This window comes from Rhodococcus sp. 320_ES, assembly GCF_059691855.1.
This window is the reverse complement of the sequence record NZ_JCAWAG010000001.1, coordinates 707,517-765,025: the sequence shown is the minus strand read 5'-3', so window position 1 is coordinate 765,025 and position 57,509 is coordinate 707,517. Positions and strand designations below refer to the sequence as shown.

The 57,509-nt window shown below is 67.3% G+C and carries 56 protein-coding genes (1 of these 56 only partly in view); 15 read left to right on the top strand and 41 right to left on the bottom strand.

Going from position 1 to position 57,509, the window contains the following annotated elements; genetic code table 11:
• The 10 genes from smc to uraD all read right to left on the bottom strand — a co-directional run.
• Window positions 1-300, bottom strand: the 5' portion of a protein-coding gene (gene smc / locus AC59JP_RS03895) for a chromosome segregation protein SMC (RefSeq protein WP_497324303.1). The gene continues 3,312 nt to the left of window position 1, outside the view; the window shows 300 of its 3,612 coding nt (coding positions 1-300); the start codon lies at window positions 298-300; its stop codon lies off the left edge, out of view.
• Window positions 301-337: 37 nt separating this feature from the next.
• Window positions 338-1,246, bottom strand: a complete 909-nt coding sequence (locus AC59JP_RS03890) for an alpha/beta hydrolase (RefSeq protein WP_497324861.1) — start codon at window positions 1,244-1,246, stop codon at window positions 338-340.
• Window positions 1,247-1,385: 139 nt separating this feature from the next.
• On the bottom strand, window positions 1,386-1,658 hold the full coding sequence (locus AC59JP_RS03885; RefSeq protein WP_497324302.1) for an acylphosphatase: 273 nt from the start codon (window positions 1,656-1,658) through the stop codon (window positions 1,386-1,388).
• The gene (locus AC59JP_RS03880; RefSeq protein WP_497324301.1) at window positions 1,655-2,065 is read right to left on the bottom strand and encodes an OsmC family protein; all 411 of its coding nucleotides are present in this window, start codon (window positions 2,063-2,065) and stop codon (window positions 1,655-1,657) included. Before AC59JP_RS03880 ends, AC59JP_RS03885 begins: the two co-directional genes overlap by 4 nt.
• A 58-nt stretch (window positions 2,066-2,123) precedes the next feature.
• Complete coding sequence (locus tag AC59JP_RS03875; RefSeq protein WP_497324860.1) at window positions 2,124-2,864, bottom strand: 2-phosphosulfolactate phosphatase; 741 nt, start codon at window positions 2,862-2,864, stop codon at window positions 2,124-2,126.
• A gap of 33 nt (window positions 2,865-2,897) precedes the next feature.
• A complete protein-coding gene (locus tag AC59JP_RS03870; RefSeq protein WP_497324859.1) occupies window positions 2,898-3,683 on the bottom strand; it encodes an IclR family transcriptional regulator in 786 nt (261 codons plus the stop codon).
• A 33-nt stretch (window positions 3,684-3,716) separates the two neighbouring features.
• Complete coding sequence (locus tag AC59JP_RS03865; protein ID WP_497324300.1) at window positions 3,717-5,075, bottom strand: nucleobase:cation symporter-2 family protein; 1,359 nt, start codon at window positions 5,073-5,075, stop codon at window positions 3,717-3,719.
• 11 nt (window positions 5,076-5,086) lie between these two features.
• On the bottom strand, window positions 5,087-5,980 hold the full coding sequence (pucL, locus tag AC59JP_RS03860) for a factor-independent urate hydroxylase (protein ID WP_497324299.1): 894 nt from the start codon (window positions 5,978-5,980) through the stop codon (window positions 5,087-5,089).
• Window positions 5,981-5,983: 3 nt separating this feature from the next.
• The gene (uraH, locus tag AC59JP_RS03855) at window positions 5,984-6,325 is read right to left on the bottom strand and encodes a hydroxyisourate hydrolase (RefSeq protein WP_497324298.1); all 342 of its coding nucleotides are present in this window, start codon (window positions 6,323-6,325) and stop codon (window positions 5,984-5,986) included.
• The gene (gene uraD / locus AC59JP_RS03850) at window positions 6,322-6,813 is read right to left on the bottom strand and encodes a 2-oxo-4-hydroxy-4-carboxy-5-ureidoimidazoline decarboxylase (protein ID WP_497324297.1); all 492 of its coding nucleotides are present in this window, start codon (window positions 6,811-6,813) and stop codon (window positions 6,322-6,324) included. The genes uraH and uraD overlap by 4 nt, the downstream gene beginning before the upstream one ends.
• Window positions 6,814-6,947: 134 nt before the next feature.
• Here uraD and AC59JP_RS03845 point away from each other — a divergent pair, with 134 nt between their 5' ends.
• Genes AC59JP_RS03845 through allB form a run of 7 tightly spaced genes read left to right on the top strand, consistent with a single transcriptional unit; the run spans window position 6,948 to window position 14,328 of the window.
• Entirely contained in the window at window positions 6,948-7,349 is a 402-nt protein-coding gene (locus tag AC59JP_RS03845; protein ID WP_497324296.1) for an allophanate hydrolase-related protein, read from the top strand.
• 1 nt (window position 7,350) lies between these two features.
• Window positions 7,351-8,154, top strand: a complete 804-nt coding sequence (locus tag AC59JP_RS03840) for a hydroxypyruvate isomerase family protein (RefSeq protein WP_497324295.1) — start codon at window positions 7,351-7,353, stop codon at window positions 8,152-8,154.
• Between the two features lie 12 nt (window positions 8,155-8,166).
• Window positions 8,167-9,048 carry a 2-hydroxy-3-oxopropionate reductase gene (locus AC59JP_RS03835; protein WP_497324294.1) on the top strand — a complete coding sequence of 294 codons (882 nt, stop codon included), beginning with the start codon at window positions 8,167-8,169 and terminating at the stop codon, window positions 9,046-9,048.
• Window position 9,049: 1 nt separating this feature from the next.
• The gene (gene gcl, locus AC59JP_RS03830) at window positions 9,050-10,849 is read left to right on the top strand and encodes a glyoxylate carboligase (RefSeq protein ID WP_497324293.1); all 1,800 of its coding nucleotides are present in this window, start codon (window positions 9,050-9,052) and stop codon (window positions 10,847-10,849) included.
• Between the two features lie 2 nt (window positions 10,850-10,851).
• A complete protein-coding gene (locus tag AC59JP_RS03825; RefSeq protein ID WP_497324292.1) occupies window positions 10,852-11,973 on the top strand; it encodes a glycerate kinase in 1,122 nt (373 codons plus the stop codon).
• A complete protein-coding gene (gene alc / locus AC59JP_RS03820; protein ID WP_497324291.1) occupies window positions 11,970-13,025 on the top strand; it encodes an allantoicase in 1,056 nt (351 codons plus the stop codon). The genes AC59JP_RS03825 and alc overlap by 4 nt, the downstream gene beginning before the upstream one ends.
• Window positions 13,012-14,328 (top strand): allantoinase AllB, encoded by a 1,317-nt coding sequence (gene allB / locus AC59JP_RS03815; protein WP_497324290.1) that lies wholly within the window; start codon window positions 13,012-13,014, stop codon window positions 14,326-14,328. Before alc ends, allB begins: the two co-directional genes overlap by 14 nt.
• A 284-nt stretch (window positions 14,329-14,612) precedes the next feature.
• Here the strand turns inward: allB and AC59JP_RS03810 are convergent, their stop codons facing one another.
• From AC59JP_RS03810 to AC59JP_RS03780, 7 genes are read right to left on the bottom strand one after another with little or no spacing between them, the layout of a single operon-like run.
• A complete protein-coding gene (locus AC59JP_RS03810) occupies window positions 14,613-15,083 on the bottom strand; it encodes a DIP1984 family protein (protein ID WP_497324289.1) in 471 nt (156 codons plus the stop codon).
• Window positions 15,084-15,122: 39 nt separating this feature from the next.
• Entirely contained in the window at window positions 15,123-16,202 is a 1,080-nt protein-coding gene (locus tag AC59JP_RS03805) for an XdhC family protein (protein ID WP_497324288.1), read from the bottom strand.
• On the bottom strand, window positions 16,202-17,644 hold the full coding sequence (locus tag AC59JP_RS03800; RefSeq protein WP_497324287.1) for an NCS2 family permease: 1,443 nt from the start codon (window positions 17,642-17,644) through the stop codon (window positions 16,202-16,204). Before AC59JP_RS03800 ends, AC59JP_RS03805 begins: the two co-directional genes overlap by 1 nt.
• A 2-nt stretch (window positions 17,645-17,646) precedes the next feature.
• Window positions 17,647-19,968, bottom strand: a complete 2,322-nt coding sequence (locus AC59JP_RS03795) for a xanthine dehydrogenase family protein molybdopterin-binding subunit (RefSeq protein WP_497324286.1) — start codon at window positions 19,966-19,968, stop codon at window positions 17,647-17,649.
• The gene (locus tag AC59JP_RS03790) at window positions 19,965-21,320 is read right to left on the bottom strand and encodes an 8-oxoguanine deaminase (protein WP_497324285.1); all 1,356 of its coding nucleotides are present in this window, start codon (window positions 21,318-21,320) and stop codon (window positions 19,965-19,967) included. Before AC59JP_RS03790 ends, AC59JP_RS03795 begins: the two co-directional genes overlap by 4 nt.
• Window positions 21,317-21,790: a (2Fe-2S)-binding protein gene (locus tag AC59JP_RS03785; protein WP_497324284.1), complete on the bottom strand. Its 474-nt coding sequence runs from the start codon at window positions 21,788-21,790 to the stop codon at window positions 21,317-21,319. The genes AC59JP_RS03790 and AC59JP_RS03785 overlap by 4 nt, the downstream gene beginning before the upstream one ends.
• Window positions 21,791-21,792: 2 nt before the next feature.
• Complete coding sequence (locus tag AC59JP_RS03780) at window positions 21,793-22,659, bottom strand: FAD binding domain-containing protein (protein ID WP_497324283.1); 867 nt, start codon at window positions 22,657-22,659, stop codon at window positions 21,793-21,795.
• 130 nt (window positions 22,660-22,789) lie between these two features.
• Between AC59JP_RS03780 and AC59JP_RS03775 the strand changes: the two genes are divergently transcribed.
• Window positions 22,790-24,283, top strand: a complete 1,494-nt coding sequence (locus AC59JP_RS03775) for a PucR family transcriptional regulator (RefSeq protein WP_497324282.1) — start codon at window positions 22,790-22,792, stop codon at window positions 24,281-24,283.
• A gap of 4 nt (window positions 24,284-24,287) precedes the next feature.
• Here the strand turns inward: AC59JP_RS03775 and AC59JP_RS03770 are convergent, their stop codons facing one another.
• From AC59JP_RS03770 to recG, 16 genes are all read right to left on the bottom strand, one after another.
• Window positions 24,288-26,660 (bottom strand): lysylphosphatidylglycerol synthase domain-containing protein, encoded by a 2,373-nt coding sequence (locus tag AC59JP_RS03770; RefSeq protein ID WP_497324281.1) that lies wholly within the window; start codon window positions 26,658-26,660, stop codon window positions 24,288-24,290.
• 36 nt (window positions 26,661-26,696) lie between these two features.
• Window positions 26,697-27,395 carry a response regulator gene (locus AC59JP_RS03765; RefSeq protein WP_497324280.1) on the bottom strand — a complete coding sequence of 233 codons (699 nt, stop codon included), beginning with the start codon at window positions 27,393-27,395 and terminating at the stop codon, window positions 26,697-26,699.
• Window positions 27,392-29,932, bottom strand: coding sequence for a sensor histidine kinase (locus AC59JP_RS03760; protein WP_497324279.1), 2,541 nt, complete (start codon window positions 29,930-29,932; stop codon window positions 27,392-27,394). Before AC59JP_RS03760 ends, AC59JP_RS03765 begins: the two co-directional genes overlap by 4 nt.
• 24 nt (window positions 29,933-29,956) lie before the next feature.
• Window positions 29,957-30,592, bottom strand: a complete 636-nt coding sequence (locus tag AC59JP_RS03755; protein WP_497324278.1) for a potassium-transporting ATPase subunit C — start codon at window positions 30,590-30,592, stop codon at window positions 29,957-29,959.
• A 6-nt stretch (window positions 30,593-30,598) separates the two neighbouring features.
• On the bottom strand, window positions 30,599-32,671 hold the full coding sequence (gene kdpB / locus AC59JP_RS03750; protein WP_497324277.1) for a potassium-transporting ATPase subunit KdpB: 2,073 nt from the start codon (window positions 32,669-32,671) through the stop codon (window positions 30,599-30,601).
• Window positions 32,668-34,500, bottom strand: coding sequence for a potassium-transporting ATPase subunit KdpA (kdpA, locus tag AC59JP_RS03745; protein ID WP_497324276.1), 1,833 nt, complete (start codon window positions 34,498-34,500; stop codon window positions 32,668-32,670). Before kdpA ends, kdpB begins: the two co-directional genes overlap by 4 nt.
• A gap of 2 nt (window positions 34,501-34,502) precedes the next feature.
• Complete coding sequence (kdpF, locus tag AC59JP_RS03740) at window positions 34,503-34,601, bottom strand: K(+)-transporting ATPase subunit F (protein ID WP_497324275.1); 99 nt, start codon at window positions 34,599-34,601, stop codon at window positions 34,503-34,505.
• 222 nt (window positions 34,602-34,823) lie between these two features.
• Complete coding sequence (gene mutM / locus AC59JP_RS03735) at window positions 34,824-35,699, bottom strand: bifunctional DNA-formamidopyrimidine glycosylase/DNA-(apurinic or apyrimidinic site) lyase (protein ID WP_497324274.1); 876 nt, start codon at window positions 35,697-35,699, stop codon at window positions 34,824-34,826.
• A 1-nt stretch (window position 35,700) separates the two neighbouring features.
• On the bottom strand, window positions 35,701-36,480 hold the full coding sequence (rnc, locus tag AC59JP_RS03730) for a ribonuclease III (protein WP_497324273.1): 780 nt from the start codon (window positions 36,478-36,480) through the stop codon (window positions 35,701-35,703).
• Window positions 36,481-36,494: 14 nt separating this feature from the next.
• Complete coding sequence (gene rpmF / locus AC59JP_RS03725) at window positions 36,495-36,677, bottom strand: 50S ribosomal protein L32 (RefSeq protein WP_188544716.1); 183 nt, start codon at window positions 36,675-36,677, stop codon at window positions 36,495-36,497.
• Window positions 36,678-36,729: 52 nt separating this feature from the next.
• Complete coding sequence (locus AC59JP_RS03720; protein WP_497324858.1) at window positions 36,730-37,254, bottom strand: YceD family protein; 525 nt, start codon at window positions 37,252-37,254, stop codon at window positions 36,730-36,732.
• 133 nt (window positions 37,255-37,387) lie between these two features.
• The gene (locus tag AC59JP_RS03715; RefSeq protein ID WP_497324272.1) at window positions 37,388-38,161 is read right to left on the bottom strand and encodes a DivIVA domain-containing protein; all 774 of its coding nucleotides are present in this window, start codon (window positions 38,159-38,161) and stop codon (window positions 37,388-37,390) included.
• A gap of 92 nt (window positions 38,162-38,253) precedes the next feature.
• A complete protein-coding gene (gene coaD, locus AC59JP_RS03710; RefSeq protein WP_497324271.1) occupies window positions 38,254-38,736 on the bottom strand; it encodes a pantetheine-phosphate adenylyltransferase in 483 nt (160 codons plus the stop codon).
• Window positions 38,733-39,296, bottom strand: a complete 564-nt coding sequence (rsmD, locus tag AC59JP_RS03705; protein WP_497324270.1) for a 16S rRNA (guanine(966)-N(2))-methyltransferase RsmD — start codon at window positions 39,294-39,296, stop codon at window positions 38,733-38,735. Before rsmD ends, coaD begins: the two co-directional genes overlap by 4 nt.
• A gap of 6 nt (window positions 39,297-39,302) precedes the next feature.
• Window positions 39,303-42,710 (bottom strand): pyruvate carboxylase, encoded by a 3,408-nt coding sequence (locus AC59JP_RS03700; RefSeq protein WP_497324269.1) that lies wholly within the window; start codon window positions 42,708-42,710, stop codon window positions 39,303-39,305.
• A gap of 64 nt (window positions 42,711-42,774) precedes the next feature.
• A complete protein-coding gene (recG, locus tag AC59JP_RS03695) occupies window positions 42,775-45,042 on the bottom strand; it encodes an ATP-dependent DNA helicase RecG (RefSeq protein WP_497324268.1) in 2,268 nt (755 codons plus the stop codon).
• A gap of 187 nt (window positions 45,043-45,229) precedes the next feature.
• Here recG and rpmB point away from each other — a divergent pair, with 187 nt between their 5' ends.
• Both rpmB and AC59JP_RS03685 read left to right on the top strand, forming a co-directional pair.
• On the top strand, window positions 45,230-45,421 hold the full coding sequence (gene rpmB / locus AC59JP_RS03690; RefSeq protein WP_188544708.1) for a 50S ribosomal protein L28: 192 nt from the start codon (window positions 45,230-45,232) through the stop codon (window positions 45,419-45,421).
• A 77-nt stretch (window positions 45,422-45,498) separates the two neighbouring features.
• Window positions 45,499-46,278 carry an enoyl-CoA hydratase-related protein gene (locus tag AC59JP_RS03685; protein ID WP_497324267.1) on the top strand — a complete coding sequence of 260 codons (780 nt, stop codon included), beginning with the start codon at window positions 45,499-45,501 and terminating at the stop codon, window positions 46,276-46,278.
• Between the two features lie 5 nt (window positions 46,279-46,283).
• On the opposite strand, the gene AC59JP_RS03680 is transcribed toward AC59JP_RS03685, so the two are convergent.
• From AC59JP_RS03680 to AC59JP_RS03665, 4 genes are read right to left on the bottom strand one after another with little or no spacing between them, the layout of a single operon-like run.
• Window positions 46,284-46,964, bottom strand: coding sequence for a uracil-DNA glycosylase (locus AC59JP_RS03680; protein WP_497324266.1), 681 nt, complete (start codon window positions 46,962-46,964; stop codon window positions 46,284-46,286).
• A complete protein-coding gene (locus AC59JP_RS03675; protein WP_497324264.1) occupies window positions 46,961-47,485 on the bottom strand; it encodes a gamma carbonic anhydrase family protein in 525 nt (174 codons plus the stop codon). Before AC59JP_RS03675 ends, AC59JP_RS03680 begins: the two co-directional genes overlap by 4 nt.
• 24 nt (window positions 47,486-47,509) lie before the next feature.
• Window positions 47,510-48,007, bottom strand: coding sequence for a GNAT family N-acetyltransferase (locus AC59JP_RS03670; protein ID WP_497324263.1), 498 nt, complete (start codon window positions 48,005-48,007; stop codon window positions 47,510-47,512).
• On the bottom strand, window positions 47,992-48,924 hold the full coding sequence (locus tag AC59JP_RS03665) for a thiamine-phosphate kinase (RefSeq protein WP_497324261.1): 933 nt from the start codon (window positions 48,922-48,924) through the stop codon (window positions 47,992-47,994). The genes AC59JP_RS03670 and AC59JP_RS03665 overlap by 16 nt, the downstream gene beginning before the upstream one ends.
• A 163-nt stretch (window positions 48,925-49,087) precedes the next feature.
• Between AC59JP_RS03665 and AC59JP_RS03660 the strand changes: the two genes are divergently transcribed.
• Complete coding sequence (locus tag AC59JP_RS03660; protein ID WP_497324260.1) at window positions 49,088-49,330, top strand: Lrp/AsnC ligand binding domain-containing protein; 243 nt, start codon at window positions 49,088-49,090, stop codon at window positions 49,328-49,330.
• The gene (locus AC59JP_RS03655; RefSeq protein ID WP_497324259.1) at window positions 49,327-49,938 is read left to right on the top strand and encodes a DUF3515 domain-containing protein; all 612 of its coding nucleotides are present in this window, start codon (window positions 49,327-49,329) and stop codon (window positions 49,936-49,938) included. The genes AC59JP_RS03660 and AC59JP_RS03655 overlap by 4 nt, the downstream gene beginning before the upstream one ends.
• A gap of 9 nt (window positions 49,939-49,947) precedes the next feature.
• Here AC59JP_RS03655 and AC59JP_RS03650 read toward each other — a convergent pair whose 3' ends face one another.
• The 3 genes from AC59JP_RS03650 to AC59JP_RS03640 form a co-directional block, all read right to left on the bottom strand.
• On the bottom strand, window positions 49,948-51,051 hold the full coding sequence (locus AC59JP_RS03650; protein ID WP_497324258.1) for a D-alanine--D-alanine ligase family protein: 1,104 nt from the start codon (window positions 51,049-51,051) through the stop codon (window positions 49,948-49,950).
• A 64-nt stretch (window positions 51,052-51,115) separates the two neighbouring features.
• Window positions 51,116-52,207: a cystathionine gamma-lyase gene (locus tag AC59JP_RS03645; protein ID WP_497324257.1), complete on the bottom strand. Its 1,092-nt coding sequence runs from the start codon at window positions 52,205-52,207 to the stop codon at window positions 51,116-51,118.
• Entirely contained in the window at window positions 52,204-53,202 is a 999-nt protein-coding gene (locus AC59JP_RS03640) for an NAD(P)H-dependent glycerol-3-phosphate dehydrogenase (protein WP_497324255.1), read from the bottom strand. The genes AC59JP_RS03645 and AC59JP_RS03640 overlap by 4 nt, the downstream gene beginning before the upstream one ends.
• Window positions 53,203-53,309: 107 nt before the next feature.
• Between AC59JP_RS03640 and cofC the strand changes: the two genes are divergently transcribed.
• The 3 genes from cofC to AC59JP_RS03625 are packed head-to-tail and all read left to right on the top strand — an operon-like array spanning window position 53,310 to window position 57,241.
• A complete protein-coding gene (cofC, locus tag AC59JP_RS03635) occupies window positions 53,310-54,002 on the top strand; it encodes a 2-phospho-L-lactate guanylyltransferase (protein WP_497324254.1) in 693 nt (230 codons plus the stop codon).
• 46 nt (window positions 54,003-54,048) lie between these two features.
• Window positions 54,049-56,247, top strand: coding sequence for an RNA degradosome polyphosphate kinase (locus AC59JP_RS03630; protein ID WP_497324253.1), 2,199 nt, complete (start codon window positions 54,049-54,051; stop codon window positions 56,245-56,247).
• 43 nt (window positions 56,248-56,290) lie between these two features.
• Window positions 56,291-57,241 carry an NUDIX hydrolase gene (locus tag AC59JP_RS03625; RefSeq protein ID WP_497324252.1) on the top strand — a complete coding sequence of 317 codons (951 nt, stop codon included), beginning with the start codon at window positions 56,291-56,293 and terminating at the stop codon, window positions 57,239-57,241.
• A gap of 80 nt (window positions 57,242-57,321) precedes the next feature.
• Here the strand turns inward: AC59JP_RS03625 and AC59JP_RS03620 are convergent.
• The coding region (locus AC59JP_RS03620; RefSeq protein ID WP_497324251.1) for a hypothetical protein at window positions 57,322-57,509 on the bottom strand (188 nt) is incomplete at its 5' end.

Here is a 57,509-nt window from a genome sequence, read left to right as displayed (position 1 = left end):
GATCGACACTTCCGAGTAGTCGATGGGCAGCGCGCCGTCCGAGTTGTCGATGGTCAGGGTCACTTCGGCGCGGCCGAGCGGCGCGCGTCCGGAGGTGCCGGCGAAGATGACGTCTTCCATCTTGCCGCCCCGCAGCGCCTTGGCGCCCTGCTCGCCCATGACCCAGGTGAGCGCGTCGACGACATTGGATTTGCCCGAGCCGTTGGGACCGACGACGCACGTGATTCCGGGCTCGAAACGCAGAGTCGTCGCCGAGGCAAAGGACTTGAAGCCCTTCAGCGTCAGACTCTTCAGATACATGGCGGTTGAGGTTACCGGGTCGACCGGCGTCCGCCCGTCACGCGCCGATGGCGCCCGCGATCATCGGCCACGAGTTGTAGAGGTCCGCCGTGAACAGGCCCCAGGTGTGGGCGCCTTCGGGGCGCCGGACGTAGGTGGCGGGAATGCCCAGCTCGGACAGCCGCGACGCCATCGAGGCCGTGCATCCGTCGGCCACCGCTTCCACCGGGGAGGGAATGGCCAACGGCCCGTCGATCGGGCCGGGAAGCCCACTGGCCGCGGAGATGTAGATGGCCTTGCCGCGCAGTTCACCGGCGCGCAGCCAGGGATCGTGCGCCGCCCACGACCCGCTGCCGGGCACTCCCCACATGTTCACGATGTTCCCGCCGCCGCGGGTGACGACGGCAGCGGTGTTCAGCACGCCCACGGCGTCGCTCGATCGGGCGCATCCGCTGTACGACCCGACCGCGCGATACAACCCGGGCGCCTGGATCGCGAGATCGAGTGCGGGCCCGGCCGACATGGAGACGCCGCTGATCGCGTTCGTACGGGTGGTGTCGTAGTGGCTGTCGATCACGGACGGCAGCTCACGGGTGAGGTAGGTGGTCCACTGGTTCCTACCGAGAACCGGGTCGTCGGCCTGCCAGTCGGTGTACATGCTGAACCGGCCGCCGACCGGCATCACGACGTTGACGTTCTTGTTCGAGAAGAATCCGACCACGTCGGTGTTGTCGAACCACGAGATGCCGTCCTCGCCGCCGCCCGCGCCCGTCAGCAGGTAGAAGGTCGGGGCGCGCTGCCCTCCGACGGGGTGCACCACTCGATTCGCGATCACACGATTCATCGACGGCGAGTACACGTGCACCACGTCGACGCGGTCGGACAGGCGGTCGATGTGATCGATGCGGGCGCCTTCGGCGGACGCCGGGGCGGCCAGACCGACCGCAACCAGCACTGCCGCGATCATCAAGACGACGACGCGTTTCACCACGTGTTCAACCTCCACCGGGCTCGAAAATGTCGAGTCACCTTAGCGTGGCGGTCATGTCGTTACGGTCACGAAGGGGTTGCGGACCTATACGAAAGTGGTTGAGCGCTGGATCATCTCACCGCTCGACGAAGCCGTCGATGCCCCCGCGGGCCTGCTCCCAGCTTTCGACGACGGTGCTGACTTGACCCGGTGTGTCGCCAGAACGCAGCAACGCCAGGAGCGATTCCAGCTGCGGCCGCGGACCCTCGGCGATCACGTGCACCCGTCCGTCCACGGCGTTGGTGGCGGATCCCACCAGCCCGAGTTCCAGAGCCCTCGATCGCGTCCACCATCGAAACCCGACACCCTGAACCCGACCGTGCACCCACGCGCTCAGGCGCTCGGTCACTTGTCGGCCTCGATGGTGAGATTCACCGTCGCACCCGCCTTCAGCGTCCGACCCACGGTGCAGACCTTGTCGACGGCGCGCACCACGACGGATAGCAGCCGCTCGCGCGCCTCGGGATCCAGCTCGCTGAGGTCGAGTTCGAGGACCTCGTTCAGCTCGGGGTACACCTCGTTGTCGCGGTCGGCGTCGCCGGACACCCGCACTGTTGCGTCGTAGTTGTCACCGAGCCGCCGCGCGAGCGGAGTGTCCGAGCTCATGCCCGTGCACGCGGCCAGCGCGATCTTGAGGAGCTCGCCGGGGGTGAAGACGCCGTCCACGTCCTCCGAGCCCACAAGCACCTCGGCGCCGCGTGAGCTTTTCCCGGTGTAGCGACGAGTTCCGGTCCGCTCGACCCATAGTTCAGCCATATCGGCGAGTGTAGGTGAGGGGGCTGCGCCCCCTGTGCGCGATTTCCACCCCCGCGGATCAGCGGGAAGCCGTGAACGCCCCATCGCGCAGAACTGGCACCGAGGTGCTCTCCCCCACCTCGGCGGCGACCGCGACGTCGTCGGCGAACCCCATGGCGATCAGCTCGCGGCCGGACGCGCAGTCGCGCAACGCAGTTCGAATCGTCGCGGAGACCGAGTTCCAGGCATCCGCCGCGAGCCGAGCCTCCGGTGAGGGTCCCGCGAATCCGAGGTCGAGCAGATGCGCGATCACCGCCCCGGCGCCCCACAGGTCCTCGGCGCTGGGACGCAGCGAACCGTCGGGCCACTTCTCCCCCGCCGCGATCACCGACACCGTCGTGCCGTCGATCGCGTTCGAGGCAATCCACCGCGCGACCGCGTCGGCGTTGCGTAGCGATGCGCCCACACAGGTCGACAGTTCGTGGGCGATCGTGGACCCGTTCGGTGAGGGCAAGACGAGACGCGCGGGAGCCGGTGAACAACGAATCGTTCTCGGCGACAGGCTGATCTGGCCCTCGGCCGCTTCGCTACGCCCGACCGCCAACACCGCGCCGTTCGTCGTTGCATACTCGGCGGCCGATTCGTGCCACCGATACGGCAGCACCGTGATTCCCGCGTCTGCGGCGACGGACAGGGTGGTGGTGAAGGACAGAACATCCACCACGACGGCCACGTCCGAATCAGCGGCGATGGCCCGTGCACCGGCCAGGCCCCAGTCGAAGCGCAGGGCGTGGTCCAGTTGGCGGTGTTCCCGATTCACCATCCCGCCCTCCGCTGTGCGCGATTTCCGCCCCTACAGGGCACTGATTCGCGCACGGGGGGCGGAGCCCCCATCACTCGCCAAATCCTTCGCCAATCGCTCCGCCGCCGAAACCAGCAGCGGCACATACTGTTCGGCGGTCTCCAACGTGACCCGCGCAGCCGGGCCGGCGATCGAGATGGCCGTCAGCGTGGGCGCACCGACCACGGGAACCGCGAAACACCGCACGCCCACCTCCTGCTCGCCCTCGTCGATGGAGTACCCGCGCTCGCGGATCACCGCGAGATCGTCGAGCAGAGCAGCGGGCGTGGTGTGCGTGTTCACGGTCTTCGGCGCCATTCCCGTCCGCCCGACCAGTGCGAGTACCTGATCGTCGGGAAGCTGTGCCAGCAGCGCCTTTCCCACTCCGGTGCTGTGCGGGTACACCCGCTGACCCACCTCGTTGAACATGCGCATCGCGTGTTCGGACGGCACCTGGGCCACATAGACCGCCATGTCGTCTTCGAGAAAGGCCATGTTCGACGTTTCGTGCGTGATCTTCACCAGCTCGGCCAGGTATGGCCGCGCCCAAGATCCGATCAGTTTCGACGAACTCTCACCGAGACCGATGAGCTTGGTGCCCAGCGCATATCTCCGCGACGGCAGCCGGCGGGCGTACCCGAGCGCGACCAGCGTCTTGAGCAGACGATGGATGGTGGGCATCGGGAGTTCGGCCGCCTCGGCCAGTTCGCTCACTCCCACCGATCCGCCCGCTCCGGCCATGATCTCGAGCAGTTCGAATGCACGTTCCACGGACTGCACGCCGCCACCGGACTCCATATCGGTCACCCTATTCCACGAAGCGGAACACGATCACTCGATAGGCGGTGACGCGGCCAGAACCGAGGGCGAGGACCGCCGCGCCTTCGAGAATTCGTTGAAGAAGATGTTCAGCAGGACGGCCACGATGCTCGCCGCGCTGATACCGGAATCGAAGATCACGTGGACCCATTCCGGGAACGCCGACCAGAAACCGGGAACGGCGATCGGCACGACGCCGAACCCGATGGCGACGGCGACGATGACCAGGTTGAGGTTGCCGTCGAAATCGACCTTCGACAGCGTTCTGATTCCGCTTGCCGCCACCGAGCCGAACAACACGATGCCGGCGCCGCCGAGGACCGGAAGCGGCACTGCGGCAACAAGTCTGCCGAGCACCGGAAACAGCCCGAGGAAGAGAAGCACGGAACCGCCCGCGGCCACCACGAACCGACTCTTGATGCCGGTGACGGCGACGAGTCCGACGTTCTGCGCGAAGGCGCTGGCCGGGAACGTTCCGAACACCGGAGCAATCGTGGTTGCCAGCATGTCGGCTCGAAGACCGTCGCCCACGCGGCGCGAGTCGACTTTCGTACCCACGATCTCACCCACCGCGAGGATGTCCGCTGTCGTCTCGGTCATGATGACGAGGATGACGACCACCATCGAGATGATCGCGCCGATCTGAAAGACGGGGGCGCCGAAGGCGAACGGTTCCGGAATGCTGAAGAACGCACCGTCGCCGAGTTCGGAGAAATCCGCCTTGCCGACCACGACGGCGAACACGGTCCCCGCGACGATGCCGATGAGAATCGACAGGCGCGAGAACGTCCCGGTGGCGAGACGGCTGACGATCAGCACGACGAGAAGGCTGAAGCCCGCGAGTCCGATGTTGGACATCGACCCCCAGTCCGCTGCGTTCTGATCTCCACCCATCGCCCACCGACACGCCACCGGTAGCAACGAGATTCCGATGACGGTGATGATCGTTCCGGTCACCACGGGCGGGAAGAACTTCACGATCTTGCTGAAGAAGGGAGTGATCAGGATGCCGATGGCACCCGCCGCGATGATGGCTCCGAACACCGAGTTCAGTCCGCCCGGCCCGCTCGCCACCGCCACCATGGTCGAGACGGATGCGAACGAGATTCCCTGGACCAGGGGCAGTTTGGCACCGACGTACGGAAGCCCCAAGGTCTGCAGGAGGGTGGCGGCACCACTGACGAACAGTGCCGCGGACACCAGCAGAGCGATGTCCACGGTGGACAACCCAGCTGCGCCTCCCACGATCAGCGGCGGCGCAATGACACCGCCGTACATCGTCAGAATGTGTTGCAGGCCGTAGAGATACGTCTTGCCCAGGCTCAACCGCTCGTCTTCGGGGCGGGCGGGATCGTGCGTCGGATGCTTCATCGCGGGGCACCTCAGCAGAATCCGGGGACGGTGTCCCAGGCGCGGCCGGCGTCGGGTGCGTCGTCGCGCTCGACCGTTGCTTCGATGAGCCCGTAGGGACGGTCCGCTGCGTAGAACACCTCTCCGGGATTGTCGAGGCCGAAAGGCTCGAGGTCGACGAGGAAGTGATGCTTGTTCGGCATCGAGAACTTGATCTCGCCGATCTCGGGGTGCGCCTCGAGCACGTTGGTGCCCATCTGGAACAGGCTCTGCTGCAACGCAAGCGAGTGCACGTTCGCGAACGTGTCCAGCATGATCGACCGAACATCGGTGAAGGTCTTGTCGAAATCGAGATCGGTGGTGAGGTAACGCCACCGAGCGCTGACGGACGTCGCGAGGATGCGGTCCGTCGTCTCCTTCAAGGTCGTGTAGTTGTCGGTGGGGAATCCCCAGAACTCCGACCCGGTCGACTTGAGCACGACGACGTCGCTGAGCCCGGACACGATCCACGTGTCGTCGCCCTCGATGGTGACGATGGTGTTGCGCTTCTCGTCGCCCCCTCGGACGAAGGAATGGTCGTGGCCTTCGGGTCCGGTCGGAATGCGGTCCCAGGAATACTGCTCGATCTCCCATCGACCACCGGTGATCCAGTCGAAGTCGCCGGTGAAGTGCCGACCGAGTCGTAGAGCGAACTCTTCGATGGTTCCGATTCCGTGCCGCGCGAACGCGTACACGGTGTTCTTCTGGGTGTCGGTGGCGACGACATGGCCGTTGTCTCCGTCGGTGTGCGCAGCCGCGAGATCGCCGCGCAGTTGAGAGGTGACGTTGATGTCGGTGATGCGGTGACGCGGGGTGTCGCGGTCGATGCGCACCAGCCGGCATTCTGCCTTGCCGTACTGATTTGCTCCGAGAACGATCTTGCTCATGGTCTAACTCCCTCGATAAGTGGTGAAGGCGAACGGGCTCAACAGGATTGGGACGTGGTAGTGCTCGTCGGTCGCGGTGATCTCCACCGTGACGTCGATGCGCGGATAGAAGGTCGAGCGACCGTCGCGGGCGAACCAGTCCCCGGTGTCGAAGGTCAGTCGGTAGATGCCCGGCTCCAGCGCGGTAGGTCCGAGGTCGGCGATCCGGCCCTGCGCGTCGGTGCTGCGCGAGACCAGGGCGGTCCACTCTCCGTCGAACCGGGCCAGCTCGACGGACACGCCCTGTGCCGGTGACCCGGTGGCGGCATCGAGCACGTGCGTGGTGATGTGGCTGCGGTCGGTCATTGCGGCGTCTCACCGGTCAGACGGACAGCGGCGATCTCCCGCAGTTCGTGTTCGACGACGGCCAATTCGGTTGCGGGATCGTTCTGCAGGCGCCGATCGAGTTCACGGAGCACGTCGTCGGCGTCGCGGCCGGCCGCACGGATGAGAAAGACGCGACCGAAACGTGCTTCGTAGGCGTGGTTTCCGGCGTTCAGGCGTTCACGCACCGTGGACTGGGACGCGTCGACGCCGGACTGCTCGGCGCGGGCGTTCGCGGAATGGGTGTCGTCGCCCGTGGGCCTGTCCCCGATACGCGGGTGATGGCGCAGGGCTGCGTCGACTTCGGCCTCGGTGAAGGGCGCCGCGGCGGTCATGATCGCCGTCTGCAGAGCGTCGCCGGTGGGGTACGGCCGACCGCCCTGCATCGCGTCTACCCAGCGTGGGACGTCCAGACAGGTTCGCAGCCCGCCTGTCGACAATAATTCCGTATTGCGAAATGCGGATTCCATAGATCGAAGCGTGACAGCGGTCACAGCACGTGTCAACCCCTGAATTCATTGGTTGACATCCGCCGTGTGACGCGCAACACTCGAACCGCCAGCGGAATTATTATTCCGCATTACGGATTTTGGAGGTTCGTTCGATGGCACACCTGTTCTGCAACGGCGGCGCGATGCGCGGCGGAAGCCTGCACCACAACGTCGCCGATCACACCTATCTCGGCCCCGTCCGCACTGTCCCCACCTATCGCTTCTACTCGGTACGCGACGAATTCCCGGCTCTGGTCCTCGACCCGAACGCCGGCGCCGCCGTCGAGGGCGAGTTGTACGACATTCCGTTGGACGACATCCGAACGCAATTCCTGCCCGACGAGCCGCCCGAGCTCGAACTCACGGTCGTCGCACTGGACGACGGACGCTCGGTCCTCGCCGTAGGCCTACGACCCGAGGTACTCCAGGGACAATCGAGCGACCTGACCGATATCACCGCGACCGGTAGCTGGCGTCGATACCGCGGACTACCCACCCCGATCGAAACGAGTTGACATGAAACAGTATTCGTTCACCGCGAACTGCTCCATCCTGTTCCCGGACGTTCCTCTCCTCGAACGGGCGCAGACCGCGAAGCAGCACGGATTCGATCGAGTCGAATTCTGGTGGCCGTTCGCCACGCCGACGCCGGCGGACCGGGAGGTCGACGCATTCGTGGCCTCGATCCAGGACGCGGGTGTCACCCTCACCGGTCTCAACTTCGCGGCCGGTGACATGCCGGCCGGTGACCGCGGCATCCTGTCCGATCCGAGCCAGGTCACCGCGTTCCGCGACAACGTCGACGTCGTCGTCGGCATCGGCGAACGCCTGGGTACCACCGGGTTCAACGCCCTCTACGGCAATCGGATCGAGGGGATCGACCCTCGGGAACAGGACGAGATCGCCACCGAGAATCTCGCGGCCGCGGGCAAGGCGGTCGGCGCCATCGGCGCGGTGGTCCTGATCGAGCCGGTCAGCGGCGTTCCCGCGTACCCGCTGATGACGGCCTCCGACGCGGTGGCCGTCATCGACGCAGTGGCGGCGCGCGGAGTGGACACCCTGCGGCTGCTCGCCGACCTGTATCACCTGGACGTCAACGGCGACGACATCACGAGAGCGCTCGACGCGTACGCCTCCGTGATCGGGCACGTCCAGATCGCCGACTCCCCCGGACGAGGCGAACCCGGCACCGGCGCACTCGATCTCGACTCGTATCTCTCTCAGCTCGCGTCGAACGGCTACGACGGTCTCGTCGGCGTCGAGTACAAACCCACCCGCCGCGACACGTTCGACTGGCTTTCTCCCTCGTTCTCGAAGTAAGGACTGACAATCGTGAGCACCATTGCATTCATCGGACTCGGCATCATGGGAAGCCCCATGGCCGTGCATCTTTCGAAGGCCGGCCACCAGGTCGTCGGATACAACCTCTCCCCCGACCGCACCGCTCCCCTGGTGGAGGCGGGAGGATCGGCAGCGGACTCCATCGCCAAAGCCGTTGCGAGCGCGGACATCGTCGCCGTCATGGTTCCGGACTCGCCGGACGTGCGCGACGTCCTCACCGGCGAGGGTGGCGTGTTCGACAACGCACCGGCCGGCGCACTGATCATCGATTTCTCGAGCATCCGCCCGGACGTCACCGCGGACCTCGCGCAGGAAGCCGAGTCGCGCGGCTTCCGCATCATCGACGCACCGGTGTCCGGCGGACAGGCGGGGGCCGAGAACGCCACTCTGTCGATCATGGTCGGTGGCTACGCCGAGGACTTCGAAGCGGCCAAGCCCGTTCTCGACGTGGTCGGTAAGACGATCGTGCACGTAGGACCCAACGGAGCCGGTCAAACCGTCAAGGCGGCCAACCAGCTGATCGTCGCGGGCAATATCCAGTTGCTCGCCGAAGCCATCGCGTTTCTCGAGGCGTACGGGGTCGACATGCCGGCCGCCGTCCAGGTTCTCGGCGGCGGACTCGCCGGTTCGGCGGTGCTCGATCAGAAAGCACAGAAGATGCTCGACCGCTCCTTCGAACCCGGATTCCGCATCGACCTTCATCACAAGGATCTCGGCATCGTGACGTCCGCGGCCCGCGAGGCCGGCGTCATCACCCCCGTCGGCGCTCTGCTGACCCAACTCATGGCGTCCGCGCGGGCAAACGGTGACGGTGGCCTCGACCACTCGGCGCTCTTCCGCGGCGTCGAACGGCTCGCAGGAAAGGCGAACTGACATGGCTCGTATGCGCGCGGCGGATGCCGCGGTGAAGATCCTCGAACTCGAAGGTGCCACTACGGCATTCGGCCTTCCCGGCGCCGCGATCAACCCGTTCTATTCGGCGATGAAGGCTCACGGCGGTATCCGGCACGTGCTCGCTCGCCACGTCGAAGGCGCGTCGCACATGGCCGAAGGTTTCACCCGATCCAAGGCCGGCAACATCGGAATCTGCATCGGCACATCCGGTCCCGCAGGAACGGACATGATCACGGGGCTGTACTCGGCCATGGCCGATTCGATTCCGATTCTGGCAATTACCGGACAGGCACCCGTCGCCAGACTCCACAAGGAGGACTTCCAGGCGGTCGACATCGCCTCGATCGCAGCGCCCGTGACGAAGATGGCGATGACCGTGCTGGAGCCGGCGCAGGTGCCGGGCGCTTTCGCTCAGGCTTTCCATCTGATGCGATCGGGTCGGCCGGGACCGGTTCTGATCGACCTGCCGATCGACGTGCAGATGGCCGAGATCGACTTCGACCCCGAGACGTATCAGCCGTTGCCCGTACACAAGCCGCGCGCGTCGAGGGCCCAGGCGGAGAAGGCAATCGACATGCTGCTCGCCGCCGAGCGGCCGCTGATCGTCGCGGGCGGAGGCATCGTGAACGCCGACGCGTCGGACCTGCTGGTGGAATTGGCCGAGACCCTGAACGTGCCCGTCATCCCGACTCTGATGGGGTGGGGCACGATCCCGGACGATCACCGCCTCGCCGCCGGAATGGTCGGACTGCAGACCTCGCACCGGTACGGCAACGCGACCCTGTTGGCGTCGGACTTCGTCATCGGCATCGGAAACCGGTGGGCCAACCGGCATACCGGCGGACTCGACACCTACCGGGGTGACCGCACCTTCGTGCACGTCGACATCGAGCCGACCCAGATCGGCCGGGTCTTCGCCCCGGACTACGGCATCATCTCCGACGCCGGCGCCGCCCTCGAGCAGTTCGTTGCCGTGGCGCGCGAGCGCCGCGCGGCCGGGCGCGTCCGCGATCTGTCGGGTTGGGTCGAGGAGTGCGCGACGCGTAAGCGGACGATGCAGCGCCGCACCCACTTCGACGACGTTCCGATCAAGCCCCAGCGTGTATACGAGGAGATGAACCGGGCGTTCGACCGAAACACCCGCTACGTCAGCACCATCGGCCTCTCGCAGATCGCCGGCGGTCAGTTCCTCCACGTGTACGCGCCGCGGAACTGGATCAACTGCGGACAGGCCGGACCTCTCGGGTGGACGATCCCGGCCGCACTCGGGGTGGTGGCGGCGGATCCGGGCGCGAGCGTCGTCGCACTATCGGGTGACTACGACTTCCAGTTCATGATCGAGGAACTGGCCGTGGGCGCGCAGTTCAATCTGCCGTACGTGCATGTGGTGGTGAACAATTCGTACCTCGGTCTGATTCGGCAGGCGCAGCGCGCGTTCGACATGGACTTCTGTGTGCAGCTGGGATTCGACAACATCAACCACACCGACCCGATCGACGAGCAGCCCGGCATTCCCAAGGGATACGGCGTCGACCACGTGGCGGTGGCCGAAGGTCTGGGGTGCAAGGCATTGCGCGTCACGGAGCCGGACCGGATCGCCGAGACTCTGACGAAGGCGAAGTCCTTGGCGGCCGAGCACAAGGTTCCCGTGGTGGTCGAGATCGTCCTCGAGCGCGTCACCAACATTTCCATGGGTACCGAACTGGACAACGTCGGCGAGTTCGAGGAACTTGCATTCTCGTCCGCAGACGCACCCACTGCCCTGCTCATGCTGGACTGACCATGACCCGAGTTCTGGTGTGCCCGGACAAGTTCAAAGGGTCGCTCACGGCAATCGAGGTGGCCGCAGCGCTCGCCGACGGAATGGCGTCGGGCGACCCGTCGTGGGAGATCGCGACGCTGCCGGTGGCGGACGGCGGTGACGGGACCGTAGACGCCGCGGTTGCCGCCGGCTGGGATCGAGTGAACGTGTGGACGTCCGGGCCCACCGGTCGTCCGGTCGACACCTCCTACGCACGACGGGGCGACGACGCGGTGGTCGAGCTCGCCTCTGCCGTGGGTCTGTCACTGCTGCCGGGCGGCGTTCCGGATCCGTTGGGAGCGAGCACGTTCGGCCTCGGAACGGTGATCGCGCACGCTTTGACGGCGGGTGCGCGCCGCGTGGTCGTCGGGTTGGGTGGCAGCGCGTCCACCGACGGCGGCGCAGGAATGCTGCGCGCACTGGGCGCACGCATCCTCGACGCGGCGGGCAACGAACTGCCCGACGGGGGTGGCCCGTTGCGCGCCGTGTCCCGACTCGATCCGGGCGGCGTGTCGCCGGCCGCACGGGCAGCCACGTTCGAGCTGGCGTGCGACGTCGACAACCCGTTGCTCGGACCGCGGGGCGCGACCGCCGTCTACGCGCCTCAGAAGGGAGCAGACGCGGAGGACCTCCTCGTCCTCGAACAATCGATGATGCACTGGGCGTCCGTCGTCGGCGCCGATCCGATGGCTCCCGGCTCCGGCGCTGCGGGAGGGACGGCCTACGGCGCCATGGCGATCCTGGGTGCCACCGTCCGGCCCGGCATCGACACCGTTCTCGAACTGACGGACTTCGGCTCGCACCTGGAGTCGGCCGATCTCGTCGTCACGGGCGAGGGCTCACTGGACGAGCAGAGTTTGCACGGCAAAGCGCCCATCGGCGTGGCGCTGGCGGCACACGCGCGCGGCATTCCGGTTGTCACCGTGTCCGGACGAAACCTGCTGCACCGCAACAGTTTGGCCGAGTACGGCGTGGTGGCGTCCTATGCGCTGTCCGATCTCGAACCCGACCTCGGGACGTCCATCCGATTCGCGTCGACACTGCTGCGACGGATCGGCCGCACCATCGCAACGTCCGCACACATCTTCGAAGGAGTTTCATGACAACCCAGCCGTTCACCGGCCTCACCGACCTCGCCTCGCGCGCCCTCGGCGGCAGCGTCTGCGCCGCGAACGACGAACTGTTCGCCCAGCGCGAGAACCTGATTCGGCCGGAGCCGCCGTTCTTCGATCCGCACGAGTTCGGGCACAAGGGCAAGGTCTACGACGGGTGGGAAACCCGCCGGCGCCGCGACGACGGACACGACTGGGCCATCGTCCGATTGGGCGCCGCGGGCATCGTGCACGGCGTCGTCGTCGACACGGCGTACTTCCTCGGCAACTACCCTCCGTTCGTCTCGGTGGAAGCTGCGTCCGTCGAGGGCTACCCGTCCATCGAGGAGATCGAGAAGGCCGAGTGGCACACGATCATCGAGAAGTCCCCCGCCGCCGGCGGTACCGCCAATGCGTATGGCGTCGACGACCGACGGTGCTGGACTCATGTGCGCCTGAACATCTTTCCCGACGGCGGAGTCGCACGGCTGCGCGTGCACGGCGAGGTGGTTCCGGACCCGCGCTTCCTTACCGGCACCCTCGACCTGCTCGCTGCGGAGAACGGCGCCACTCTGGCGGCATGCTCGGACGCGTTCTACTCGTCACCGGCGAACATCATCATGCCCGGCCGCGCCCGCAACATGGGTGAGGGATGGGAGAACGCGCGTAGGCGCAGCGGGGGCAACGACTTCGCCGTGTTCGCGCTCGCCGCGGCCGGCGTTCCGCGTCATCTCGAGGTGGACACCAGCTACTACGTGGGCAACGCACCCGGCTGGGTACGGGTGAGCACCGCCGACGCCCGAGTGTCGGACATCGAGGAGGCCGGTGCGTGGCACGAGCTGCTCCCCCGCGTGGCAGTACAGCCGGACACACGGCACCGCTTCGCGCTCGATACCGACCGCGCCGCCACCCACCTTCGATTGGACGTGTATCCCGACGGCGGTCTCTCCCGGCTCCGCCTGTTCGGTGATCTGGACCCCGCATCGTTGGCCGACGCCCGCACCCGGTGGTGGGACGCGTTGCCGGCCGAGCGTCGAATCCTGGTGTCCGATGCCGGTTTCTGAGCTGGATCTTCTCCTCCGGGCGCCGCGGGCGATCGTCGACGGCGTGGAAAGGTCGTGCGTCGTCGGAATCCGCGACGGCGTCATCGTCTCCATCGATACCGAGTCGACGGCGCGGGAAATCGTCGATCTGGCCGAGGACGAGGTTCTGATTCCGGGCTTGGTCGACACCCACGTCCACGTCAACGAACCGGGACGCACCGAGTGGGAGGGGTTCGCGAGCGCCACGAGCGCTGCCCGTGCGGGCGGTATCACCACGATCGTCGACATGCCCCTCAACAGCATCCCGCCGACGGTCGACGTCGACGCTCTGGCCGTCAAGCGTGCCGTCGCGGAGCCCAGTGCGCATGTCGACGTCGGCTTCTGGGGCGGCGCCGTACCCGGCAACCTCGATCAGCTGCGCCCACTCCACGAGGCCGGTGTCTTCGGTTTCAAGTGCTTCCTTCTGCATTCGGGCGTCGACGAGTTCCCGCCCCTGTCGCCGGTCGAACTCGAGAAGGCCATGATCGAGATCGCGTCGTTCGACGGGTTGCTCATCGTCCACGCCGAAGACGCGGCCACCATCGAGGCGGCGCCGACGCCCTCCGGGTCCGCATACGCGGGCTTCCTCGAGTCCCGTCCCAGGTCGGCCGAGAACCGGGCCATCGCGCAGGTGATCGACCTGGCTCGCCGGACCGGGTGCCGAGTGCACATCCTGCACCTCTCCAGCGCCGAGGCCCTGCCCGCGATCGCCGAAGCCCGGCGCGACGGCGTCCGGGTCAGCGCCGAAACGTGTCCGCACTACCTGTGTTTCGACGCCGAGCACATCCCTTCCGGTGCAACGCAGTTCAAGTGCTGCCCACCGATCCGCGAGGCCGGCAACCGAGAGTCGTTGTGGCAAGGCCTGGCCGACGGAGTGATCGACACCGTCGTCACCGATCACTCCCCGTGCACGGTCGACCTCAAGCAACTCGACACGGGCGACTTCGGTGACGCCTGGGGCGGCATCGCGTCGCTGCAGGTGTCATTGTCCGCGGTGTGGTCCGAGGCCCGCACTCGCGGGTTCAGCCTCGCCGACGTCGTCCGATGGATGGCCACCAACACGGCCGATCAGGTGGGCCTGACCGATCGCGGCCGTATCGCGGTCGGCTGCACCGCCGATCTGGTGGTCTTCGCGCCCGACGCCTCGTTCACCGTCGACGCTCGGACGCTGCTGCACAAGAACCCGGTGTCGGCCTACGACCACCGCACCCTGACGGGGATGGTGCGCCGCACCTGGTTGCGCGGTTCGGACACCGAGCAGGGCCGATTGATCACGCGCCGTTGACATTCGGCAGACCCTGCAGCGTTCGGCAGACGCTGCGGGGTCTGCCCGTTGCTGGACGGTCTGCCGAATTCAGAGCTGGGTCGCCCCGTTCCCACCCTCGTCCATCTCGATCAGCACCCGGTGATGACGTGTGCGCTGTGCACCGTTCCCTGTCAGGTGTATTGGGCTGCACCGTGATCCGGGTGTGTGCCCGGAGCGTTGCCCTCCACGCCTACAGAAGGGCCGGATCGACCGCCGACCCGCGGCTCGTGCTCGCCTCGAGAAGAACTACCCACTACCCAGCTCTAGTCGACCAGATCGATCTCCCAGTTCACGCGCTGAATCTCCAGATCGATCTGCCGGATCTCCCGCGCGATGTCGTCGGCCGTGCGCCGAAGTTCGGCAACCGGCAGTGCCGCAACGTGAACGAGCTCGGATCGGAGCTGACGACCGTAGCCGCTTCGCTCACCGCCGCCGGACGCAGCGTCCGCTGCCTGCGTGACGACCCGGTGCCGAATGCGCAGTGCGTCGCGTCGAGCGAGTGCGTCGGTGACCGTTCCGCCGGCCGTGGCCGCTGTGCTGTTGGTGCGGTTGATACGTCTGATCAGCATTTCCGCGCGGTCGAGGACCTCACCCAGTTCCGCGAGCAAGGCGCCGGCATCTTCAGCGGGCTGCTCGCCCTCCTGGTATCGGGCGTTGGCGACGATGCGCCCCCTGAGGTGTTCGGTCCGGCGAACCAGATCACCGCGCTCTGCAAGGGCTTCGGCGAGCTTCATGTTTCTGCCTCCGCGTGACTCCGCGAAATTGCGAAGAGGTCAGGCTCTCATACGACGCGAGATTTGTGAAACCGAATGATGAATCGGCCCGTCCCCCGCCGACAGCGGCGCCCCGCTGCCGCCGCGGCGTTCAGCGAGCACCTCGGCAGCAATTGCCACGGCCGTCTCCTCCGGTGTGCGCGCCCCCAGATCGAGGCCGATGGGCGAGCGCAGGCGCGCCAGCTCGGCGTCGGTCATGCCGATCTCGCGTAGGCGCAGCAGTCGATCGTGGTGTGTGCGGCGCGAGCCCATGGCTCCCACGAACGCCACCGGCAACCGGAGAGCGACCTCGAGCAACGGCACGTCGAACTTCGCGTCGTGCGTCAGGACGCAGACGACCGTCCGCGAATCCGTCCGCGTCCGAGCCAGATACGTGTGGGGCCACTCGACGATCACCTCGTCGGCGTCGGGGAACCGCGCCTGTGTGGCGAAGACCGGCCGCGCGTCGCACACCGTGACGCGATAGCCGAGATAGGAGCCGAGTCGGGCCAGGGCTGCGGCGTAGTCGATCGCCCCGAAGATCAGCAGCCGCGGCGGCGCGGCGTAGGAGGTCACGAACATCTCGACGTCGGGACGGCACCGGACCGAGCGGATTCCGGTGCTGCCGGAGTCCAGCATGGCCCGCGCCTCCGCGACGGCCACCGCGTCGACGTCGGTGAATCCGGTTGTACCACTGTGCCTGTCGGGCCACACGGCCATCATGGATCCGGTCGAGTCGAGCAACTGCACGGTCGCGAACGCATCGTCGAACGACTCGATGATCGCCCGCTGCGGCGCCGGCGCGACGAACACCTCGATCTCGCCGCCGCAGGTGAGTCCGACGGCGAACGCGTCGTCGTCGCTGTAGCCGAACGTCTCACGGATCGCGACGCCACTGCCCAGCACCTCCTGGCACAGCGCGTACACGGCACTCTCGACGCACCCACCGGAGACGCTGCCCACCGCCTCCCCGTCCGAGGAGACGGCCATCGCGGCGCCGGGCGATCGGGGCGCGCTGCCCGACACGGAGACGACGGTGGCCACGGCGTACCGCAGTCCCGCGTCGTTCCAGGCGCGCAGACGCGCCGCGATGTCCTTCATCAGGAGATACCGAGTGCTTCCTCGAGGGGGTGCAGTGCGAAGTACACCACGAATATCGTCGACATCACGTACAGCAGCCAGTGGGTCTGGCGGAACTTGCCCTTGGCGATGCGCACGATGGTGTACGAGAGCACACCGGCGGCCACGCCCACCGTGATCGAGTACGTGAAGGGCATCAGCACGATCGTGAGGAACGCCGGGATCGCGATTTCGGTGTCCTCCCAGTCGATCTTGCGAACGTGGGTCATCATCAGCGCACCGACGAGCACGAGCGCAGGTGCCGCGGCCCCGACCGGGACCACGCCGGCGAGCGGGGTGAAGAAGATCAGACTGGTCAGCAACCCGCCGGTGACGACGCTCGCCAGTCCGGTGCGCGCACCCTCCGCGACACCGGCGGCCGATTCGACGACGGCGGTGTTGGCGGACCCGTTGATCGCGCCTCCCACGATGGCGCCGATTCCGTCGACGGTGAGGATGCGGCTGAGACCGGGAAGCCGGCCCTGCTTGTCCACCAGGCCTGCCTCTTCACCGACGCCGAGGATGGTCCCCATCGCGTCGAAGAAGCCGGACAGCACCAGCGTGAACAGCACGACCGAGGCGGTCACCACTCCGGCGCGGGCGAAGCCGCCGAAGATGTCGACGTCGAACAGCAGGCCGAATTGCGGTGTGGCGACGATGGAGTCGGGCACCTTGGGCACCACCGGACCCCAGGACTCCGGGGCGATGTCGAAGACCGAGTTGAGCACGATCGCGAGGTTCGTCGCGATGAAGATGCCGATGAGCATCGCGCCCGGCACTCGGCGCACGAACAGCATCATCATGATCACCAGTCCGACGCAGAACACGAACACAGGCCAACCGGCGAGCTTGCCGAACACTCCCAGAGTGACTGCGGTGGAGGCGTTCTCGCCGTACCCGACGAATCCTGCGTCCACGAGACCGATCAGCGCGATGAAGGCGCCGATGCCGACTCCGATGGCCTGCTTCAGCACTCGCGGAATGGCGTCCATGATCAGCTGGCGAATTCCGGTGAGCGCGAGGATCACGATGATGACGCCTTCTAGCACCACCAGGCCCATCGCCTGCGGCCAGGTCATGTACGGCGCGGCCTGGAACACCACGATCGGCGTCACTCCGAGCCCGGCCGCCATCGCCAGCGGCGCGTTGCCGACCACACCCATGAGGACGGTCGTCAGTCCGGCCGACAGAGCCACCATCGTGCTCAGTTGAGCGGGGTCCAACGTCGCGCCGGTCACGTCCTTCGCGTCGCCGATGATCAACGGAATCAACACGATCAGGTAGGCCATTGCGACGAACGTCGTGACACCTCCTCGGATCTCCCGCGAGACGGTGGAGCCGCGGCCGGTGATGTCGAAGAAGCGATCGATCTGGGATCGACGGCCACCGGCGTCACGAGTGTTCGCGGGGTCGAGTTTGGTCATGGTCAGGGCCTTCCGGGGTCCGTGATGTGCTCGGGTCGAATGGGTACTCGCGTCAGCGCCAATCCGGTGGCGTCGCGAATGGCCGCGACGATCGCGGGGGTCGAGGACAGTGTCGGCGGTTCGCCGGCGCCGCGAAGTCCGTAGGGCGCCAACGGGTCCGGATTCTGCAGAATGTCCAGCTTCATGGGGGGCATGTCGAGAATGGTGGGGATGAGGTAGTCGGTGAACGACGGGTTCTTCACGAGTCCGTCCGTCACCACGATCTCCTCCATGACGGCGAGGCCGAGTCCCTGGGCCGAGCCGCCGTGAATCTGTCCCTCGAGCGAGAGGCGGTTGAGGATCTTGCCCACGTCCTGCACGGCCGCCATCTCCACGACCTTGACCAGGCCGAGGTCGACGTCCACATCCACCACCGCGCGGTGCACGCACAGGGCGAGCTGGGTGTGACTGGCGCCCTGCCCGGTGACGGGGTGCATCCCCGTGGTCGGGCGGTGGTGGAACTCGCGGGTCTGCTCGATCACCCGGTCACCCAGGACGTCTTCGAGGGTGGCCAGCACTCCGTCGGTCGCGGAGACGATCTTGCCGCCGTCGAGCGACAGATCCGCCACCGCGCGGCCGAGGTGCAGCCCGGCGAGAACGAAGACCGCCTCGCGCACCGCCTCGCACGCGACCTTGACGGCGCCGCCGGTCATGTAGGACTGACGCGACGCCGACGACGATCCGGAGTTGCCGACGGTGATGTCGGCGGGGTGGATGATCACCTTGGTGACGCCGAGTTCGGTGCGGGCGATCTGCGCTTCGAGTGTGACCAGGCCCTGGCCGACTTCCGCAGCGGCCGTGTGCACCAATGCCGTTGCCTCGCCGCCGATCACCTCGAGTCGCACTCTTGCGGTGGAGTAGTCGTCGTAGTTCTCGGAGAAGCAGATGTTCTTCAGTCCCACCCCGTACCCGACGCCCCGCACGACGCCCTCACCGTGGGTGGTCTGCGACGCGCCGCCGGGCAGGTTGCGGATGTCCGAGCTGTCGAGCGGTGCCGGCATCGGCATGGCTTCGGCTCGGGCGAGCATGTCCGCGAGCGGCGCGGGAGCCTCGATCACCTGGCCCGTCGCCAAGACCGATCCCTGGCTGACGGCGTTGATCTGTCGCACTTCCACGGGGCTCATCCCGCACGCCTGCGCAAGCTTGTCCATCATGGACTCGTAGGCGAAACATGCTTGTACCGCGCCGAATCCGCGCATGGCGCCGCACGGTGGGTTGTTGGTGTACACACCGTAGGCGTCGATCTCGATGTTCGGGATCACGTACGGACCCACCCCGAGCGAGGCGGCGTTGCCGACCACGTTCAGCGTCGCCGAGGTGTACGCACCGCCGTCGAGGATGATCTCGACGTCCGCGTACAGGATCTTGCCGTCGTGGGTGGCGCCGTATTCGTAGTGCATCTGCGCGGGGTGGCGGTGCACGTGCCCGAAGAAGGACTCGTACCGGTTGTAGACGATCTTCACCGGCTTGCCCGTGTGCAGAGCGAGCATCGCCGCATGGATCTGCATCGACAGGTCTTCGCGGCCACCGAATGCACCGCCGACGCCGGCGAGCGTCATCCGAATCTTCTCCTTGGGCAGCCCGAGACACGGACCGATCTGCTCGAGGTCGTTGTGCATCCACTGCGTGGCGACGTACAGATCGATACCGCCGTCCTCACCCGGAATGGCGAGGCCGGATTCCGGTCCGAGGAACGCCTGGTCCTGAATTCCGACGGTGAAGTCGCTGCTGACGATCACGTCGGCGGCGGCGCGTGCCGAGGCGACGTCGCCGACCCGCACGGGCTGGTGGCGCGCGATCCCGCCGCGCTCCTGCACCTTCGGGTAGGTCGGATCGAGTGCGGCGCGGCGGGCGTCGCACAGCGGATCGAGGACCTCGTACTCGACGACGATCTTTTCCATTGCGCGGCGGGCGGTCTCGGGATGATCGGCGGCAACCAGCGCGATCGGCTCACCTTGGTGACGCACCTCGTCGAACGCGAGAACCGGCTGATCCCAGGTGCCGTCGAGTCCATAGCACTTACGGCCGGGCACGTCGTCGTGAGTCAGCACGGCTTCGATTCCGGGTACCGCGAGGGCGGCCGAGATGTCCACCGAGACGATGCGGGCGCGCGGGTGCGGGCTGCGCAGGGTGGCCCCGTACAGCATGCCGTCGATGAAGAGGTCCGACGAATAGGCGAACTCGCCCTTGACCTTCAGGGTGCCGTCGGGTCGCAGCGGGCTGTCCCCCACCTGACCTCGACCGGGCGCGGCGATGACGCTCGGGAACGTCGTCGGCGCGCTCACAGGACATCCTTGGCAAGAGACATGAGGCGACGGTGCGCGTCGGCGCCCGCCCGAGCTGCCTCGTCCTGCGGCACGCTCACGAGAACGTCGTCGTCGACGATCGTTCGACCGCCCACGAGCAGTTTCGCGAGCGGAGGCGTCTGCCCGTAGGCGAACGCGACGATCGGATCCTCCACCGCGGCATAGAAGCCCGTGGTCCGCCAGATCGCGATGTCCGCCAACTTGCCGACCTCGAGGGACCCGATTTCGTCCTGGCGTCCGAGAACGCGTGCGCCGCCGAGGGTTGCGACTTCGAGTGCCTGACGCGCGGTGAGCGCCGTGGGCCCGTACTTGGCCCGCTGCATGTACATCGCTTGGCGCACTTCACCGGCGAGCGGCACCATTTCCGCGGACGCGGATCCGTCGACGCCGAGACCGACCGGAGCGCCGGCCGCCAGCAAGTCGGAGATGCGGGCGATACCGGCCCCGAGGCGGGCATTCGAGCTGGGGCAGTGCGCGACGCCGGTGCCCGTGGCGGCGAACGTCGCGATGTCCTTGTCGTGGAGGTGGACCGCGTGTGCGAACCACACGTCGTCACCGATCCAGCCGACCTGTTCCATGTATTCGACCGGCGTGCAGCCCATTTGCTCGATGCAGTGCTCTTCCTCGTCGAGTGTCTCCGACAGGTGAGTGTGCAGGCGAACGCCCGCGGCACGCGCCAGCGACGCCGATTCGACGAGCAGATCCTTGCTGATCGAGAACGGCGAACAGGGTGCCACCGCGATCCGGAGCATGGATCCGAAGGAAGCGTCGTGGTAGGTGTCGATCGCCTCCTTGGTCGCGCTCAGAATGTCGTCGAGCGTCTCGACCACCTCGTCCGGCGGCAGCCCGCCGTCGGACACGCCGCGGTCCATCGAGCCCCGGCACGGCTGGAACCGAACGCCGATCCGCGCGGCCGACTCGATTTCGGCGGCGAACAGATCGCCCCGTCCCTTCGGGAAGATGTAGTGGTGATCCGTGGTGGTGGTGCAGCCCGTCTTGGCGAGCCAACCCAGCCCCGCCAGCGCGGCGCCGCCGACAACCTCGGCGTCCATCTTCGACCACGGCTTGTACAGCGCGACAAGCCATTCGAAGAGCGTGTTGTCCTTGGCCAGACCCTGCGAGGCCCACTGGTACAGGTGGTGGTGGGTGTTGACGAGGCCGGGAGTCACGAGGCCGCCGCCGGCGTCGATAAGTTCGGCGCCCGCGATGGCCGGGGCCGGCCCGGAACCGAGTGCGCTGATGGTCGCGCCGTCGATCACGAGGTACCCGTTCGGGATCTCCTTGCCCACGATGGGGGCGATGAAGGCGTTGTGAATGATGCGGATGGTCATCGTGCGTCGGCCTTTCGAGTGGCAGCAAGGCGCACCGCGTCGAGAATCTTCTCGTAACCGGTGCAGCGACAGAGGTTTCCGGCGAGTGCCTCACGGATCTCGACGTCGGAGGGATTCGGTACGCGGTCGATCAGATCGTGCGCCTGCACGACCAGTCCGGGAGTGCAGAAGCCGCACTGCACGGCGCCGCACTCGACGAATGCTTCCTGCATGGGGTCGAGCTTGTCGCCGTCGGCCAGTCCTTCGACCGTCCGGATCTCGCGACCCTCGACCTGGCCCGCTGCCACCAGGCACGCACACGCGGGCACATCGTCGAGATAGACGGTGCAGGAACCACATTCACCTTGCTCGCAGGCGTTCTTCGACCCCGGGAAGCCCATTCGCTCACGCAGGAGGAAGAGCAGGCTCTCACCCTCCCAGACATCGTCGGCACTGTGTTCGGAACCGTTGACCGTGCAATTGACGCGCATGTTCAGGCCGCCTTCTTCTCGTTCACGTAATCGCGCCACGCCCAGCCGAGCGTTCGCTTCGCCATCACCGACAATGCGTGTCGTCGGTAGTTCGCGGTGCCCCGGACGTCGTCGATCGGGCTGGCCGCCTCGCGCACCAGATCACCGAACCGCGCCACCACCGCGTCGTCGAGGTCGGCGTCCCAGTCGAGTTCGGCCGCGAGAAACTCCTCGGCAGCGTATGCCCGGCGCGGTGTGGGCGCAGCGGAACCGAGTCCGGTGCCCACGCGTCGCTCGCCCGGGAACAGTGCGATCGAGAAGGAGCACACCGCGATGACCATCGCGTTGCGGGTGCCGATCTTCGAAAAGTATTGCGGCCCAGCGGCGGGCGGAAGGTGGAAGGCTCGGATGAGCTCGTCCGGCTCGAGGCAGTTGCGTTTCACGCCGAGGTAGAACTCGGTCGCGGGGATCATGCGGGTGCCGCGCGCAGCGGACTCGACCTCGATGATCGCGCCGCCGGCGAGCAGTGGCGCGTGCAGATCGCCCGCGGGTGACGCTCCCCCGAGGTTGCCACCGACCGTGGCGCGGTTGCGGATCTGCGGGGATCCGACCGTCCGCGAGGCCTGCGAGATGCTCGGCAGGCGGTCGCCCAACTCCGAGATGATGCGGACGTAGGGCACACCGGCCCCGACGCGCAGAGTTCCTTCTGGAGTTTCCTCCCACGTCGTCAGCTCGGCGACCGGGTTCAGATCGAGCAACGCCGCCGGCCGATGCAGGTCGAAGTTCATCTCGACCATGACGTCGGTGCCGCCCTGGATGGGCACGGCGTCGACGTCGTCCGCCTTGGCGGCGAGTGCATCCGCCCAGGTCTGGGGCCGTAGAAAATCCATGTGTGTCAGCTCTCCGCTCGAGAATCTTTTCTGTGTCTCCCCAGTACAGCCCCCGCTGGTCCGCCACACGAGACGCAGGACCGACAAACTATGACTCCGATCACAGCATGCAGACTGTAGGTTCCTACGAATGAGGGTGCACGATCTGCTCGCAATGCCCGAACTGGGCTTCGACGTCCTGGTCCCGGACAGCCAACGCGACTCCACCATCCGCTGGGTGGTCACCACGGACATGATCGACCCCAGCCGCTACCTCACCGGCGGCGAACTCGTGCTCACCGGCCTCATGTGGCACCGCGACGCCGACGATTCCGACGCGTTCGTTCGCTCCATCGCGCGGGCGGGCGTGGCTGCGCTCGCCGCATCGAAGGACGGGGTGGTGCCGCCGGACCTCGTCGACGCGTGTCGCCGGCACGGCGTTCCCCTGTTCCTGGTCTCCGCCACCGTCTCGTTCGCGACCGTCACCGAGTCCGTCGTGCGGCGCCTGTCGACCGGACGCGCATCCGACCTTCGATCCGTGCTCGATCGCCACCGCCGCCTCGTCTCGACCGCCGGCGGCAGCGGACTCGGCCCGCTGCTCGAGTTGGTCGCCGAGGAACTGGGGTTGGACTGCTGGGTGCTGACCCCCAGCGGCCGGGTTCTCGCCCCCTCCACCCCCCTCTCCGACGGTATTGCCCCCGAGACTCTCGCCCGTGCGTTCCTGACCGCACGTCTGGTTCCTCACGTCGCGCACGGAGTGTCGCTTTTCGCGGTGGACGGCGACTCGGCCTCCCGCGTGGTCGATTGGATCGTCGCCTTCGGAAGCGATTGGCGCAGTTGGCCTCCCGAGCGGTTGGCGTTGGCGGAGGAGTTGGCGGCGATCGTGGCGGTCGAGCGCGCCCGCACCGACGATCGTCTGGGTGTGTCGGGGCGTCTGGCGCAGCAGTTCGTTCGGTCGGTGGTCTCGGGTGTCGGAGTGGACGAGCAGTTGCAGCTGATCGGCTTCGACGGTCGGGGAAGTTACGTGGCGGTCGCGGCGAGTGTGTCTCGGGGCGGGCTGCGCCTCGGTGAGGTGCGGTTCCTGCTGCGGGATGTGCTGGGCGGCGACCCGGTGATCGGCGTGGTGGACGGCGAGGTGATCGCGGTGGTGCCCACGGCCGGCGACCTCACGGCCGAGGTGAGCCGCGCCGTGGAGCAGCTCGGTCCGGGCCTCGCGGACAGCGACCTGTCGATCGGGGTCAGCGGAGTGGCGGCGGCGAGCGAGCTGCGCAGCGCCGTGGAGGAGGCGCGTCAGGCTCGGCGGTTGGCGGCGCGGCACAGCGACGGGGTGCGGGTGGTGGGCCACGACGAGCTCGCGACGCTGGTTCTGCTGCTGGCGAGCGTGCCGGACGACATGCGCCAGCTCTTTCGCTCTCGCCTGCTGGACCCGCTGACCGATTACGACGCGACCCATCAGAGTGAACTGGTTCCGACGCTCGCGGCCTTTCTCGACTGCAACGGGTCGTGGACGACGTGTTCGGAACAGCTTCACCTGCACATCAACTCGGTGCGCTACCGCATCGCGCGGATCGAGGAGTTGACCGGGCGTGATCTCTCACGCCTCGAGGATCGCGTGGAGTTCTTCCTCGCGCTGCGCATGACCTGAGGGCCTAGATCATGTCCTTCTTGCCCAGCCACCGCAGCGTCGGCCAGCCGAGGAACACCGGCAGCCAGCAGGTCAGCACTCGGTAGAGCAGCACCGACGGCACCGCGATGCTCGCGGGCAGTCCGAAGGCCGCCAGTCCGCCGATCAGGGCGGCTTCGACTGCGCCCACTCCGCCCGGTGTCGGCGCAGCGGACGCGAGGGTGCCGCCGATCATGGTCACGACGGTCACGGTGACGAACGTGGTGCCGCCGCCGAACGCTTCGATGCTGACCCACAGCGCGAAGGCGGCACCGAGAGTGGTTGCGGCGCAGCCCAGCACGATGACCGCGAATCGCTTGGGGTCGCGGGCCAGTTCCAAGAGGTCGCGGGTGACCTCCGCGAGCTGCGGCCGCACCGCCGTGCGCAGCCACCTGCGCAGGGTGGGCACGAACAGCGCCGTTCCCAGGACACCCAGCGCCACACCGGAAATCAGGTACAGCACCGTCGGGTCGGGGACGAACTTCGACAGTTCCGCCGAGGTTCCCGCGACCACGCTGAACAACACGAGCAACGTGACGTGGGTGATCACCTGCATCGATTGCTGCAGCGCCACCGCCGCGGTCGCGCGGGTGACCCCGAGGCCGCCCTTCTGCAGGAAGCGCACACTCAGCGCCAGCCCCCCGACACCCGCGGGAGTGGTGGTGGCGGCGAAGGTGTTGGCCACCTGCATGATCGTCAGGTTCTTGAAGCTGACCAGACCCGATGCGCACGCCCACAGGGCTGCCGCCGCTCCCACGTACGTCAGCGCGGACACGGCCAAACCGGCTGCCGCCCAACGCCAGTCGATCGAACCCAGCTCGGTGAGGAACGCCGGGACGGCGCTGAAGAACGGGTACGCGACGTAGACGAGCGCGAACAGCAGGACCAGCTGAATGATCTGGTTGCGAGTGAACCGGGTGACCTGCTCTTTGGTGATGGACGTGGCGCCGGTCCGGTCGAGCACGGTGTCCCGCACCGAGGTCATCACCGCTTTGGAGTCGGGTACGGCCATGCGGATCCGCCGAGGAATGGCGGATCGGGTCAGCCGGCCCGACGCCGCCAGAACCACGTCCTCGCCGAGCGTGTCGGCGGCGGCGCTCACCGACGGCTCGTCGCCGTAGATGCTTGCAGTGGTCAACAGCAACTGGGCGACGTCCGATTGCAACTGCGCATCGGTCGCACCGAGCTCGGCGGAGCCGAACCCGTCGAAGACCGCAGTGTCACCGGACATGCCGATCTGATCCGGGCGAAGATCGCCGTGCGAGATCTGCCGGCTGTGAAGATCTCCGAGCGACCGCCACACCGCGGTCACGTCGGACGGCCGGTCGGAATCGAGCCGCTCGCCGTGAGCGGCGCTGTGGGCGTAGAGCATCCAGCCGCGTTCGAGCGAGGCGACCGCCAGTGGGGTGCTCGCCGCCAACGACAGATCACCGATGGCGATGGCCATGAGCGCGCGGTGTTCCACCGCCCGGTGCAGGGACGCGTGCAGGGGTGCCGTCTCGCTCGGCCGGAACCTGGCGAGCCTCCACCCCTGAGTCAGCGCGCCGCCGCTGCGCTGGTTGAGCCCGTACAACTCCACGACGACAGCGGGTGTCGCTCCGTCCGACGCGGCGGACAGCACGAGCGGGCCTCGACCGGCCGGCGTCAGCACGGTGAAGGAGGTGACGGAGATCCCGCGCCGCGCGAGCACCCGCACCGCCGACTGCAGTGGCACCTCGAGTGCCGGTGTGCCCACCACCCAGACCACCACGGCACCGGTCAGCCACCCGACGACCAGTCCGAGAAGTGAACGCGCGGGCACGACGGTACTGACCACGAGGTGGATCGGGATGAAGGCGAGGAGCAGAGTCCACCAGGTTCGGCGCCACCGGGTCGGCAGACCCGGCCCGGACACCGTCACGACGGCGGCCACGATCGCGATCCACCGCGGGTCGTCGAGGAATTGCGAGAGCAGGGTGTCGATCCGCGTCGATTCGTCGATGTGCCAATTCGGCGCCGACAACCCGGTTCCCGATATCGACAATGCGAATGCCGCCCCGAACGCCGCGGCGCCGAAACCACCGAGCAGTTTCCAGCGCCGAGCCCCGATCAAACCGATGAGAATGGTGAACGGGAGAGCAAGAATGGACACCCCGTAGACGATGTACACGACATTCGACACGCTCGGACTGAGCACGCCGACGATATCGGAAACCGAACTCTCCAGCGCTTCCCATTCGCCGCGGGTGGCCAGCGAGATGACCACCACGGCCACGAGTGTCACCGCGGCCGCCACGACGCGAACGATGTCGCTCGTCCTGCGGGTCAACGGTTGGAGGAGACTCCCCTCCACCGTGATGTCACGTCCGTCGACTCGCACGAGAAGTCAACTTACGGCACTGCCGTGGCCGCACCGTCATTCACTGAACCGATAACCCATTCCGGCTTCGGTCAGAAGGTGCCGAGGATGCGCCGGGTCCGGCTCGAGTTTGCGTCGCAATTGCGCCAGATACACCCTCAGGTAATGCGTTTCCGTCTCGTAGGCCGGTCCCCAGACTTCGCGCAACAATTCGCGCTGCCCCACGAGTTTGCCGCGGTGCCGAACCAGGGTCTCCAGCATTCCCCACTCGGTCGGCGTGAGGTGAACGGATTTTCCGTCACGCGTGACCGTCTTGGCCGACAGATCCACGGTGAACGACTCGGTGACGACGACGGGCTGCGTCTCCACCGCACCGGCGGTGGTACCTCGTCGCACGGCGGCGCGCAGTCGTGCCAGGAATTCGTCCATGCCGAACGGCTTGGTGACGTAGTCGTCGGCTCCCGCGTCGAGGGCGTCGACCTTGTCGGACGAGTCGCCGCGCGCCGAGAGCACCACCACCGGAACCTGCGTCCACCCGCGCAACCCGGCGAGCACCTCGATACCGTCGAGGTCGGGCAGACCGAGGTCGAGAACCACCACGTCGGGTCGGCATTCCGCGGCAGCACGCAACGCGCCGGCGCCGGTCGACGCGGTGGTCACGTCGTACCCGCGCACACTCAGGTTGATCCGCAGGGCGCGCAGGATCTGGGGCTCGTCATCCACCACCAGCACTCTGGTCGGAGCGGTGTCGGTCATGAATTCCCCGGCGCTGCGGGCAGATCGACGGTGACGGTCAACCCGCCGCCGGGAGTCTCCGACGCCGTCACCGTGCCCGACATCGCCTCCACGAATCCGCGCACAACCGACAGCCCGAGGCCCACGCCGGTGGTGTTGTCACGGTCGCCGAGCCGCTGGAACGCGTCGAACATCGTCTCGGCGGCGTCGGCAGCGATGCCCGAACCACGATCGGCCACGCTGAGCAGCACCCGCCCATCGAACTGAACCGCATCGACCGTGACGTCGCTCGCAGCGTCATCCCGACCGGCCTCCGGCCTGCCCGCCCCATACCGCAGCGCATTGTCGATCAAATTCGCGACAACGCGTTCGAGCAACCCGTCGTCCGCCAGCACCGCCAGATCCCCCACCCGCGACGTCACGCGCTCGCGGGCCGGGCCCGCCGCCGCACACGCTCGGTGCACGACCTCGTCGAGAAACACCGGAGCGGACATGGGCTTCACTGCGCCCGCGGCGAGACGGGACGAATCGAGCAGGTTGCCCACGAGAGCGGTCAGTTGATCGGTCGACTCCTCCACCGTGGCAAGCAGTTCCGCCGTGTCCTCGGCGGAGAACTGAACGTCGGTGCTGCGCAGCGACGACACGGATGCCTTCACCGCGGCGAGCGGTGTGCGCAGATCGTGACCGACCGCGGACAGCAACGCTCGGCGCAGGCGATCGGACTCCGCGAGCGCCGTCGCCGCCGACGCTTCCTCGGCCAGTTGGCCCTGGCGAATGAGCCCGACAGCCTGGTTCGCGACGGCCACCAGCACGCGCCGATCGCTGGCCCTGGTGCGTCCGCCCGAGAGCAGAAGCGCGTAGTCGCCGTCGTAGACCTCCACCGCGGTGTCCGCGGAGTCCACGGTGCTCGGCGGGTCCTCGCCGACCGATTCGACCACGCCGACGCCGCGCCGGATCACCGACACGGCGCGTTGGGAGTACGTCTCGCGCACCCTCTCGAGCAACCCCGCGAGGTCGGCGCCGCGCAACACCGAGCCGGCGAAGAGCGCGAGCAGTTCCGCTTCCTGCGAGGCCCGACGCGCCTCGCGCGTGCGCTTGGCGGCCGAATCCACCAGTACCGCAACGGCTACGGCCACCAGCAGCAGCACCACGGTGGTCACGAAGTTGTCCGGTTCGGCGATGGTGAAGCTGTAGCGAGGATCGGTGAAGAAGTAGTTCAGCAGCAGAGCGGAGAACAGCGCCGACAGCGCGGCCGGAGCCACACCCCCGAGAAGCGACACTGCCAACACGACGACGAAGAACAGGGCGCTCTCGCCGCCGAGCTGCAGCCGGTCGTCGACCAGCGAGATGATCGCGGCGGCCACCGCGGGCACCACGATCGACGCGGCCCACGCGATCGGTCGCCGCAGCGCCGGCGGCACGGTGCGCCGCAGACCACGACGCGCCTCCTCGTGGGTGACCATGTGCACGTCGATGGTGCCGGAGTTCTGCACGACGGCCGACCCGATGCCCTCGTCGAACGTCCGCTGCCACCGGGACCGACGGGACGTGCCGATCACGAGCTGCGTCGCGTTCACCCCACGGGCGAACTCGAGCAGCGTCGTCGGCACGTCGTCACCGACGACACTGTGCAGCGACGCACCGAGCCCTGTCGCCAGCTTCCGGACCTTGCCCATGTGCGACGCCGACACCCCGGCGAGCCCGTCGCCGCGCACGACGTGCAGGACCATCAGTTCCGCACTGGATTTCGCGGCGATTCGGCTCGCGCGGCGCAGCAGCGTCTCGGACTCCGGGCCACCGGTGACGGCCACCACGACGCGCTCGCGCGCTTCCCACGTGGCCTCGATGGCGTTGTCGGCTCGATACCGCGTGAGCGCGGCGTCCACCTGATCGGCCAACCACAGCAACGCCAATTCCCGCAGCGCCGTGAGGTTTCCGCGGCGGAAGAAGTTGCTGAGCGCCGGGTCGATCTTGTCTGCCGAGTAGATGTTTCCGTGAGAGAGCCTGCGACGCAACGCTTCCGGCGTGATGTCCACCAGCTCCACCTGAGCCGCCCCGCGGACCACGGCGTCCGGCACGCTCTCGCGCTGCATCACTCCGGTGATCCGGTGCACGACGTCGTTCAGCGACTCGAGGTGCTGCACGTTCAGGGTCGAGATCACGTCGATTCCCGCGTCGAGCAGATCCTCGACATCCTGCCAGCGCTTGGTGTTGCGGCCGCCCGGGGTGATGGTGTGCGCGAGTTCGTCGACCAGGACCAGATCGGGTCGACGCGCCAGCACCGCATCGACGTCGAGTTCGGCGTGCAGCGAGTCTCGGTACTCCACCATCTTCGGCGGCACCACCTCGATGCCCTCGAGCATCTCGGCGGTGCCCCGACGGCCATGGGTTTCCACCACACCCGCCACCACGTCACACCCGCGCGACTTCCTGCGCCGCGCCTCGCCGAGCATCGCGTAGGTCTTGCCGACCCCCGGTGCCGCGCCGAGGTAGATGCGCAGCTCACCGCGCGCACCGGGGGTGGTGCGTTCGTCGGCCGCGCTGGCGTGCGTACTCACACCTGCATCATTCACCAGACAGGACTATTCACCACAGGACGGCGCGGTGAGCCCCAGTGCCACGTTCAGCGCGGGAACGTGCACCGCAGGTTGCCCCAGGAATCCGAGCTGCCGTCCGCTGGTGTTCTCGTCGACGAGGGCGCGCACGTCCTCCACCGACCTGCCCGTCGCGGCGGCGACACGGGGAACCTGGATCGCCGCGTACGCGGGGCTGATATCGGGGTCGATGCCCGATGCCGAGCCCGTCACGGCGTCGACCGGAACGGCGTCCGGCGACACGTTCTCCCGCTCGGCAACCGCGGCGCGGCGCTGCTCGACGAACGACGCCAACGTGTCGCTGCTCGGACCCTGGTTGAGCGGCAACGCGGCCGACGGGTCGCCCGGTGCGAAGGCGTCGTCGTCGGACACCGATCCGGTGACGCGGGTGTGGAAGAACGGATCGGGTGCGCCGGCCGGTACCTGCGGATCCACGCCGATCAGCGAACTGCCGACGACGCAGCCCGACGCGTCGCGCAGCGGAGAACCCTCCGCCGACGACGATCCGATCCGGCTGACGGCCCAGACCGCCGCGGGGTAGGCAACGCCGAGCACGACGGTCAGCGCCAGCAACACGCCGAGGCCCGCCACGATCTGTCTGATGAACACTCCGGTGATACGCATGTCTTTTCAGCCCATTCCAGGAATCAGTCGAACCACGAGATCGATGAGCCAGATACCGACGAACGGTGTGATCACACCGCCCACGCCGTAGATCGCGAGGTTGCGACCGAGAAGCTTCGACGCCGTCGCCGGGGTGTATCGAACACCCTTGAGCGCCAGCGGTATCAGGGCGACGATCACCAGGGCGTTGAACACCACGGCCGACACGATGGCCGATTCGGGTGTCGCGAGACGCGTGATGTTCAGTGCGCCCAGCTGCGGATACACCGCCGCGAACATCGCAGGAAGGATGGCGAAGTACTTCGCCAGGTCGTTGGCGAGTGAGAACGTGGTGAGGGCGCCGCGCGTGATGAGCAGCTGCTTTCCCACCTCCACGACCTCTATCAGCTTGGTGGGGTCGGAATCGAGGTCCACCATGTTGCCCGCCTCCTTGGCGGCGGACGTTCCGGTGTTCATCGCGACCCCGACGTCGGCCTGCGCAAGCGCGGGCGCGTCGTTGGTGCCGTCGCCGGTCATGGCGACCAGGCGGCCACCCTCCTGCTCGCGGCGGATGAGAGCGAGCTTGTCCTCGGGAGTCGCCTCGGCGAGGAAGTCGTCGACACCCGCCTCCGCCGCGATGGCCCGCGCCGTGAGCGGATTGTCTCCGGTGACCATGACAGTCCGAATTCCCATGGCGCGCAGGCGTTCGAAACGTTCCGCGATGTGCGGCTTCACCACGTCGGACAACTCGACGATGCCCAGAACCGCGGCGCTGCCGTCGGCTTCGGTCACCGCGACCACCAACGGTGTTCCGCCGGCCTGCGAGACGGCCTCCACGGAGTCACGCACGGCGGGGTCGGGATCGGCTCCGCCCTGCTCGCGCACCCACGCGAAGACGCTGTCGGACGCCCCTTTTCGGATGCAGCGGCCGTCGACGTCGAGACCGGACATGCGGGTCTGCGCGGTGAACGGCACGAACTCGCCGCCCACGTTGCCCGTGTCGGGCGCAGCGACGAGATCGACGATGCTGCGGCCCTCGGGCGTTCCGTCGGCGAGGGAGGACAACCGTGCGGCGTCGGACAACTGCTCCATCGTGATGCCGGGCGCCGGGTGCAGCGCCGTCGCGCGGCGGTTGCCGAAGGTGATGGTGCCGGTCTTGTCCATCAGGAGGGTGTCGATGTCGCCGGCCGCTTCCACCGCGCGACCCGACATGGCCAGCACGTTGCGCTGCACCAGTCGGTCCATGCCGGCGATGCCGATCGCGGACAGCAGGGCGCCGATGGTGGTCGGGATGAGACACACCAGGAGGGCGATCAGCTTGACCGGGTCCTGCGCGGATCCCGCGTACAGCCCCATCGGGCCGATCGCCACGACGGCGAACAGGAACACGATCGTCAGCGACGCGAGGAGGATGTTGAGGGCAATCTCGTTCGGCGTCTTCTGCCGGGAGGCACCTTCGACGAGTGCGATCATGCGATCGACGAACGTCTCGCCCTGTGCCGCAGTGATTCTGACGACGATCTCGTCCGAGAGCACCGTGGTGCCGCCGGTCACGGCGCTGCGGTCGCCTCCGGACTCACGGACCACCGGGGCGGACTCGCCCGTGATGGCCGACTCGTCCACCGACGCAATTCCCTCGATCACGTCACCGTCGCCGGGAATGACGTTCCCCGCCGACACGACGACGTGATCGCCGACCTTCAGCTCGGTGCCGGGGACCTCCTCGGTCGATCCGTCCTTCGTGCGGCGGCGAGCGAGTGTGTCGCGCTTGACGTTTCGCAGACTGGCCGCCTGCGCCTTGCCGCGGCCCTCGGCCACGGACTCGGCGAGGTTGGCGAACAGGACGGTGAACCAGAGCCAGCCGGTGACCAGCCACGAGAACACCGACGGGTCGAGCACGGCCATGACGGTGGTGATGACCGATCCGACCAGAACCACGAACATGACGGGGTTGCGTGCGAGGTGGCGTGGGTCGAGCTTGCGGAACGCCGAGGGCAACGACGTCCACAGTTGCTTCGGGCTGAAGTAGCCGGACCCGACCGACGGCGGAACTGCCGCGTCCGCGTCGGACTCGGGTTCGTTTCGGGTGAGAACTGTCATTGCACGGCCTCTGCGATGGGTCCCAGCGCCAGCGCCGGGAAGAAGGTGAGTGCGGCGACCAGGACGATCGTGCCGGTCAGCAGACCGGTGAAGAGCAATCCGGTGGTGGGCAGGGTGCCCGGGCCCGCCGGGGATCGCCGCTTCGACACGAGCGAGCCGGCGAGGGCGAGCACGAAGACGATGGGAAGGAAGCGGCCGAACAGCATGGCCAGGCCGAGCGAGGTCTGGAACCAGTCGCTGGTGACGGTGAGGCCGCCGAAGGCGCTGCCGTTGTTGTTGGAGGCGGAGGAGTACGCGTAGAGCACCTCGCTGAACCCGTGGATGGATCCCGGTGTTCCGGGGTCGCCGCTGTTGCCGAGGTAGTTCGTCGTGGACTGGAGAATCACGGTGATCGAGGTGCCCACCAGGACGAGGGCCGGCATGACGAGCACCGACAGCGCGGCCATGGTGATCTCACGCTTTCCCAGCTTCTTGCCGAGGTACTCGGGAGTGCGTCCGACCAGCAGACCGCCGACGAACACCGCGATCACGGCCAGAACGAGCATGCCGTACAGACCGGTGCCGACGCCTCCCGGCGCGACCTCTCCGAACAACATGTTCAGGATCACGGCTCCACCGCCGAGCGGGGACATCGAGTCGTGCGCGGAATTGACTGCGCCGGTGGAGGTTCCGGTGGTACTGACCGCAAAGAGGGCCGAGCCGGGAATACCGAAGCGCTGTTCCTTGCCCTCCATCATGGCGCCGGCGGCCCGTGCGGCCACGCCTCGTGCGCCCGATTCCGACGCGAGGGTGACGGCCAGGATCGTTCCCCACAGGAGCGCCATGACAGCGAGGATGGACAGACCCTGCTTGCGTTCTCCGACAAGGGTTCCGAAGGTTCGGGTCAACGCGACCGGGATCAGCAGGAGCGAGATGATCTCGACGATGTTCGACAGAGGTGTCGGGTTCTCGAACGGGTGCGCCGAGTTGGCCCCCAGGATCCCGCCACCGTTGGTGCCGATTTCCTTGATCGCTTCCTGCGAGGCCACCGGAGCGAGTGCGTTGCTGACGGAGCTTCCGTCGAGGCCGGTCGAGCCGAAACCGGTGTGGAACGACATCACGACACCCTGGGTCAGCAGGATCAGCGCGACGACGAAGGACAGTGGGAGCAGAACGCGCAGGCACCCGCGGGTCAGGTCGACCCAGAAGTTGCCGAGCTCGCCGTTGGTGCGGACTCGAACGAAGCCGCGGATGACGGCGACCGCGACGGACAGACCGACTGCGGCAGAGACGAAGTTCTGCACGGCCAACCCGAGCGGCTGGGTCAGGTTGCTCATCGTCGTCTCGGGTGTGTACGACTGCCAGTTGGTGTTGGTGACGAAGGAGACGGCGGTGTTGAAGGCCACGGACGGACTGACGCCGGGAAGCGAGTTGTTCAGCGGCAGAACGCCTTGCACGCGCTGGAGCGCGTAGAGGAACAGCACGCTCGCGACGGAGAAGCCGAGCAGGCTCAGCGCGTAGCCGACCCAGGTCTGCTCCGCGCGCGGGTTGATTCGGCAGAGGCGGTACAGCGCGGATTCGATGCGCCAGTCGGCCGTGGCTTGCGTGGGGCGCGACGTGCGCTGCGGCTCAGGCTGCAGCTCGGGGCCGAGCGCCGTTGCGACGGAGGATCCGCCACTTTTCGCGGCGGCCGACGCGGCTGCTTCCTCGCGCTGTGCGGCCTCATTTTCTGCGACATCGAGCGGGGTGGTGAACACCCGCGCCATGTAGTCGCCGAGCGGGACGTATGCGGCCGCCAGAACGATCACGACGGCCGCGATCTGAAGTCCGGCCGCGAGTGCTGGGTTCACGGTCAGAACCTCTCGGGGTCGAGCAAGGCGATGAGCAGATAGATCGCGAGAGCTGCGGCGATCACGATGAGGATCACGCTCTCCACTCCGGCGGCGGTCACTTCCTCACCGTCCGGCCGAGTGAGAGGACGGTCAGCACCACCGCAGCGAATCCTGCTGCGATGACGAGTAGGTAGGCCAGATCAGCCATGGATGCAATCCTCGCGACACGAGCTTCGTACCGGCTGTTGCACGGTAGCTACGCCAGCGTCCACCCCGAATACGTCCCTCTCGGCGTCACTGACGATCTGTTGACACCCCGAGCAGGCGTTTTGATGCGATCTTTACGCCCGCCGTATGCGCGGCGCAGGCTGACACCTCGGGCAGCTGAAGGACGAGCGGTTCATGAATTTCTCGCGGCGGATGGCGGTGCCGCATCGGGGGCACGGCCGGCCTTCCTGTCCGTATGCGGCGAGGGATCGGTCGAAGTATCCGGACTGGCCGTTGACGTTGACGTACAGCGCGTCGAACGACGTCCCGCCCTGCGCCAGCGCTTCACCCATGACGGCATGAGCGTTGTTCAGCACGCGGCGCACGGCCGGTCTCGTCAGTGAGTCGGTGAGGCGATTGCCGTGAATCTTGGACCGCCACAACGCTTCGTCGGCGTAGATGTTGCCGACACCGGACACCACCGTCTGATCGAGCAGTGCGCGTTTGACCTCGGTGTGTTTGCGCCGGATGGCCGCCACCACCGCTTCCGCGTCGAACAGCGGGTCGATCGGGTCGCGGGCGATGTGGGCGACCGGTTCGGGAACGACGGTCCCGTCCACCTCGACCAGATCGGCCAGCGCCCACCCGCCGAAGGTGCGTTGGTCCACGAATCGCAGTTCGGTGCCCGAGTCGAGCACGGTGCGGATGCGAAGGTGTTTCTCGTCCGGCGCCGTGGGCGGCTGCACCAGCATCTGACCGCTCATGCCGAGGTGGACGACGATCGCGAGGGCGTCGAGTTCAGACCCGCGGGTGGTGAGCCACAGGTACTTTCCGCGGCGCTCGGCCGCGACGATCGACCGACCGGCGAGCTGGGCTTCGAGGTCGAGGCTGCCCTGCACGTGCCGACGGGCCGCGCGTGGATGCATAACCTGGACGTGCTCGATGCGGGTTCCCACGACGTGCGCGTCCAGCCCGCGACGGACGACCTCTACTTCGGGGAGTTCGGGCAACCTAGGACGACTTCTCCGGTGCGGGAGGGATCAAGGTGGTTGCGGAATTCTGGGCGGATTCCGAGAGCATCGTCCACGCGGTACTTGCGGCTCGCTGCTCGGCTTCCTTCTTGGACCGGCCGACACCGACACCGAGTGGAGATCCGCCGACCAGCACCGTGGCGGTGAATTCCTTGTCGTGGTCGGGACCGGTCGCGGAGATCTCGTACGCGGGCACGCCGAGTCCGCGCTCCGCGGTGAGCTCCTGCAGGCTTGTCTTCCAGTCGAGTCCGGCACCGAGCTTCGGCGCACGTTCGAGCAGCGGCGCGAACAGGCGCAGCACTACTTCACGGGCCGTGTCGATGCCGTGCTGAAGGTGGATGGCACCCAGGAGGGATTCCATGCCGTCGGCCAGGATGGAGGGCTTGTCTCGGCCACCCGTCATCTCCTCGCCCTTGCCGAGCCGCAGGTACTGGCCCAGACCGCCGTCACCGAGTTCGCGGGCGACCTCGGCGAGCGCGTGCATGTTGACGACGCTCGCCCGGATCTTGGCCAACTCGCCCTCGGACTTGTCCGGGAAACGGATGTACAGAGCTTCGGTGACGCTGAGTCCGAGAACCGAGTCGCCGAGGAACTCGAGGCGCTCGTTGGTGGGAAGGCCGCCGTTCTCGTACGCGTACGAGCGGTGTGTGAGAGCAAGCGTCAACAGGGACGGTTCCATGGAAACGCCGAGAGCGACGAGAAGCGATGCGTGATCGCTTTCGTCGCTCTCGGTCGGTGACGCGTGCTGTGTGTCGGTCACGTTCGAGCGCCGAATCAGACGGCTGCTTGGACCTGACGACCCTTGTAGGTGCCGCAGGACGGGCACACCGTGTGCGGCAGGGTCTGCTCGCCGCAACCGCGGTTCGGGCAGGTGATGAGGGTGGGCGCCGTGGTCTTCCACTGGCTGCGTCGCGATCGGGTGTTGGACCGCGACATCTTGCGCTTCGGGACAGCCACTTCTACTACTCCTCGTACTCGTTCGTCTTACGACTTCAACTGATGATGAAAGTTACTGCTGGTTCTCGGTGCCGAACTTCCCGGCGAGACCTGCCCAGCGAGGGTCAAGTATCTCATGACCGTGGCCAGGTTCGGCAATCGCCAGGCGGACGCCGCATTCCGAGCACAATCCCTGGCAATCTTCGGTGCACAGCGGACGCAGGGGAAGCGTCAAGCCGGCAACGTCGACGAGCAGAGGTTCGAGATCGATCGCGTCGTCCTGGACTCGGTAGACGTCGTCCTCGTCGGTCGTCTCGTCCGTGACGCTGTCCGGGTAGGCGAACAGCTCCGTCAGATTGAGCGTGACGTGCGAGGTGAAGGGCTCGAGGCACCGGGAACACTCACCGACCGTGTCGGCGGAGACGGTCCCGGAGACCAGCACGCCCTCGGACACCGACTCGAGGCGAAGGTCGAGGTCCAGGTCGGTGCCCTCGGCGATCGCGATGAGATCGAGGCCGATCCGCGACGGTGATGGAACCACCTTGTCGACCGTGATCATGGATCCGGGTCGACGTCCCAGGCGCCGCGTGTCCAACACGAGAGCCGACGGGGCTTTCGTGTGGGTGCGTTTGTGCTGGGAGGACACTGGGTGATTCCTTCTTCGAGCGGTCTTGGGCAACCACACCACGGTACGGCACGCAATGGTGTAGGAGCAAAACGGCGCAGAACGCTCAGTTGTAGCGGCGCCCGGTCCGATTGGCCTCGCCGAAGTCGGTTCCGTAGTCCGGCACCCCGGAGCCTGTGCGTAGCTGTTGGCGGCCCCGGCCGACGGAGCGAATCGTTCCGGTGAGGAACTCCTCGAACTCGGCCAGCTTGGAGTCGACGTACAGGTCGCATTCGCTGCGCAGCCGGTCGGATTCGGCGTGCGCGGCGTCGATGACACGTGCCGACTCGGCGTGCGCGGCCTGCACCACCTCGGTCTGCGAGACGAGGCGGTCCTGCTCGGTCTGGCCCTCGGCCACCGCACGCTCGTAGGTGGCGTTACCGGATGCGACGAGACGCTCGGCCTCGGCGCGGGCACGACCGGTCGTGACCTCGTACTCGCGCTCGGCATCGGCGACGGTTGCTTCGGCGCTGGCTGTGGCGTCTGCGACGAGCTGGTCGGCGTGTGCGGAGGCTTCGGCCACCATGCGGTCCGCGTGTGCCTTGGCGTCCGCCAAAAGACGGTCCGCCTCTTCGCGTGCGTTCTCGATGGTGGCGGTGGCGTCGTTGTTCGCTGCGGTGACGGTCTTGTCGGCGGTCAGGCGAGCGTCGCCGACCAGCTTGTCGCGATGATCGAGAACATCCTGCGCATCGTCGAGCTCACCGGGAATCGCGTCACGGACGTCGTCGAGAAGTTCCAGAACATCGCCGCGAGGTACGACACAGCCTGCCGTCATCGGCACACCGCGCGCCTCTTCGACTATTGCCACGAGCTCGTCGAGAGCCTCGAATACCCGATACACGTGCCTGTTACCCCACTCGGTCGATGCAAACGGTTGTTGCAAACGGAAAAGTTCGTGCGTGACCAGTGTGCCCCGGCGCAGGGCCAAAACTGCTACTGCAATTCGGCGAGTCGCGCCAGCAACCGGCTGTGCACCGACTCCGGCAGCATGGCGGCGACGTCTCCCCCGTACTTGGCCACTTCCTTCACCAGCGAGCTCGACAGATACCCGACCGTGGGGTCCGCCGCCACGAACAGCGTGTCCACACCGGTGAGCGCGCGGTTCATCTGCGCCATCTGCAGCTCGTAGTCGAAGTCCGCCGCGCCGCGCAGCCCTTTCACGATGGCTCCGAGGCCCTCCTGCGCCGCGAAGTCGACAAGAAGCCCATGCCAGGACGCGATGCGCACCTTGTCGAGATGGGCAGTTGCCTCCGTGATCATCTCGATGCGCTCGTCGATCGTGAAGAGCCCCTTCTTGTTCGGGTTCACCACCACCGTCACGACCACTTCGTCGAACTGTTCCGCGACGCGGGTGATCACGTCGAGGTGGCCGTTGTGGATGGGATCGAAGGATCCGGGGCAGAGGGCGCCGCTCATGGCGCGCACTCTACCGAGGCGATCTCGATGCGCGCCTCGCCGTACTTCTTGTCCTTTTCCGCTCGAAGGCCGCTCGGCCACCGCGTGAGCGGCGACCGGGACGATCGCTCGACGACGACGAGGGCGTCGTCGGCGAGCCAGCCGCCGTCCACCAGCGCCGAGAGCATGGTGGCCACAGCGTCGTCGGACGTCGCGTACGGCGGATCTGCCATCACGAGGTCGTATTGCCGATCCGGAGCGCCGGCCAGAACTGCCGCCACGGGCGCCGTGCGAGCGACCGCTCCGGGGAGCGCGACGGTGGCGATGTTGCGCGCGAGGACAGCAGCGGCGCGTGCATCCGATTCGACCGACAGCACGTGCTCTGCACCCCTCGACAACGCCTCGAGACCCAACGCGCCGGACCCCGCATAGAGGTCGAGCACCGCGGCTCCGTCGAAGTCCATCCGTGCCGCGAGCGCGCTGAACAGCGCCTCGCGAACACGATCCGACGTGGGCCGAGTTCCGCTGGGCGGCACGGCAAGTCGCCGACCGCCAGCGAGCCCGGCCACGATTCTCGTCATCGTCCCTCAGGAGGGGTCGGTGTCGTTGCCGACGCTGATGACGGCGATGAGGTCACCGCCTTCGACCTGCGCGATGCCGGTGATGGCGAGACGGGACAGGCGCCCGCTGCGCGGGGCTGTGATGGCCGCCTCCATCTTCATCGCCTCGATGGTGGCGACGGTGTCCCCGGCGCTCACCGAATCTCCTTCCGCCGCAACCATTGTCACGACACCGGCGAACGGAGCCGCCAGATGCGACGGATCGGACCGGTCCGCCTTCTCCGACGCCGGCGCATCCGCGGAGATGGATCGGTCTCGCACCGACACCGGCCGCAACTGACCGTTCAGGATGCACATCACCGTCCGCATCGCCGACTCGTCCGGCTCCGAAATCGCCTCCAACCCGATCAGCAGTTCGACACCCTTCTCGAGCTGCACCCGGTGCTCCTCGCCCTGGCGCAGCCCGTAGAAGAACTGGTTCGCCGACAACGACGAGGTGTCCCCGTACTTCTCGCGGTGCTCCGCCAGTTCCTTGGCCGGGCCGGGGAACAGCAGACGGTTGAGTGTTTGCTGACGCTCCGCACCCGCGGTGTCGAGTGCCTTCTCGTCCTCGGGTGACAGCGGCGTCTCCGGACGAGCACCACTACGACCGGCGAGCGCCTTCTCCCGGAACGGCTCCGGCCACCCACCCGCCGGCGTCCCGAGATCACCGCGGAGGAATCCGATCACCGAATCCGGGATGTCGAACTTTCCGGGGTCCGCCGCGAACTCCTCCACCGACACCCCCGCACCCACCAGGTGCAGTGCGAGATCGCCCACGACCTTCGAACTCGGGGTGACTTTGATCAACCGGCCCAACAGGCGGTCGGCGTCGGCGTAGGCGCCTTCGACCAACTCGAACCGGTCACCAAGCCCCAGCGCGATGGCTTGCTGGCGCAGGTTCGACAACTGACCACCCGGTATCTCGTGCGTGTAGACGCGTCCGGTGGGGGCGGGGAGCCCGGACTCGAACGGGGCGTACACCTTCCGCAGCGCCTCCCAGTACGGCTCCAGATCGCACACGGCCTGGAGATCGAGCCCGGTGTCGCGGTCGGTGTGCGCCGCCGCCGCCACGATCGCCGACAACGCCGGCTGACTCGTCGTGCCCGCCATCGCCGCCGACGCACCGTCCACCGCATCCGCACCCGCGGTCCACGCCGCGAGGTAGGTGGCCAGCTGACCGCCGGGGGTGTCGTGGGTGTGCACGTGCACCGGCAGATCGAAGTTCTTCCGCAGCGCGGTCACCAGCGTGGTCGCAGCCGGTGCGCGCAGTAGACCTGCCATGTCCTTGATGGCCAGCACATGCGCGCCCGCCTCGACGATCTGCTCGGCCAACTTCAGGTAGTAGTCGAGGGTGTACAGCTTTTCGCCCGGGTTCGACAGGTCCCCGGTGTACGACATCGCGACTTCGGCGACGGTGGTGCCCGTCTCGCGGACCGCGTCGATCGCCGGGCGCATCTGATCGATGTTGTTCAGCGCGTCGAAGATTCGGAAGATGTCGACACCCGTCGCCGCGGCTTCGGCGACGAACGCCGACGTCACCTTCTCCGGGTACGGGGTGTAGCCGACGGTGTTACGACCGCGCAGCAGCATCTGCAGGCAGATGTTCGGCACCGCCTCCCGCAGCGCCGCCAGGCGTTCCCACGGGTCCTCGTGCAGGAACCGCAACGCCACGTCGTACGTCGCCCCACCCCAGGCTTCGATCGAGAGCAACTCCGGCGTCATCCGCGCCACGTGCGGTGCGACACCGAGCAATCCGGTGGTCCGCACCCGTGTCGCGAGCAACGACTGATGCGCGTCGCGGAACGTGGTGTCGGTGACACCCAGCGCCTTCTGCTCGCGCAGTGCGCGGGCGAAGCCTTCCGGGCCGAGTTCCATCAGTCGCTGCTTGCTGCCCGCAGGAGGGGCAACGGTGAGATCGAGGTCGGGGAGTTTGTCCTTCGGGTAGACCGTCGACGGGCGTTCCCCGTTGGGCTTGTTCACCGTGATGTCGGCGAGGTAGGACAGGATCTTCGTGCCGCGGTCCCCCGACGAGCGGGCCGTCAGCAGTTCGGGTCGTTCCTCGATGAACGATGTCGTCACCCGCCCGGCCCGAAAATCGGGGTCGTCGAGCAGGCCCTGCAGGAAGCCGATGTTCGTCGAGACTCCGCGGATGCGGAACTCCGCCAGCGAACGCTGCGCCCGCGCCACGGCGGCCTCGAACGTCCGTCCGCGGCACGTCAGCTTCACCAGCATCGAATCGAAGTACGCCGACACCTCGGCGCCGGTGGTGGTGCCGCCGTCCAACCGCACTCCCGCGCCGCCCGGCGTGCGGTAGGCGGTGATCCGCCCGGTGTCGGGGCGGAACCCGTTCGCCGGATCCTCGGTGGTGATGCGGCACTGCAACGCCGCACCGCGAATCCGGATGTCCTCCTGCCGCAACCCCAGATCGTCGAGCGACTCCCCCGAGGCGATGCGCAGCTGCGACTGCACCAGGTCGATGTCGGTGATCTCCTCGGTCACCGTGTGCTCGACCTGAATCCGCGGATTCATCTCGATGAATACATGATTGCCGTCGCGGTCGACCAGGAACTCCACCGTCCCCGCGCACGAATAGTTGATCTGCCGCGCGAACGCCACCGCGTCGGCGCAGATCTTCGCCCGCAGAGCCGGATCCAAATTCGGCGCCGGCGCCAACTCCACCACCTTCTGATGACGACGCTGCACACTGCAGTCCCGCTCGAACAAGTGGATGACGTTGCCGTGCGTGTCGGCAAGGATCTGCACCTCGATGTGCCGCGGCTCGATCACCGCCTGCTCCAAGAACACCGTCGCATCACCGAACGCCGACTCCGCCTCCCGCGCAGCCGCTTCGATCGCTTCGCGCAGATCGGCGATCTCCGCCACCCGCCGCATCCCGCGGCCACCACCACCGGCGACGGCCTTGACGAACACCGGGAACGTCATCTTTTCCGCTGCGGTCATCAACGCGTCGACATCGGACGAGGGTTCCGACGACGCCAACACCGGCAACCCGGCTGCCTTCGCCGCCGCCACCGCGCGTGCCTTGTTCCCCGTCAGCTCCAGCACATCCGCCGACGGGCCGACGAAGGTGATGCCCGCCTGCGCGCACGCCGCCGCCAGATCCGGGTTCTCCGACAAGAACCCGTAACCCGGGTAGATCGCATCCGCGCCCGCCCGCACCGCCGCATCGACGATCGTCTCCACCGACAGATAGTTCCGCACCGGGTGACCGGGTTCACCGATCTCGTACGCCTCGTCCGCCTTGGTGCGGTGCACCGAATTGCGGTCCTCGAACGGGAACACCGCCACCGTCCCAGCACCCAGTTCGTAGGCGGCACGGAAAGCTCTGATTGCGATCTCGCCACGGTTGGCGACCAACACCTTGGAAAACATCGGTCAAAGGTACCCGGCATCGCAACCTGAACGGGAGAGACTCAACAGATGTTGGGATTTGCTCCTAGCTTTTGTCGAGAAAGTCCAGTCGGTCCACGTCGATTGCCGCGTTCTTCATCCCGGCGAGCCCCGGGTGCGAGTGCAGGTGCGGGTCCTCCTCGATGACGGCTCGCGCGAAGGTTTGCGCGTCGGCGATCACGTCGAGATGGTCGAGCAACGACAGCAGCTTGAGGTTGCGCACGCTGCCGGACTGCGCCGCACCGAGCACGTCACCTTCACGGCGGGTCCGCAGATCGAGAAGAGCCAGCTCGAAACCGTCGTTGGTGCCCGCGACAGCGTTGAGTCGCGCCATGGTGGGCGAGGACTCCGTCAACTGGCTCAGCAGAATGCACAGGCCCTGGTGTCCACCGCGGCCGATTCGGCCGCGCAGCTGATGAAGCTGACTGACGCCGAATCGTTCCGCGTCCGCGATGACCATCACCGTTGCGTTGGGGACGTCCACACCCACCTCGACGACGGTGGTGCACACGAGCACGTCGATGTCGCCGTTGGTGAAGTCCTGCATCACTGCGTCCTTCTCGTCGGACGGCAAGCGCCCGTGCAGAAGGCCGACCGTGAGATGTGCGAGCGCACCTTCGGTCAGCGCCTCGTGCATCGCGAGGGCGGACGTGGCGGGCGGGGGGCCTTCCTTCGGGGGCTTGCCTTCTCGTATCCGCTTGTCTTCCTCTTCGGCTTCCTTGTCGGGGTCGCCGATGCGTGAGCAGACGACGTAGGCCTGGCGCCCCTGCTGCACTTCCTCCGAGATGCGCGCCCATGCGCGATCCACCCAGGCGGGCTTGGTTTTTGCGGGGACCACGGAGGTCTTGATCGGTGATCGTCCGCGAGGTAGCTCGCGCAGGGTCGACGTCTCCAGGTCGCCGAGGGTGGTCATGGCGATGGTGCGCGGAATCGGCGTAGCGGTCATGACGAGGAGGTGGGGGCTGATTCCTTCTTTCGCTTTGGCGCGCAACGCGTCTCGCTGCTCGACTCCGAAGCGGTGCTGCTCGTCGACGACCACCATGCCGAGGTCGAAGAACTCCACGTGGTCCTGGATCAGCGCGTGGGTACCGATCACGATGCCCGCTTCCCCGGTCACCGCGGCGAGGAGGGTCTTGCGCTTGGCCGCGGTCGCCAGCGATCCGGTGAGCAGCTCGATGCGGGTCGCGGACTCGTCGCCGCCCAGCTCCCCCGCCGAGGCGAGCGGACCCAGCAACATCTTCAGCGACCTATAGTGCTGCGCGGCAAGCACTTCCGTGGGTGCCAGCAGCGCACACTGAAAGCCTGCGTCGACGACCTGGAGCATGGCGCGCAGAGCCACGATGGTCTTGCCCGACCCCACCTCCCCCTGCAGCAACCGGCTCATGGGATGCGGCTGCGTCAGGTCGAGCTCGATATCGGCGGCCACCGCCTTCTGCCCGGCGGTCAACTCGAACGGCAGCATGCGCTCGAACCTGGCCGCGATGCCGTCCGCGGCGGGCGGGCACGGGTGCGCCGCGCGCGCTTTCATCGCGTGTCTGCGATCGGCGAGAACGAGTTGAAGCGCAACGGCTTCGTCGAACCGCAGCCGCTCGCGCGCCCCATCGATGTCGGCCTTCGCCGTCGGGAAATGAACGGTGCGCAAGGCGTCGTCGAGGTCCATCAGCCCGCGCTCTGCCCGCAGCGTGTCCGGCAGCGGGTCGTCGACGAGGTCGAGTTGGTCGAGCACCTGCCGAACACATCGGAGGAAGGTCCAGCTCTCGACCTCCTTGGTTGCCGCGTACATCGGCAGGAAGGGCAGCTCGAACATCGTCATGTCCACCGCGCCGGAGGTGTCCTTGGCGCTGCGCGCGATGCCCGCGAGGTCGCCGCCGCCGCGGCCGGAGGTCTCGACGGCGTTGTCGTCGGTCTCGTCCACGATCAGGTAGCTCGGATGGGTCAGGGACCACGACCTGCCGAAGGTCTTGACGGTGCCCGAGAACATGACCTTGGCTCCCGGCACGATGTTGTGCTTGACCTTGTGCCCGTTGAAGAACGTGGCCGACACACTCTGGCCGGCGCACGACAACGCGACCTTGAGCATGTGGCCGCGCCGGTTCCGCATCGGGACGAGATCGGCTTTGGTGATGGTGCCGATCACCGTGATGTGCTCGCCGTCCGCCGGGTCGGATTGGCCCAGCTCCTGCCCCTGGCTCACGTACCGGAACGGATAATGGCGGAGCAGGTCCTCGACCGTCTCCATCGAGAACGCGTCGAACAGCTGCTCGGACGCCTTGCGGCCGAGCAGGTGATCGAGCCGATCGGTCAGGGTTGCCACCCGGACAGCATTACTCGAGGCACCGACAGCAGGCCACATGACCGACGTTCGAGCACCGGTTTGGTCATTGGAGGGGCGGCCCGTTATCCTTGCAGGGTTGCCCATCGCGGCGCGTGGTCACCTGCGCGTTGTCGGGCATGGACACATGTACTCGATCCGCCCCTCGAAAACCAAGGAGTTCGCGACTATGGCTGCCGTCTGCGACCTATGCGCCAAGGGACCCGGCTTCGGTAAGTCGGTTTCGCACTCGCACCGCCGTACCAACCGTCGCTGGAACCCCAACATCCAGACCGTTCGCGCGCAGGTAGCGCCGGGCAACACCCGCCGCCTCAACGTGTGCACGTCGTGCCTCAAGGCCGGCAAGGTGGTCCGGGGCTGACGTTCCGCGCAATTACAGATTCGACCGAACCCCGGTGCCTCACGGTGCCGGGGTTCGGTGTCGTTTATGGTGCGTCAATGACCGAACCGGAACAGACGCTCGTGTCCTCGGCCGACGGTGTGCTGCGCATAGCCGTCTCCACCGCTGCCGCCGGCACCTCCCTGAACTTCGACGCCGTGATCGGGGGAACCGATGCGCTGAAGTCCGCAGGCTCCGATGTCGGCGCGGTGTTGCTGGTCGGTGACGGCGCCAACTTCTGCGCCGGCGGCAACGTGCTGTCCTTCGCGGCCGCCGAAGACCGCGCGGCATACGTTCGCGAGGCCGCCGACACGTTGCACCGGTTCGTCGTCGCACTCGAGTCGATCGAGGTCCCCGTCGTCGCCGCGGTGCACGGGTGGGCAGCCGGGGCGGGTATGAGCCTGGTCTGCCACGCCGACATCGCCATCGGCAGCCGCTCCACCAAGTTCCGGCCCGCCTACCCCGCACTGGGTTTCACCTCGGACGGCGGGATGTCGTGGGCCCTGCCGCGCATCGTCGGTCCGCGCCGGGCACGAGACATCATGCTCTCGGACTCGGTCCTGAGCGGCGAGGAGGCGCATCGACTCGGACTCCTCACCCGCCTGGTCGGCGACGAGGTCGTGGTCTCCGAGGCCGAGCGCGTCGCTCGCTCACTGGCGGCCGGCCCGTCGGAGACGATCAGGGCGACGAAACGGCTGCTGGCACAGTCCGATACGAGCTCGTTGGCCGAGCAGCTCGAAGCCGAAGCCGTGTCGATCTCCACACTCGCCGGATCTCCCACCGGGCGTGAGGGCGTCGATGCGTTCGTGGAGAAACGGCGGCCCGACTTCCCGCGCTGAGCGCGTCAGGGCAGGCGCCAGTCCACCGGATCGTCGCCGAGTTCCTCGAGGAGCCCGTTCACCGTGCTGAAGGGACGAGAACCGAAGAATCCGCGCGAGGCGGACAACGGCGACGGGTGCGCCGATTCCACGGTCGGCACGTCACCGAGCATCGGCTTCAGCGTCGACGCGTCCTTGCCCCACAGGACGGCGACGAGCGCACGACCCTCGCGGTTCACCAGAGCCTCGATCGCGCGTTCCGTGACCGCTTCCCAGCCCTTGCGTCGATGCGACGCGGGTTGGCCCGGCGTCACGGTGAGCACCCGATTGAGCAGCAGCACACCCTGATCCGCCCAGGGCGACAGATCACCCGACGTCGGAGTCGGGTAGCCGAGATCGGCCGAGTACTCGGTGAAGATGTTGGCCAGACTCCGCGGCACCGGTCTGGTCTCCGGGGACACCGAAAAGCTCAGTCCCACAGCGTGTCCCGGGGTTGGATAGGGGTCCTGGCCGACGACGAGAACCCGCACGTCGTCGAACGGGCGTGTGAAGGCGCGCAACACGTTCGCGCCGGCCGGGAGGTAGCCGCGACCCGACGCGTTCTCCTCGCGCAGGAAATCGCCCATCTCGGCGATACGATCGGCGACGGGCTCGAGCGCAGCGGCCCAACCCTTTTCGATGATGTCGGGCAGCGGCTTCGCGGTCATTCGGCGATCTTCCGGAGTGCGTCGCGGTAGTACGCGGCGTTGGCGGCGTACATTCTCACGTTCAGGTCGACGTGGCCCTCCGGCACCTCGTAGCCGTCTCGCACCCGGGCCGGAACACCGAGGGCCATCCGCCGCGGCGGCACCTGAAACTTGAACGGAACGACGGCGCCGGCTCCCACGATCGAGCCGGCACCGACGACGGCGCCGTTCAGCACCACCGAACCGGATGCGATCAGACAGTCGTCGCCGATGTCCGCTCCCTCGACATGGGCGTTGTGCCCGACGACGCAGCCCGCGCCGATGGTGGTGGGATCGATCGGAGTGCAGTGCACCACCGTTCCGTCCTGAATGTTGGTGTTGGCACCCACGGTGATGGTGCCGTAGTCGCCGCGCAGGACGGCGCCCGGCCAGATCGACACTCCCGCAGCCAGAGTCACGGCGCCGATCACCACCGCGTCGGGGTGAACGTAGGCGCTCGGATCGATGTCGGGTTCGCGGTCGCCCAGTGCGTAGACGGTCATGTCCGCAACCCTGTCATCCGGCCGTCAGGGCTTCTCGGTCAGGTCCTTCAGCATGCACACCGACGACGCCTCGCGCCGGTAGTGCCCGAACTTCGGGATCATCGAATCGAATCCGCTCGACGCGTACAGAGCCAGGGCTTCCGGCTGGGCGATTCCGGTCTCGAGGATCAGCCGGCGACGGCCCGCCCGCACGGCGGACTGCTCGATCTCGCCGAGAACACGCCGCGCGATCCCCCGCCGTTGAGCCGTGGGGCGCACGTACATTCGTTTGATCTCGGCGTCTCCGGCCAGAATGCCGTCGCCGTCCGTGTCGTGTGCGCGCCAGCCACCCATGCCGACCGCCCGATCACCGAGTCGCGCGACGAACATGACTCCGGCCGGCGGGACGAATTCGCCGACGAACAGCGGTGTGTCGTCCGGGCCTCCGTAGCGTCGCACGTACTCCTGCTGAACCTCCTCGATCATCTCCAGAACGTCCGGGTCGTCGAGACGGCACGCGGCCACGGTCAGAAGCTCGTCCACCCGGGCGCTCCTTCCAGAGGCAGACCGTCGACGGTCACCGACCCGGCGCCCGCGGTGACCCGTCCGATGCGGCGCCATCCGTCGGGGAGCGTCGCAGCGGCCGGGAACGTCGCCACGAGTGCGTGATCCTCACCGCCGGTGAGAACCCACCGCATCGCGTCGACATTCAGCGCATCGGCGGCGTCGACGAGGTCGGCGGACAAGACCAGCGAGCCGGAGTCGATGTCGACGTTCACGCTCGACGCCTCCGCGATGTGGGTCAGGTCGGCCGCCAGTCCGTCGGAGACGTCGGCCATGGACGTGGCTCCGGCGACGGCCGCGGCGGGACCGGATTCGTAGTCCGGCTGCGGAACTCGGTGCGAGGCGGTCAGATCCGGGAACCGACCGTCACCGACGGCGAGCAGCGCGAGACCCGCAGCCGACCGACCGAGGTCGCCGTGGACCGCGAGAACATCTCCCGCCGCGGCCCCCGACCGGAGCACGGGGCTCCGCCCGCCGAGATCACCGAGCGCGGTGATCGATATCACCAGCTGCGTCGAACCGACCACGTCACCTCCGACCACGGCCGCGCCCGCACGCGTCGCCTCCTCCCACATTCCGTCGTTCAGTTCGTCGACGACGCTCACCGGAAGGTGCGGTGGGCAGCCGAGCGCGACCAGAAACCCGGTGCACCGCGCACCCATGGCCGCGACGTCCGCGCCGTTCTGGGCGATGGCCTTGCGCCCGATGTCGCGGGGCGACGACCAATCGAGACGAAAGTGCTTGTCCTGCATCAACATGTCCGTGGTCGCCACGACGCGCCCGTCGGGCGCGGCCACGACGGCGGCGTCGTCGCCCGGACCGAGAAGGGTGCTCGGCGGGTGAACGCGGCCGCGGACGGTGCGGTCGATGAGGGCGAACTCACCGATGTCGGCCACGGTGGCCGACGGGTCGAGTGCGTCGATGGCAGGACTCCTTGGTGTCGATCGATGAACACGAGGCCGTGGTTGCGGTGCGTCCAGCGTCTCACTGCCAAGAGAGGCCCTTGTCTCTGCGGTAGGTTCGGCTTCTGTCGAGTACGAATCCGGGAAGGGGCGCACCATGGTGCAGGCGTACATCTTGATCCAGACCGAGGTCGGTCGTGCCTCTCTCGTCGCGCAGCAAGTGGCAGCCCTCGACGGTGTCGTGTCGGCGGAAGACGTGCTCGGGCCCTACGACGTCGTGGTGCGCTGCTCCGGTGATTCCGATGCCGAACTGGCCGACGCCGTGGCGGCCATCCAGAAGGTCGGCGGCATCACCCGCACGCTCACCTGCCAGTTGGCCGGAACCCCGGCGCACCCGTGACCTCGTCCGACGAATCCCCCGCCGACGAACCGCAGGACGGGGACCAGCAGAACAGCGGTCCTGAGAGCGAAGAAAGAACGGGGATGCACCCCGCACTTCTCGCGACCGCGATCGCACTGCCGGTGGCGCTGGTGGTCGGCGTGATCGTGGCCGCTGTGATCGCCACACGCTCACCGGTTCGCGAGCCCGTCGTGGTGGGTGCAGTTCCGGCACCGCAGTCCGAGTCCGCGCAGTGCGGCCGATTGCTGGGCGCCTTGCCCGAGTCGTACGGCGACTACTCCAAGGCGGCTCTGGCCGAGCCGGCGCCCGCCGGTGCGGCGGCATGGCAGTCGGACGCGGCGGATCCGATCGTTTTGCGGTGTGGCCTCGATCGTCCCACCGAGTTCGATCAGGCGTCACCGCTGAACGTCGTCGACGGCGTGCAGTGGTTTCAGGTCTCGGGCGCCGATCAGGGCCTGCAGTCGTCCACCTGGTACGCGGTCGACCGTGAGGTCTACGTCGCGGTGACCATTCCGGACAACTCCGGACCCACCCCGCTGCAGTCGATTTCGGATGCCGTGACCGAGACGCTGCCGCAGACGCCGATCGACCCGAATCCGGTCGGGTAGGCCGGAGATTCAGCGCAGCCCGGTGCCGCGAGCGAGTGCGGTCTCGACGAGGGTCGAGACGAGCGTCGGGTAGTCCACTCCCGTCGCCTCCCACATCCGGGGGTACATGGAGATGGACGTGAACCCGGGCATGGTGTTGATCTCGTTGATCACCGGGCCGTCCTCGGTGACGAAGAAGTCGATGCGGGCCAATCCCTGGCAGTCGACCGCCCGGAAGGCACGCACCGCGAGGTCGCGTAGCTCGTCGCTCACCGCGTCGTCCAGCTTCGCGGGGATGTCGAATCCGACGACGTCGTCGAGGTACTTGCTGTCGAAGTCGTAGAACGCGCCCGTTTCCTCGTCGGCTCCGATCATGCGAATCTCGGCCACCACGCTGGCGAGCACGTCGCCGTTCGGGAACTCGAGCACTCCGCACTCGACTTCGCGGCCCACGATGCCTGCTTCCACGATCACCTTGGGGTCGTGTTCGCGGGCGGCCGCGATGGCGTCCGGCAGGTCGTCCCACGAGGTGATGCGGGTGATACCGATGGAGGATCCGCCGCGCGCCGGTTTGACGAACGCCGGCAGCCCGAGCCGGTCGCGGTCCGCGGGCGACACGGTGTCGGTTCCGGCGCGCAGCACGACCTGGGTGCCGACCGGCAGGCCTTCCGCCGCGAGGAGTTTCTTGGTGAACTCCTTGTCCATGGCTGCGGCGCTCGCGAGCACCCCAGCTCCGACGTAGGGGATTCCGGCGACCTCCAGCAGGCCCTGGACGGTCCCGTCCTCACCGAAGGCGCCGTGGAGCACCGGGAACACCACGTCCACGGTCGAGAGCAACGTGACCGCCGCGCCCTCGTCGATCACCGAGATGGACCCGGCTCGCTCCGGGTCGACGCTCAGCGCGATCGGCGACGACGACCGCACCGACGGGAGGGCGCGGTCGCGAATGGTGAGTTCCGCGGGGTCGGACGTGCCGACCACCCACGTGCCCCCTTGGGTGATGCCCACGGGAACGACGTCGTACTTGTTCGGGTCGAGGTAACGCATCACACTGCCGGCGGACACACAGGACACGGAATGTTCGTTGCTGCGACCGCCGAACACGACGGCCACCTTGATGGGCCTGCTGTTCACGGGGTGAACCGTACCGGCGGAAGCGGCCGAGCGCAGACTCGACCCGCCCGCCGCGACTTCGCTGTCAGGCCAACGCACGTTCGATGTCGGCCACCAGGTCGGCCGTGTCCTCGATACCGCACGACAGTCGGACGAAGCCGTCGGGCACGGGATCTCCCCACCGCCGGCGGCGATCGGCCGTCGTGTGGATACCTCCGAAACTGGTTGCTGCGGTGATCAACTCGCTGCGTTTCACGAAATCGTGTACGGCACGGGCGGATCCGAGATCGAAGGACACCAGACCGCCGAAATGTCGCATCTGAGCGGTGGCGACGGCGAACGAGGGATCGGACGGCAGACCCGGATAACGCACACCGGACACGTTCCTCGTCGCGGACAGCGAGTGGGCCACGGCGAGAGCGTTCTCACACTGGCGCCCGAAACGCAGTCCCGCCGTTCCGAGGCTGCGGTGCGCTAGCCACGTCTCGAACGGCCCCAGGACCGACCCGGACAACAGTCGTTCGCGCGCGAACTTCTCGTGCAGTTCGGCGTCGTTCGTCGCGATGTAGCCGGCCAACAGATCGCTGTGCCCGCTCAGCGCTTTGGTTCCGCTGGCCACGACCACGTCGGCTCCGAGTGCGACGGGGTTCTGGCCGAGCGGAGTCGCCGTCGTGTTGTCGACCACCAGCAGGCCCGTCGTGGCGGCCGCGACGGCGGTGAGATCGACAGTGTCCAGGGTCGGATTCGAGGGGGTCTCCGCTACCACCACCGCGGCGCCGACGGCTGCGTCCACCATCTCGTGCACCGATGCTTCGCGAACCTCGATACCCCAGCGCGACAGGCGTTCTCGTGCGTACAGGCGAACCTGGTAGTACCCGTCGGACGGCACCACCAGGACGTCACCGGCCGACAGGACGGACCGCAGAACGACGGTGATGGCGGACATGCCGGATCCCGTCACCAGAGCGTGCGAGACGCCCTCGAGGTCCGCGAGCGCGGATTCCAGACCGATCCAACCGGGGTTGGACGCTCGGGCGTAGGTGTGCGGCTCGGAACCCTCGTCCTCGGCGAGGTGGTACGGCGCGGCGAGCACCGGGCCCATCTGCATGGGCGTCCCCGGAACCGCCTCTGCCGCAACGGCAGCGACGGTTCTGGTGGAATCTCCCCGCTCGCTCACTCCGACTTGTGCCGGCGGCCGAGCAGGCTCTGCACCGCGTCGGGCACGGACAGTCCTTCGTGACACACGCGGTGCACGGCGTCGGTCAACGGCATCTCGACGTCGTAGCTCTCCGCGAGCGCCCGAATCGAGGTGCAGGACTTCACGCCCTCCGCAACCTGTCCGTTGGCCGCCTCCTGAGCGCTCTCGAGCGAGCCACCCGATCCCAGGCGCTCGCCGAAGGATCGGTTGCGCGAGAGCGGGGACGAACACGTCGCCACGAGGTCACCGACGCCGGCCAGGCCCGCAAGGGTGGCGGGGCTGGCTCCGAGTGCCACGCCCAGGCGCGTGATCTCGGCAAGGCCGCGCGTGATGATGCTCGCGACGGAGTTCTCGCCGAACCCCACGCCTGCCGCCATTCCGCAGGCGAGCGCAATCACGTTCTTGCACGCTCCGCCGATCTCGCAGCCGATGACGTCGGAGTTCGTGTACGGACGGAAATAGCTTGTTGCACAGGCTTTCTGAAGCTCGATCGCGCGGTTGGAATCGGGGCAGGCGATGACCGTCGCCGTGGGTTGTTCGGCCGCGATCTCCTTGGCCAGGTTGGGCCCGGACAGCGTGCCGACTCGGGACGGGTCGGCCCCGGTGACCTGACAGATCACCTGGCTCATCCGCATCAGCGTTCCGGTCTCGATCCCCTTCGCGAGGGACAGCAGCGTGGCGTCGGGTCCGATGAGGTCGGCCCACTCGCCGAGGTTCTCGCGCAGAGCCTGCGACGGCACCGCCAGCACCACGACACGGGCTCCGTCGAGAGCCACGGCGGGGTCGGTGGTGGCGTGGATGGAGGACGGGAGCGTGGTCCCCGCGAGGTAGTCGACGTTCTCGTGGTCGGAGTCGATGGACTTGGCAACCGACTCGCGGCGCGCCCACATGGTGACCTCGGACCCGGCATCCGCCAACACCTTCGCGTACGCGGTCCCCCACGAACCGGACCCCAGTACTGCTGCTTTCACCATCGCGCGCCCCTCGATTTCTGCTGCATGCGCGCCACCCTAATCCGCAACGTGGCCGTCCGGACGCACTCCGCGGATATGGCGAATCCGGTGGCTGGCAGGATCGAGGTATGCACTCACCTTCGAGGCCGGTCGGTCGTCGGCAAGCGGGTGCCTCGGCTCATCTGGTGATTGCGGTGAAGGATCTCGACGCGGCCAAGTCGCGACTCGCCGATCGGTTCCCGGCGTCACAGCGCACGTCCCTGGTGCTCGCGATGTTGCACGACACGCTCGACGCCGCCGCGGCAGCCCTGCCGGTGTCCGGTTGGTCGGTGGTGACACCGGATTCGCGCGTTGCGCGCTTCGTGCGCGACCTCGGCGGGCACGCCATTCCCGAGCCGCCGATCGACGGATCCGTCGACGACCGTCTCAACATCGCACTGGCGTCGGCGGATCGGCACGTTCGCGGATCGGACGCCGCCGGCGTCGACGTCATCGCACTTCAGGCCGACCTTCCGTCGCTGCGCACCGTGGAACTCGAGGAGGCCTTCGCCGAGTCGGACCCTCACGGCCGTTCGGTCGTGGTCGATCACACCGGAACGGGCACGGCTGCGCTGATCGTGCGAGGGACGACACAACCACTCGCGCCACAGTTCGGGGAGGACTCCGCGCGCCTGCACATCGAGTCCGGTGCGGTACCCCTGAGCGGCGAGTGGCCCGGCCTGCGACTCGACGTCGACACCGCGCTCGACGTCCGAGCCGCCGTCGGGCTCGGTGTCGGCCCGCACACCGAGCAGCTGCTCGGCGAGCTCGGTTGGCTGTGACCCCTATCGGGTGCTGAAGGGGTGCTCGGTGGGGGATGATCGTCGGGTGACCGACAACGAGGCGACCGAGACCGAGACCGAGACCCCCGAAGCGGAGACGTGGAGTGCACCGCTCGCGAGCACTCCCCCGTCCGCGCCCACCGCGCCGCCGGCTGCGACGGCCGACGCGGCCGCGCCCGTCGACCTGCTGCCCGAAGACCGGTACCTCAATCGCGAATTGAGCTGGCTGGACTTCAATTCGCGCGTTCTGGCCCTGGCCGAGGACTCGTCGCTGCCGCTGCTCGAGCGGGCCAAGTTCCTGGCGATCTTCGCGTCCAATCTGGACGAGTTCTACATGGTGCGCGTCGCGGGCCTCAAGCGTCGTGACGAGACCGGGTTGTCGGTTCGGTCCGCGGACGGGCTGTCTCCGCGCGAGCAGCTCTCGCTCATCGGGCGTCGTACGCAGGAGATCTCGGTTCGGCACGCCCGCCTGTTCATCGACACCATTCTTCCCGAACTGTCCGCCGAGGGAATTTCGGTCATCCGGTGGTCGGAGGTCGACGAGGTCGAACGTGAGCGTCTGACACGGCATTTCATCGAACAGGTGTTCCCCGTTCTCACTCCCCTGGCCGTCGATCCGGCGCACCCGTTTCCGTACATCAGCGGCCTGAGCCTCAATCTTGCTGTGACGGTCAAGGATTCGACCACGGGCGGCGAGCACTTCGCTCGCGTGAAGGTGCCCGACAACGTCGATCGGTTCGTCCGCCTCGACCGCAGCAAGGACTCGACCTCCATCCCGGCGTTCATCCCGATGGAAGAGCTCATCGCGGCGCACCTCGACGTGTTGTTCCCGGGTCTGGAGATCGCCGAGCATCACGCGTTCCGCATCACCCGCAACGCCGATTTCGAGGTCGAGGAAGATCGCGACGAAGACTTGCTGCAGGCGCTCGAACGCGAGCTCGCCCGTCGCCGCTTCGGCTCGCCCGTGCGGCTCGAGGTCGCGGACGACATGACCGAGCACATGCTCGAATTGTTGTTGCGTGAACTCGATGTCGATCCCGGTGACGTCATCGAGGTGCCCGGCCTGCTCGATCTGTCGTGCCTCATGCAGATCTACGGCGTCGACCGCCCCGGCCTCAAGGACGCACCGTTCGTCCCCGCGACACATCCCGCGTTCGGCGAACGCGAGACACCGAAGTCCATCTTCTCGACGTTGCGCGACGGTGACGTTCTCCTGCACCACCCGTACGACTCGTTCTCCACGAGCGTGCAGCGGTTCATCGAGCAGGCCGCCGCCGACCCGCACGTGCTCGCCATCAAGCAGACGCTGTACCGCACGTCCGGAGATTCCCCGATCGTCAACGCGCTCATCGCTGCTGCCGAAGCCGGCAAGCAGGTGGTCACTCTGGTGGAGATCAAGGCGCGCTTCGACGAGCAGGCCAACATCGCCTGGGCCCGCAAACTGGAGCAGGCCGGCGTGCACGTGGTCTACGGACTCGTCGGCCTCAAGACACACTGCAAGACCTGCCTGGTGGTGCGGCGCGAAGGCTCCACGATTCGGCGTTACTGCCACATCGGCACGGGCAACTACAACCCGAAGACCGCCCGACTGTACGAGGACGTCGGATTGATCACGGCGGCACCGGAAATCGGCGCCGACCTGACCGACCTGTTCAACTCGCTGACGGGGTACTCCCGCAAGGAGGACTACCGGAACCTGCTCGTCGCCCCGTACGGAGTGCGGGCCGGCATCGTCGAGCGCATCGACGCCGAAGTCGAGGCCAAACAGTCCGGCGCCGACGCGCGAATTCGGATGAAGGCCAACGCCCTCGTCGACGAACAGGTCATCGACGCGCTCTACCGCGCCTCTCAGGCCGGCGTGCCCGTCCAGGTCGTCGTCCGCGGTATCTGCGCCCTGAAGCCGGGAGTTCCGGGGTTGAGCGAGAACATCGAAGTGCGGTCCATTCTGGGCCGATTCCTCGAGCATTCCCGGGTGATGCATTTCGACGCGATCGCTCAGACCTGGATCGGTAGTGCCGACATGATGCACCGCAACCTCGACCGACGCGTGGAAGTCATGGTGCAGGTGAAGGATCCGCGACTCGTGGAGCAACTCGAGGGCGTGTTCGATTCGGCGCTGGACCCGACCACCCGGTGCTGGGTGCTCGAGTCCGACGGCAGTTGGCTGGCCTCGCCCGCCGACGGGGAGAAGGTTCGCGACCACCAGGTCTCCCTCATGCGCCAGCGTCGATACACAGGATCGTGAGAAGCCCCCACCTCGACAGCGTTTCCGACGAAGGGATCATCCTGTGACACCGTCGTCACACCCGAAAGATGCCACGGTGTACGCCGCCGGAGCGGTGCTCTGGCGGCAGTCCGGCGGCGAGATCGAGATCGCACTGGTTCACCGCCCGCGTTACGACGACTGGACGTTCCCCAAGGGGAAGGTCGAGAAGGGTGAGGTGCCGTCCGCCGCTGCCGTACGAGAAGTGGCGGAAGAGACGGGCTTTCGAGCAGTCCTGGGTCGAAGCCTGTCCTCGGTGTCGTACCGACTGCCCGCACCCAAGAAGGGCAAGCTCGCCGGCGACAAGCGCACCGGAGACAAACACGTCGACTACTGGGCTGCGGAAGCAGTCGACGGGTCGTTCGCGGCCAACGACGAAGTGGACGAGCTGACGTGGGTGCGCCCCGACGCGGCACGCGACGCTCTCTCGTACGACGTCGACAAGACGGTGTTCGAACGGTTTTCGGCAATACCGGCCGACACGTCCACGATGGTTCTGGTTCGGCACGCCCGCGCCGGAGGCAAGTCGCACTATCGCGGCGACGACAGGGAGCGCCCACTCGACAGCCTCGGACGCCAGCAGGCGACAGCGCTCGTGCCCGTGCTGTCGGCGTTCGGTGGCACCCGAATCCTTTGCGCGGACCGGGTTCGCTGCATCCAGACCGTCGAACCGTGGGCCCGAGCCACGGACATCGCCATCACGACGGACACGCTGCTCACCGAGGAAGGCTATGCGGCCAACCCGGATTCGGCTCGCGCGCGGGCGATCGCCATCGCCACGAGCGGCTACGGAGTCCCGGTTGTCTGTAGCCAGGGCAAGGTCATTCCCGACCTCGTGCAGTGGTGGGCCGACAAGGACGGACTGACGCTCGAGCGCACCCGATCACGCAAAGCGAGCGTCTGGGTTCTCTCGCATCGACACGGTTCGCTGGTGGCCGCCGACCACATCGATTCACCGCTGCCGCGCATGAGCTGAGCCACCCACGCAAAAGACAACCAGCCCCGCACCTTTCGAGAAGGTGCGGGGCCGGTTGCGTCGATGCGGAGAAGTGAAGCCTACTTGCGAGCAGTCTTCTTGGCGGGAGCCTTCTTGGCCGGAGCCTTCTTGGCGGGCGCCTTCTTGGCCGGCGTGGTCTTCTTTGCTGCGGTCTTGGCGGGAGCCTTGGTGGCGGGCGCCTTCTTGGCCGGCGTGGTCTTCTTTGCTGCGGTCTTGGCGGGAGCCTTGGTGGCGGGCGCCTTCTTGG

What these genes read in the sequence shown, in the direction of transcription:
- AC59JP_RS03890 (WP_497324861.1), bottom strand. Translation starts at nt 1,246, where the DNA reads ATGATCGCGGCAGTGCTGGTTGCGGTCGGTCTGGCCGCCCCGGCGTCC.
- AC59JP_RS03880 (WP_497324301.1), bottom strand. Translation starts at nt 2,065, where the DNA reads ATGGCTGAACTATGGGTCGAGCGGACCGGAACTCGTCGCTACACCGGG.
- AC59JP_RS03870 (WP_497324859.1), bottom strand. Translation starts at nt 3,683, where the DNA reads ATGGAGTCCGGTGGCGGCGTGCAGTCCGTGGAACGTGCATTCGAACTG.
- AC59JP_RS03865 (WP_497324300.1), bottom strand. Translation starts at nt 5,075, where the DNA reads ATGAAGCATCCGACGCACGATCCCGCCCGCCCCGAAGACGAGCGGTTG.
- pucL (WP_497324299.1), bottom strand. Translation starts at nt 5,980, where the DNA reads ATGAGCAAGATCGTTCTCGGAGCAAATCAGTACGGCAAGGCAGAATGC.
- uraH (WP_497324298.1), bottom strand. Translation starts at nt 6,325, where the DNA reads ATGACCGACCGCAGCCACATCACCACGCACGTGCTCGATGCCGCCACC.
- uraD (WP_497324297.1), bottom strand. Translation starts at nt 6,813, where the DNA reads ATGGAATCCGCATTTCGCAATACGGAATTATTGTCGACAGGCGGGCTG.
- AC59JP_RS03845 (WP_497324296.1), top strand. Translation starts at nt 6,948, where the DNA reads ATGGCACACCTGTTCTGCAACGGCGGCGCGATGCGCGGCGGAAGCCTG.
- AC59JP_RS03840 (WP_497324295.1), top strand. Translation starts at nt 7,351, where the DNA reads ATGAAACAGTATTCGTTCACCGCGAACTGCTCCATCCTGTTCCCGGAC.
- gcl (WP_497324293.1), top strand. Translation starts at nt 9,050, where the DNA reads ATGGCTCGTATGCGCGCGGCGGATGCCGCGGTGAAGATCCTCGAACTC.
- AC59JP_RS03825 (WP_497324292.1), top strand. Translation starts at nt 10,852, where the DNA reads ATGACCCGAGTTCTGGTGTGCCCGGACAAGTTCAAAGGGTCGCTCACG.
- alc (WP_497324291.1), top strand. Translation starts at nt 11,970, where the DNA reads ATGACAACCCAGCCGTTCACCGGCCTCACCGACCTCGCCTCGCGCGCC.
- allB (WP_497324290.1), top strand. Translation starts at nt 13,012, where the DNA reads ATGCCGGTTTCTGAGCTGGATCTTCTCCTCCGGGCGCCGCGGGCGATC.
- AC59JP_RS03810 (WP_497324289.1), bottom strand. Translation starts at nt 15,083, where the DNA reads ATGAAGCTCGCCGAAGCCCTTGCAGAGCGCGGTGATCTGGTTCGCCGG.
- AC59JP_RS03805 (WP_497324288.1), bottom strand. Translation starts at nt 16,202, where the DNA reads ATGAAGGACATCGCGGCGCGTCTGCGCGCCTGGAACGACGCGGGACTG.
- AC59JP_RS03800 (WP_497324287.1), bottom strand. Translation starts at nt 17,644, where the DNA reads ATGACCAAACTCGACCCCGCGAACACTCGTGACGCCGGTGGCCGTCGA.
- AC59JP_RS03790 (WP_497324285.1), bottom strand. Translation starts at nt 21,320, where the DNA reads ATGACCATCCGCATCATTCACAACGCCTTCATCGCCCCCATCGTGGGC.
- AC59JP_RS03785 (WP_497324284.1), bottom strand. Translation starts at nt 21,790, where the DNA reads ATGCGCGTCAATTGCACGGTCAACGGTTCCGAACACAGTGCCGACGAT.
- AC59JP_RS03780 (WP_497324283.1), bottom strand. Translation starts at nt 22,659, where the DNA reads ATGGATTTTCTACGGCCCCAGACCTGGGCGGATGCACTCGCCGCCAAG.
- AC59JP_RS03775 (WP_497324282.1), top strand. Translation starts at nt 22,790, where the DNA reads ATGAGGGTGCACGATCTGCTCGCAATGCCCGAACTGGGCTTCGACGTC.
- AC59JP_RS03765 (WP_497324280.1), bottom strand. Translation starts at nt 27,395, where the DNA reads ATGACCGACACCGCTCCGACCAGAGTGCTGGTGGTGGATGACGAGCCC.
- AC59JP_RS03755 (WP_497324278.1), bottom strand. Translation starts at nt 30,592, where the DNA reads ATGCGTATCACCGGAGTGTTCATCAGACAGATCGTGGCGGGCCTCGGC.
- kdpB (WP_497324277.1), bottom strand. Translation starts at nt 32,671, where the DNA reads ATGACAGTTCTCACCCGAAACGAACCCGAGTCCGACGCGGACGCGGCA.
- coaD (WP_497324271.1), bottom strand. Translation starts at nt 38,736, where the DNA reads ATGAGCGGCGCCCTCTGCCCCGGATCCTTCGATCCCATCCACAACGGC.
- rsmD (WP_497324270.1), bottom strand. Translation starts at nt 39,296, where the DNA reads ATGACGAGAATCGTGGCCGGGCTCGCTGGCGGTCGGCGACTTGCCGTG.
- AC59JP_RS03700 (WP_497324269.1), bottom strand. Translation starts at nt 42,710, where the DNA reads ATGTTTTCCAAGGTGTTGGTCGCCAACCGTGGCGAGATCGCAATCAGA.
- rpmB (WP_188544708.1), top strand. Translation starts at nt 45,230, where the DNA reads ATGGCTGCCGTCTGCGACCTATGCGCCAAGGGACCCGGCTTCGGTAAG.
- AC59JP_RS03685 (WP_497324267.1), top strand. Translation starts at nt 45,499, where the DNA reads ATGACCGAACCGGAACAGACGCTCGTGTCCTCGGCCGACGGTGTGCTG.
- AC59JP_RS03680 (WP_497324266.1), bottom strand. Translation starts at nt 46,964, where the DNA reads ATGACCGCGAAGCCGCTGCCCGACATCATCGAAAAGGGTTGGGCCGCT.
- AC59JP_RS03675 (WP_497324264.1), bottom strand. Translation starts at nt 47,485, where the DNA reads ATGACCGTCTACGCACTGGGCGACCGCGAACCCGACATCGATCCGAGC.
- AC59JP_RS03660 (WP_497324260.1), top strand. Translation starts at nt 49,088, where the DNA reads ATGGTGCAGGCGTACATCTTGATCCAGACCGAGGTCGGTCGTGCCTCT.
- AC59JP_RS03640 (WP_497324255.1), bottom strand. Translation starts at nt 53,202, where the DNA reads ATGGTGAAAGCAGCAGTACTGGGGTCCGGTTCGTGGGGGACCGCGTAC.
- cofC (WP_497324254.1), top strand. Translation starts at nt 53,310, where the DNA reads ATGCACTCACCTTCGAGGCCGGTCGGTCGTCGGCAAGCGGGTGCCTCG.